The following is a 57,671-nucleotide window of genomic DNA, read 5'->3' on the forward strand; positions in this document are numbered from 1 at the left end:
GCTGTTCCTGTTCAACATAAGCGGGGGGCTCAACATCGGCTATGCCTACGAGACCTCCGTCCAAAACCCGATCAATGGCCTGGACAACAACACCCATGAGCTTTTCATGAGATTGAAAATATAAAATACCTTTGATTAGATGACAGTTGCCCGTTATGCAATTGTAATGTAAAATATAACCAGAGCACTTCCATAAATGGCAGTGCTTTTTATTTTCTAAACTATTTGCTCGAACTGAAAATACTATAAAAATGTCTAATTAAGGGGCCTTTTTTGATGCCATGATTTTTATAGTAAAGGCCCAAATGTGTTCGTTTTATAGTGGTTACGTTAATTCACGTTTTATAGGAGTAAATGGGTTTACTTATTTGACCGTTTTTGTAAACTGTAGTTTTCAAACCTTTTCATTATTTCTAACAAGTTTACTATTCCCGTACACTTTAATAGTTTACCTTACATACGTCTAAATACACCGAAATGACATTTGGCTATGCAAGGGTGAGCACCAAATCTCAAAAGCAAGATCTTCAGGTCGATGCATTTTTGAAAGAAGGCATAAAACCGAAAAATATCTACGCGGATGTCTCCTCCGGTGCAAAAAGTGAGCGCAAAGGTCTGGATGAAATGCTCTCGAAATTAAGGGAGGGTGATACCGTTGTGGTCTGGAAGATGGACCGCATTGCGAGAAGTCTTTCCCATTTGGTCAAGCTAATCGAGGATTTTGAGAAAAGAGGAGTCCACTTTAAGAGCATACAGGAGAACTTTATAGATACCTCTTCTCCGCATGGTCGGTTCCTTTTCAATTTTTTTGCCTCGATTGCCCAACTTGAGCGTGATATCATTATTGAAAGAACACGGGCCGGTCTCGAAAGCTCCCGAAGAAGGGGCGTAAGGCTAGGCCGCCAACCAGGTCTGAGCAAAAAAGCCCAACATAAGGCCATACTAGCGGAAAAATATTATCGTGACAACAAACTGAGCATAGAGGAAATCATGAAACTTATCGATATCGGCTCGAAGCGAACACTCTATAAGTACCTGTCGCACCAGGGCAGAAGGAACTGCAATCAATGCGGAAAGTTGTTTTGGGACAAGGCACAGGATACGGAAAGTGCATTGTGCAAGAAACATTTCGAAAAATCGAAGAAAATATGAATGTTTTTATCAGGCCTGTCGTAAATAGTTTTTCCAAAATCAAAAGAGTGAACACTTGATAATGAAGTATAACCTAGACGAACTACATTGGCAGGAGTTTGAAGTTTTAGCCTTCAAGGTAGTACAAATTTTGGTATCACCTGATACACAGTTTATTGAAGGGGGAAGTGATAAAGGAAGAGATTTCGTCTACGATGGTCGTTCTAAGGACTTTAAAAATGATTGGGCAGGGAAATGGATTTTTCAAGCAAAGCATAAGTCAAAAGATAATAACATACCAACCGCACTTACATCGGACTTAAAACGGGAGTTGGATAAAGTATTTGTTAAAAACAAATTAGAATATGACAACTATATTTTAGTAACTAACAAAACTATAGATGGAACTTTATTTGACCTTCTTAATAATACTTTTCATGAATTCATATCCAAGATGGATATTCGGTGTCATAACTTCTCAATTATTGGTTATCGCCAAATAGAATCCTGTATCGATTATAGTAATGAGCTAAAATGGTCCTATCCCAATATTATAAGTCATCCAAATTTTGCAGTTTTAATAAGGGAAGCCACAAATTATAATCTAGAAACAAGAAAAAGAGCTTGGTTAAATAATATTGAAAAGCATAGAGAAAAATTCGTTTATACCAATTTTTTTCAGAAAGCGTTTGACAAGCTTAATATTTATCCCGCAATAATTCTATCTGGACCACCAAAAAGTGGTAAAACATTCAACGCCGAAATTCTGGCTTTAAATTATAGTGTTTTTAAGGGATTTCAACCAATTCTTATCGACAACGCTGACGAAATTGAAAAAGCATATGAAATTGAAAGGAAACAAGTTTTTATATGCGATGATGCTTTTGGTAAGCATTCGTTATCATACAGAGCAGAAGACTGGTTTCAAAAACTTGAAAGAATTTTCAATTTAGCTGATAGTTCCCATCTTTTCCTATTTACGAGTAGAGAATACATTTTTCGCGCTTTTATAAATTTCGGAAATGAAGAAGCAAAGAGATTATTGGAAAAAATTATTGTAGAATCGCACAACTATTCTGCACAAGAAAAATTATCTATTCTGCATAGGTATACGGAAACCTCAAATATTTCAGAGTTCGATAAAACTCAAATAAGAGGAAGGGAAAAAGAACTCACCAGCCATAAAAACTTCTCACCTGAAACGATTAGAGCTTTTTTTGCAAATATTGATACGGAAAATAACAATGAACAGTTAGAGTTGCTTCGTAAGCATATTGAAAAACCAGATGCGTATTTGTCAGTTGTCTTTTCAAAACTAAATGAGATAAAACAAGCAGCACTTTTAGCAGTATTATGTTCGCCTAAAAACGATGAAAGTTCAATTATTACAAAGTTCGCAACTATTTGTTCCGATTTAGGGATGAATCAAATTTTAGATTCTAGGATAGAAATTGATGAACTTGAGGACAGTATGCTAAAAGTGCTTAAGACCGATAAAATTCAGGAAATTAGTTTTTATCATCCATCGATGCAAGATTTTTTAATCGGTCAATTAATTGTTAATGACACAGGAAAATTGAGAGAAATTGTAATTAAAAACCCAAATCAACAAATATTGGAAATTAGTTTATTAAGGCCCTTTAGAAATTCAATGTTTAAATCCGACAAGAGAAAAATCATTGAACTAAATAAGCATGATGTCCCACAACTTGGTATCGGAATCAAAAGATTAATTAACAATTACGATTTAACAATTAATATAGCAGTATATATTTTTAGTTGGTTCGAACATACTAATCACACTCTAGACCTAAAAATTAATGATGCTCCATTATTTGAAAGTGCAAAAGGCATTGTTACTGATACGTTCAAATCAATACAAAAAAAAGAATTCTACTTTTATCATAAAGAGGATTCATCCTTAACATGGGCCAATTTGTTTTTAACTGTGAAATCTAATTCTATTCACTATGGTTATAACCTTGATGAAAAAAATATTGAGTATTTAAATGAAATTCTGGAATACAAGAAAAATGACAAATATTACTGGAAATTAGTATTTCGTCTTGCAAATTATACATCTGAGGAAGTATTATTAAACACGGTTGGAAAAAACTGGCTAAACGATTTTTACATAAATTTAAAGGAAGATATTTTTGAATTAGGCTATGAATTATATGGTAAAGATTTTCCGGAGTTCAAAAAGTATAAAGCTGAACTGTTGGAAAAGAAACATCCTCAAAAAAGAAAATATAAACCTAACAATTCCTGGTATCCAAGATATTTAAGTATTCATGACCGCATAAGTATACTGAAAGAAATTAAAGGTTTGAAAATCGGATTTAAAATACTTGACCCTCTTATTCTACCATATGATGAAATTAAACAGGTCTCTGATTATGCCAGAAACAGACACAGATTTAATGTAAGCAAAGGATGGTGGTCGAATTAAATATTGACAGTATTTATCTGGTAAAGCAAAGTTCAATTATAGGATTGAATAGTGCGCGTGAAGAAAAAGATTGGCCTAAACAACCTATTGGTCATTTTCATTGTAATTTGGTTTCTTCAGAGTTGTGATTCTGACTCTGATGCAGGCACAAGGATTGAATCGATTGGGGGAGGCCTTCTTCCCGAAAGGCAAGTAGAAGTGCCTTACGATTTTCCAGAAGCTGAACCCTTAGGTACTGGTAAACATGAAAAAGTTTTAAAAACCGATAATTAATACCTTCGAATTTAAACATTCAAAATTTACGGACGATGAACCTTCTAAATACAAGACTTGTTATACTGTTAGCTTGTTTTTTCATAATACTGTCCTGTAGGAAAGATAAGAAAATAAACTATCATTCGTTCGAAACGGAAGTTGAATCTTCATTACCTCTCGATGAGACCGATATTTTGCAACGAATGAAGTACTATAATGTTCCTGGTGTGAGCATTGCCGTTGTAGCTAATGGTCAATTAGATTGGGCCAAAGGCTATGGCATTGCAAATACGAAGAATGGTTATGAAGTTGATGAAAATACACTGTTCCAGGCAGGTTCCATTAGTAAGCCAATTGCCGCAATAGCGGCCTTGCAACTTGCAAGTGAAGGAAAAGTCGAATTGAATTCAGATGTAAATGACTATCTAAAGAATTGGAAAATCAAAGAAAATAACTTTACTGCGACCGAAAAAGTCACTCTCGAAGGATTACTTACCCATACCGCGGGAGCAACGGTCCATGGTTTTCCGGGCTATACGCAAAAAGACTCTTTCCCGACCATAGAAACGGTTTTGAACGGAAAAGGAAATACCGATTCCATTACAATAGATGCGGTTCCCGGTAGTAATTGGAGATATTCAGGTGGTGGGTATACGGTCATGGAAAAAATAGTCGAAGACGTTTCGGGTCTACCCTTAGAGGAATATATGGAAAAGTATGTTCTAAAGCCCATGGGCATGGACAATAGCACATATGCGCAGCCATTGCCAGAAGTTTGGCATAGCTCGGCAAGTGCCGCCTACAACCACAAGGGGGATGTTGTAGAAGGCCTTTGGCACAACTATCCCGAACAGGCAGCTGCAGGGCTATGGACAACTCCCACGGATTTAGCAAAATACTGTATTGAAATTCAGGAGATACTATCTGGAAAAAAGCAAGGCGTACTTGCCAAAAAAATGGTTGAATCAGTGCTGACCAAACATCAGAACAATTGGGGATTAGGAGTTTCTTTGGATGGCGAAGGGGATGCTTTAAAATTTGGCCATGGAGGTAAAAATAAAGGATTTACGAATAATTTGGTAGCTTTTGCCTACAAAGGCAGGGCAGTTATTATCATGACGAATGGCGACAATGGATGGGAACTGATAGAAGAGATTCAGAAATCTATTTTTGAGCATTATCAATGGTAAGTAATTTATTTGAAATTTCAATTAAACTATGACTGAAAAACAATTTTTTAAAATTTTACAAGAAAAGACAGAAACGGTATTTCACCAAAGTGAAGTTTATAAAAAAAATAAAGACAAAAACTGGTTCTATTCGATTTGTAATGGACCGATACTCAGGGATAAACCGATCATCTTTGGATTGAATTGGGGAGTAAGTAATAACCCAAACTACGAAGGTCACAAGGCGCAAAAAACATATCCAGAGACTATTGATACAAATACATGGAAGTTTAAGTCACATGTAAACAGCTATCTGATTAAATATTTTGGATGTTCCTTTGATGAAGTTAATTACAGTAACCAATGCTTTTTTAGAACTCCAAATGAGAGATTTTTAAGTTACCAAGATTGGCGCGACGCACTTCCCTTGTTCAGGGAATATGTGGAGTACATAAACCCACCCTACCTAATTATGTTGGGAAGACCCAGGCACATGAACAATGAGGAGCTTAAAGATTATAGAGAAATTGGGCATTTGCCCGAAGGTTCAAAGAGAAGGTCTTATGTTCGCTTAGGAACCCTGTTTGATAAATACAAGTTTGGCTCGGTTCCACATAGCTCTGCCCATATTTCCCCTGAAACACATGATGCACTTTGGAAAATATTAGAAGAAAAGTTCAAATAAATGATTAAAATGGTATTGCCCCCAAGAAGTGTACGTACCGGTTTGTTCATCCATTAGTTACCCAATATAATGAAGAACATATTTTCTCTAATATCATTTTTGGGTGTTTTTGCAGTCCTAAACTCCTGTGCAAAAGAATCAACCGGATTTGAAATTTCCGCGAATGTGACCGGATTTTCCAACAATTCCAAGGTTACGGTCTCCGACGCGACAAGCGGAAAAATACTTGATTCCACTAGGTTGACGGAAAACTCTTTTAGGCTGAAGGGCCACCTGGAAGAACCACCGAACAACTTGATTCTCTCGGTAGTCCCGGATAAAGGAAAATTTGGTGCCTATTCCACAATTTTCATCGGTAACGAGAAGGTGTCGGTAGAAGCCGACAGTACCGAATTTCGATATGGCCTTAAGCTCACAGGCTCATCCTTCCATAACTTCAAATCAAGATTCGACGAAAGAATAAATCCACTGGAAAAGAAAAGAAACCAAAGACTACAGGAAATGTTCTCGCTACGTCAGGAAGGCAAGTGGAACGATAGCCTCCAAACAGCATTTTGGGGCGAAAACGGCCTTATAACGGAACTGGACGAACAAACCTTGATGGAGACCAAGGACTTCATAGAACAAAATACCGATTCGTACTATGCACTTTATCAGTTGGTATTGAACAAGACCGTGCTGTCCCGAACTTTTATAAACGAGCAGATCAATAAACTAAGCGACGACCTGAAAGGCACAAAGTACGTCAGAGTGCTTAAGGCATATCAACAAAGCGGGCCCTTAGAAAAAAATGATAGGTTTTACGACTTCAGCGCGGAGAATCAACTTGGGGGGACCGTCAAGTTTTCCGATTTTTTTGATAAAAAAGACTATGTTCTACTGGAATTCTATTCCCCTTATTGTAGCTGGTGTACCAAGGCATTGCCCGAGATAAAAAAGTTGGAGGAATCGGAAAGGAATAGATTGGATGTCATAACTTTTAGCGTCGACAGGAACAAGGAGGACTGGCTTGAGGATTACAGGTCGAAAGAAAAGGACTGGACAAGTCTATGGAGCGCTGAAGGACGATATGGCGATGCTTTTACAACATATGGAGTCCATGGCACACCAACTTATTTCCTTTTCAACAAAGATGGAACTCTATTGAACAAATGGAGAGGATATGATGAAACGACCATGGATCAAATCAGAAGCCTGATAAAATAATATTGGGTAACTAAACGAGTAAGCGGTGTTATCGGATTTCTATGCTGGAAAATCGAACAATCAATATCCGCATAACTAATGAATATTTCATTTCTAAAAATCTCATTTTATTTAAAGGCCATTATAAAAGTTTAAAAAAAGGATGAAAAGGTCAGTAGCCCTTTTTTGGTGCCTAACTATTCTTGTATTGAACCAAGGTTGTTTGGATTTAAGTGAATGCCCTGAAGAGGTTACTGGAAAATATGTTTGTAACAATGATCCAATTGCCACAAATTATTTGAAACTAAATAAGGATGGTTCATTTTTACACTATTATAGTAAAGGTGACAAAATTATTACTGACACAGGAAAATGGGATAAAAGTGATAATGGTTTCTGTGAAATTGAATTCAGCAATTGGAAGAGCTTCAATGAATTAGAGTTAGATTTTGAAAACTATGGAAGTGGTATATTGTTTGTCAAAGGAAAATCTCTGGATATAACCCCGGATGGTGAATCTAATACAAGCTTCACAAAGGATGACTCAACAAATTAAAAAGTTCAAATAAACGATAGAAATAGGGTGCCATTACATACAATGGAACGATCATATGTAAATTCTGATTACCCACAAGAGGTCATGACAATTACCCTAGTAGTGTCATCCCTGAACCATACCCCAGGGCCATTTGTTTTAAAAGATGGGGGCGCTCTATCCCCATTAAATCGGTCGCCATTTTAAGGGAATTGTGGCATTGTTGCCACATGTCTGCCACATTGAACGATGCTATGATTTATATCTAACATGATAAATACTCAAGAAAATTGTAAAACACCTACAATGACAAAATTAAAATCTGCCCAAGTAGTTATTATTTGTTTTAATTTTTCATATTTGAAACTATATTTGACAACATAACGGTATATTGACACGTATAATACGTTAATATTACATTATTGTGGTTATTTGTCCCCCTCTTAGAGGAACCGAATGGTTCAATTGATCGATCTGTTCCTTCAAGATGTGAAATTTAATATTGATTTTGACTTATTTCTAACTGATTGCAACCAAACGTAAGTATGATGAAACAAAGAGTACAAGGCATTGGGTATAAGATGGCCATGCTGCTGTTCTTGTCATTGGCGCCAATGATAAAAGGCCATGGCATGGCCTTTTATCATGAAAATGGCCATGAATTCCAAGAAAGAACCATAACAGGTCAAATCTTTGACGACAGTGGTCTACCCTTATCAGGGGCCTCCGTTCAATTGAAAGGAACGACAAATGGGGTCACGGCCGATTTCGATGGCAACTTTACTATCGACGTTCCCAATAGCGAAGCCGTATTGATCATATCCTATATAGGATTCAAGACACAGGAGATTACCGTTGGTGATCGATCCTTCATAAAAATTGAGATGCAGACCGATGCCACCCAGTTGGAAGATGTGGTGGTCGTGGGTTATGGTACCCAAGAAAAAACCAAGATTACGGGATCTGTGGCATCCGTAAGTGGCGAAGCCATTGAAAATGTTCCTGTACCGGGGGTGTCACAAGCGCTACAAGGCCGGGCAGCAGGCGTAAACGTGATACGGAACGGTGGCGCACCTGGGCAAGAAGGAAAAATTAGGATAAGAGGTACGGGAACGGTAAACAATTCCGATCCATTGGTGGTCATTGATGGGGTTCCTGCAGGAAGTATCGATGACATCAATCCCAACGATATCGAATCAGTTGAGGTGCTTAAAGATGCTTCCACATCCGCCATTTACGGACTGCGCGCTGCCAATGGTGTGGTTCTGGTAACGACCAAAAAAGGGCGACACAACCAAAAATTATCGGTCACTTTAAATGCCTACACGGGGTTTTCCAATGCCATAAAACTTTTGGAGGTCTTAGAGGCTCCTGATCTTGTTGCCCTAAAGAAGGAACGCTACACAAACGATGGCATTGCTGGCGATCCCATCTGGGATGACCCCTACTATGCAGTGCAGCGTACCAACTGGCAAGATGAACTGTTGGGAACAGGAATGACCAACAATATCGACTTTAGTATTACGGGTGGATCCGAGAAATCGGCGTATTCCATATCTGGTGGTTACTTCAAAGAAGACGGTATGATGAAGAGCTCCTATTATAGGAGGATCAATTTCAGGATCAATTCCGACCATAAATTGACCAAATGGCTCACTTTTGGTGAAAATATGCAGTTGACGCGTAGGAACGGCAATTTTTTGAATACAAATTCCGCCCAAAGCGGCATACTTTGGTCGGCAATACGTTTTAACCCTGCCCTACCCGTCATAAATGATGATGGCAGCTACAGTTCTTCCCAGGTCAGTACTGAATTTGGTGACATCAATAATCCCATTTTCACAGTCGATACCAATGACAGCGAAAATACTACCACCCGTTTGCTGGGGAACATATTTACGGAGCTCAACATTTTGGAAGGGTTGAAGTTCAGGGCCAATTTTGCAGTGGACGGCATCGTTAAAGACGATTATGGATTTGGAATTCAAGTGACCGATCAAATCCGGCAAAACTCGGTCAACTCATTAGGAAGAAGATATGAAGAATCGTATTCATTGCTCAGCGAATACTATTTCACTTATCAAAAGACCTTTGCCGAAAACCATAATTTTAAATTTGTCGGTGGCTATACCACACAATCCTTTAAAACCGATTGGTTCTTTGCTTCAAAAGGTAATTTCTCTAATGAGGACGAAGCGCAACGTGTGTTTAATTCGGGGGAAACCTTGCTAGGTATCGACGGCAATAGAGAAACAATCAAACTGGCCTCTTTTTTCGGAAGGCTCAATTACGATTATTTGGGAAGGTACCTGTTCTCGGCCGTTTTCAGAAGGGATGGCAGTTCCCGTTTTTCACAAGAGAACCGTTGGGGAAATTTTCCGGCCTTTTCCGCCGGTTGGAGAATTTCCCAAGAGCCTTGGTTTGAAAGTTCGCTTATCGATAACTTAAAGCTGACCGGTAGTTGGGGTCATTTAGGAAACCAGAATGTTGACCCTTTTCAATACTTGGCCTTGATCAATACAAACCGCAGGTATTCGCTGGGAGGAGAGCAGGTCACAGGGGCCAGCCTTTCGAGAATTCCCAACTTGAACATTGGTTGGGAAACTTCCGAAATGACCGATATAGGCCTAGAACTCGGTATGTTGGACTATAAGATAACCGCTAAATTGGGCTATTTTATCAAAGATACCAAAGACATGTTATTGGCACCTGCCTCATTGGCCTCTTTAGGAACCGCCACAATACCGGATCAGAATATAGGTGCCGTAAGGAACAATGGTCTTGAATTCGAGGTCGGCTATAACAATTCATTCGGTGATTTTAACCTAAACCTTTCGGCCAACGCATCCTTTATCAACAACGAGGTACTTGATCTGGGTGATACCGGCTTTCTACAGAGCCAGTTTTATGGCAGGCCCAATCAAGAGATCAGCAGAACTCTCGAAGGCAGTTCCATTGGTACGTTCTATGGGTGGAGAACCGACGGTCTTTACCAAAATACAACAGAGATCGACAACGACCCGAACATTGCCAGTGACGAAAGAAGAGCCAATGGCTTAATACAGCCTGGCGATGTACGCTTTGTAGATTTGAACGGAGATGGTCAGATCGATAGTGACGACAGGGAGATCATCGGTGACCCCATTCCCGATGTGAACTATGGACTCAATGTTAGTCTGGGCTATAAGAATTTCGACTTTAACCTGTTTTTCCTCGGAGAAGCCGGCGTAGACATCTATAACGCCGATCGTATGCAGGGTCTAGATCCTACTTATCCTTTCAATATGTATGCCGAAGCATTGGACCGTTGGCATGGTGGGGGCACCAGTAACAGTATTCCGAGGATGTCGACCAATAGGAATAACCTGAACCATAGGACCTCAGATCTTTTTGTGGAAAACGGGAGCTTTTTCAGGTTGAAGAACCTTTCGCTTGGATATTCGCTACCCAATGAGGTGCTCAACTCCATCGGAATAGCAAAATGTAGAATCTATGTTACGGGACAAAATGTGTTCACCGTTACCGACTATTCAGGTATGGATCCCGAAATGGGTTATATCGACGGTAACCTACAGAAGAACGTGGACTATGCCCGATACCCCCAGGCCAGAACTTTTACCTTAGGTACAACCATCAAATTCTAACCTAAAAAACAAAATTTTCAAAAAATGAAAAAGTCTATATTTCTTTTGTCCATATCGCTGCTGGTCTTTGCGGCATGTTCCGATGATTATTTGGATACGACACCCAACGGACAAGCGACCTCCGCGCAGTTTTGGAGAAATGGTGACGACGCCGTGTCAGCGGCCAATGCCTTGTACGAACCCATGATCGATGAGGAATTCTATGGCCACAGTGAGCAGACCTTTGAAATCTGTTCTGATGATTTTTACCGGGCCGGTGACCACGGCGAGGACCAGGCCATTGAAGATTTTACTTTTGATGCCGACAACTCCCAACTTCGCCACAGCTACAAATTTAAATATGAGATCATTAACCGGGCCCATGCCATTTTGATCAATGTGCCCGATATAGAAATGGATCAGAATTTGAAAAACCAGGTTTTGGGCGAGGCATATTTTATGCGTGGATTTGCGCGCTGGAGACAGCATGTCATTTATGGATCCTTGCCCATTATTACAGAGGAGAACTATATCAACAATGAATTCAACCAACCAAAACCGACCGTGGCAGAGTTTCAAGCGGCCATTGAAGCCGATTGGCTAATGGCGGCCGATTTATTACCGGCCAACTATTCGGGAGTCGATGTCGGTCGCCCTACCAGTGGGACGGTCAACGGTTTCTTGGCCAAATTTTACCTATATGTGGATGATTTTGATAATGCCATAACCTATGGAGAAAAGGTGCTCAACGGCCCTTATCCTCTTGCGGAAAGTTTTGCGGACAATTTTACTATTGCCACCGAGAACAACCCCGAGGTACTGTTCGCCGTTCAATCGCTAGACAATTGGAAAACCCAAGACTATATGATCTATACCACTCCAAGGCCATGGGGCGGGTGGGATTTCCATGAGCCCATCCAAGATCTGGTCGACGAGTACGAGACCGACGATCCCCGCTTGGATGCTTCCATCTTTAAACCTGGTGACATGGTGGATATCGGGGGCGACGACGGTGTTCAAGAATATACCGCTGACTTATCGAGCACGGGCTACCATTTTAGAAAATTCGCCTCATGGCGTGAATCGGGAGGCCTCAACGGCGACCAGAACATTCCTATCTTGCGCTCTGCCGATGTCTACTTGTTGGTGGCCGAGGCCAAGATCCGAAGGGATGGTGCCGGTGCCGGAGATACCGAACTGAATGCGGTACGAACCAGGGCCTTGGGTGAGGGCGCGGCCATTTCAGGAGCCGATATGGATGATCTGATCCACGAACGTCGCGTTGAACTGGCCGGCGAAAACCAGCGTTTTGCTGACCTGAAACGTTGGGACAAGGCGGGAATCATAGACTTAGTGGCACATTTCCAAATCGACAGGGGCCAATTTAAACCCTCCCGTACCTTTATGAAGCCAAAGCACTACTATTTTGCCGTCCCTCAACGTGAAATTGATCTATCAAACGGCGTAATCGAACAAAATGAAGGATATTGATCATAAGATCCATTTAAGACAACTTTCCAAGATTTTAAGAATAAAAGGGGCAACCATTGTAGTTGCCCCTTTTATTTAGCAACATATTTTAAATGAAGTGGTTTAAACTTTTTGAATTGAAGCGAAAATTAATGGTCTTGTGCCTAGATTAAAGCAATTTTGAGCTACGTAGCAGCGCTAATGGGCAAGCTCTGAATTAATATATTGAATGATTTTTGGATAAATTAGCCACTTATAATATTTCATATGAAATTCTATAAAAAACAGGTCCCATCCTTGCCCCTTAATCTGATGATATTGGGTGCTTTCATTTTGTTTGGGTCTTGCAAAAAATATCCCAAACAACGTAATTTGATAGGTGCCTGGAAAATAGATTCCACTTACACCTATTATAATGGCTTTACTTATACACAAAAAGAAGAAGGTGCCGATTGGGCCACTTACGTCTATGATAAAGACGGAATTATGCAGGAAATAAAATATGGCTCTTTTCAAAGTTACCATTATTCGATAAAAGAGCATAGCGATACCCTGCTACTCAAAGCGACACAAGGAGACAAAATTTCCGAGTTTAAAGTGTTGGGGCTCACAAAAGAGCGAATGATCTTGAGAAAAGATAAAAGTCCCCTTTTCTCGGGAAACAATCAAAAGCGCTATGAAATTCGTTATTATTCGCGAACACAACCGCCAAAAGAAAATCTTATCCCCTTTAAAGATCCCAGAAAAAACACGGTTAATGAGAAGTGATGCCTAAGGTTGCTCTGTGGCTTTAGAGAAAGAGAAAACGAGCAATGGGCCATTATTTTGAGCGGCCAGAACACTTGGTTTTCCAGAACCTGTTTCTATGAGATCAAGATCCCTACCTTCACCGTCCATATAAAAACCAGATTCCTGCACGGATCGGGCAACAAAGCCATTGTTCCCTTTACCGCAGAGCAACAACCCATTAAAGGCATCCAGATAGCCAACAAAAGGGGTTTGAGCGGTAGAGTTTCCAGACAATAGAATATCCATTATCCCGTCTTGATCAAAATCAAAAACCAAAATGCCGTTAATAGGCGCCCATTGGGCTTCGCTGGGCAGTGGGTGCACTTTATACGTACCATCGATGTTCTCTATCCATGAAGTGGCAAAAGTATTGATGTCGATTCTTTGAGCACCCGTTTCGTTCGGAATGATATCCTCCCATCTGGAACCAGCAAAGCTTTTGTAATCCTGAAACCTTCTTTTAAAAGGTTGTAGCGAGCCCAAAAAGTCGTTCCTAAAATTAAGAGGGACCTGCTTACCCTGTAGATTATGGGAGATTAAAAAATCTTGGACACCATTTTGATCAAAATCGGACATATGGAGCGAAAAAGGATGTTCCCGATCGGAACGGTACGGGGTATTGAGCCCTAGGTTGCCGACGACCAGATCGAGATCATCATCCCCGTCAAGATCCGCAAGGGCCATTTTATTCCACCATCCTACCGTATCGCCCAATAATATTTCATTGGTGGCATCGTTCAAATGATGTCCTTGTTCGTTTTTTAAAAGGGTAAGGGGCAGCCATTCACCACAGATCCATAAATCGGGAAATCCATCATCATCCATGTCGGCCCAGTGTGCATCAGCGATAATCCCTAGGCGTTTCAATCCGGGTGACACCTCATCGGTGACATCTACAAAGGTTCCTGATCGGTTCTCCAAAACATAACTCCTTGAAATACCATAATGTTCGGGTTCAACGTACCCCCCCACAAAAAGATCCATATCGCCATCCTGGTCATAATCCGCAGCGGCTACAGAAGATGTGCTATTGATCATTGAAGGCAAAAGATCGGTACGGTCAGCAAAAACCCCATGTCCGTCATTGAGGTATAGGCGATCTTGGTAACGGTGGGAACCTTCGGGGTATTCGGCGCTCCCGCTTGTAACATACAAATCCAGGTCGCCATCCCCGTCAGCATCAAAAAAGGTCGATCCCAAATCTTCACTTTCACGCCCCGATGGTAGTTTTTTTCCCTCAAAACCACCTTCTCTTTTTTGGATAAAGAGCATACCTGGTTCGTTCTTCGCTCCCCCGATAAAGAAATCATCCAGACCATTGTTGTCTACATCGCCAACACTGATATCAGGACCTTTTTGGGAATAGCCGTGAGAAAGGATCGGCAATTGGTCAAAATCACAATAATAAGCATCCTTATGTTTGTACTTAACCAGGTCGGTCGCATAAAAAACAGTTTCGCCGTTCTCACATTGTGGTACTTTTGTTGGTTTATGGTTGGGATGATAATCCATTTTCAGCAATTGGTCGGTATCAGGGTGCAAGACCGTTTGCCGTGTTCCATCGGGCCATTGAACCTGCAGCGAATCGACAGGGTCACCGCCCAAGCCGAAATGCACGATTGGTTCCACGGAAGATTGAAACCCTCGTACCGGGTACATTTCCTGGTATTGCACCCTTTCTTGTTGAAAGAGTGTAATTTTAGCGCCAAAGCCATTGTTGTTCGGAGATTTATGGTTCAGTTTGATCCTTAGGTAATTATTCTTTTGTAAGCGTCGCAAGGTGTTCTCATAGACGAATGCCTTGTCATAGGAATTGTTTACAATGTAATCGAGATCGCCATCATTGTCGAGGTCGGCCACGGCGGCACCATGCGAAAAGCTGTTCTGAACGAACCCCCAGGAACCCGATACATTCTCGAAGGTAAGGTCTCCTTTATTCTTGTAGGCAAAATTGGGTAGATAAGCCCCATCTATATTCTCCAATTCTTGAGCGAGTTCCGCCAAAAGGGCATCGTTAAAGGAAGAGCCTTTGAGTACCTTGTTAGCTTTATAGGAAACAAAATCCATATTGGTGATATCCCTAGGATATCCGTTGGTGATTAGTAGATCTTTTAATCCATCATTATCGACATCCGCAAAAAGGGGGCTCCAACTCCAGTCGGTACTTTCGATTCCGGCAAAATGTCCGATTTCACTGAAGGGAATCTGTTTTTGGTCTAAACGGCCAAGGTTCTTTTGCAAGGAATTTCTCATAAATTGGGGAAAGTAGCCATTCTCAAGTTCCGATCGAAACCGATTATGATTAATAGATCCGATCATTTCGGCCCGCCTTTTTTGATCGGGCGGCAACATATCCAACGCTATGATATCCAATAGGCCATCGTTGTTATAATCGGATATATCACATCCCATGGACGAATAACTGGTATGCTTAAATAAAACCGGTGCCACATCGGTAAAAGTTCCATCGCCATTGTTATGATACAACAAGTCGTTGGAAAGATAGTCGTTGGAAACATAAACATCGGGCCAACCATCTTGGTCGTAATCTCCGATGGCAAGTCCGAGGCCATAGCCTTCCTTTAGGATTCCGGCCTGTGCCGATACATCGACAAAAAACCCATCATCGTTGCGATAAAGCTTGTCGGTATTGATCATTTGGCCCTGGTTACGTTTGGGCCGTATGACATTCGGACCCGTGCGATCGGTCATATTGTTGAGCAAATAGGCATCGAGATCGCCATCACGGTCAAAATCAAAAAAAGCGGCCTGGGTGGTATGTGCATCATCATCCAGTCCATAGTCGGCGGCTTTTTCGGAAAAAGTAAGGTCCCCATTATTGATATACAACATGTTCTTTCGTTGTACAGCGCCATAGGGTCCTGAAAAGCAAAGATATAAATCCATTAGACCGTCGGCATTGATATCGACCATTGAAACCCCCGTACCCCATTTTCCATGGTCTTCGATTCCAGAAGAGATGGTTATATCTTCAAACTTAAAATCTCCTTTGTTCAGATACAGTTTGCCAGAAACCATATTACCCGAAAAATAAATATCGGTCAGCCCGTCATTATTGATGTCGCCGACAGCCACCCCCGCACCATTGTAAAAATATTCAAAACTGATAACATTCAACTTGGTACTGGGATACAGTATATTGGAAAAATCGATCCCTGTCGATTCAGCTGAATGTAATTGGAACAAATAGCCGAGTTCAACATTCTCCCTATTTTCTTTGGAACATCCCAGAACCACAAAAATAAAGAGCAGCCCTTTCATAAAAAACATCTTTTTATTTCTCGATCGAACCAACATAGTGTGTAAAGCTAATAATCAATCTCATCCCATTTATATCCACGTCGTTAAATTTTACAAATAAGCCCATGGATACCCGCTTTGTAAGTCTTCGAACGAATGTTGACGGACCCTGCCCAAAATTAAGTTATAGTTTCAATATTTGTTTTTGATGCGCTTTCTCCTTTTGAGCATTGTTTTCTTTTTAATCAATTCTCTTTGTTTCAAAATTCTTTCTCCCTCCCAAAATATACATATGACGGGGTCAGGTTGTTCTGGGACTAGCGGTATCTTCTGTTTGGCAAATCGCATGTGCTTCCTCCATTTTACCCTAAGCCATTCGTACTTTTTTGAGCACACGGTTCCGGAACAGAAGCTCGGCCACAGTTTCCTTGAGCTGGGAGCTCTGGCCTGCAGATGCAGGATTCCGATTCTTCGCCTTTGAGCCCTTCCAGTACGATACTGATTTTTTCCTCGGCGGAGAACTTCCGCCTTATTTTTCTCTTGATGTCCTTTACGATTGATCCCGTGTTCTTACTTGTCATTTTAAGTGATTTAAATGGTTAATGAATCCATCTTCAAGGCTATAGCCTTGAAGATAACAAAACCATCACTTATCTTTAGACCAAGTTCAGTCCACTTTTGGTTGAAGATTTACAGTTTTCTTAAATCAGGATTTACTGATTATAATGTAAGATAATGTTAAAACTAGTAAGGGCCATATTTTTGATGGTTGCAATCGGTGCAAACCTTGGTCATTCCCAATCGCCAAATATTTCTGCTCTGGAGAGCCAAAGGACAACTATCCAGAAAATGATTCGTGCATATCAAGATACCCTGGCAGATCTTGATTTTATGATCTCGGAGTTAGAAACGGGCAACGCTGTGGACGTATCCGAAGTTACTTTTTACAATAAAACAAAGAATAAAAAAACGAACAGCACTGATAGGCTAAGATCCAACAACCGGAATAATGAAATAGCCGATACAAAACATTCAGGAACAAATCCAGAGCGTGTTATATCCAAAAATGTATCCAAGGTTAATATAAGGCGAACGACAAACTCTTTTTCCACCACACCTCGACCTAGGACTCAAACCAAGGTATATAGGAGAAGAGTAGGCGCAATCTGTAGGGATGGTACGCGGTCATATGCTACAGGAAGAGGGGCTTGTTCACATCATGGGGGCGTAAGGAACTGGCTCGTGCAGTAAAGATTTCAGGAAACCGTAGTTAAGAATAGGAGCTATCTATTTGTCCATACCCCATAAATTTCAAATAATTGTTAAACCAATAAATTAAAAAGTATGGGAATTAAACCTGGTCCAAAAAGAATAGCCAAATCGACAGGAAAACCGGACAGACGACAACGGGATAACAAGAGCACCCCCAGCAATACACCATCGTTAAAGCCGCACAAGCATAAGAAAGGGGATTGAGCGCTTTACATTGCGGCATAATACCGTTGTCCTAAAAGGATAAGCTGATGATCTTTTCAGTTATTCATCTTATTTCCTACTTTTAGAGCCTGTTTACTGATCTTCAAATACAATTTTTGTCTTCTCGGAAGATACTCCTCTAAACGGGGCGAACATAACAATGGGTTACCCACAATCCATTGTGACGGGATAACTATGTTCGTTTTTTTATAAATCACATCATTTAGTATACATCAAAAAAGGTCGATGTTCAACACGGCCTCTTTTCGCAGAATCGAGCTATTATTCTGCCGAAAAGGTAATTCCTGTAATGAAATGGGCAAAAAACGATTGATAAGCAAACAAATAGAATTTTTTTATACAAGGGCTTCGGAAGAAACAAGACTTGACAAAGGTATGGGGGTCTTCGAGTTCGCCAGGATAAAGACTCTCATTGAAAAATATCTTACACCTTCTTCGGCCAAAATAGTTGATGTCGGTGGCGGACCGGGCAAATATTCCGAATGGCTTGCGAGAAAAGGCCATAGTGTCTCTTTGGTGGATCCTGTACCCAAACACATTGAATTGGCAAAACGAAGGGCGGGTGCCCTTAAAAATAAGTTTCATGCTCGGTTGGGCGAGGCCCGTAACCTCGATTATCCGGATAATTTGGCCGATTTGGTAATCCTCCACGGCCCTCTGTACCATTTACAGAACAAAGAGGATAGGGAGAAGGCCATAGCCGAGGCCAAAAGGGTGATCAGGCCGGGAGGAATCGTATTGGGATTTTCCATTAATTATACGGCGTCTACCTTGGTGGGACTGTTACAGGGGCTCATACATCGCGAAGCATTTTTTAAGATGTGCACGGAGGAACTGACCACGGGCTTCCACAATCCGCCCGATGATTTCCCGTGGCTTCTTGTGGAAGCTTACTATCATCGGCCGGAAGAACTGAAAGAAGAGTTCGAAGGTCAGGGCCTCAAATGCCTGAACATCCATGCCGTTGAAGGCATGGCCTGGTTGGACAAGGATTATTTCTCCAATATGTCGGGAGAAAAGAGTAAAAGGACACTTCTGGAACTGATAGAGATTACCGAGAACGACATGAATCTTTTATCTTTCAGTCCGCACATGATGATTGCGTCAAGAAAAGATGGATAGATCGACTCTGGGTTTGCGTCATTCTTGAGCTGCAAAAATTTTTAGGTAGTCATAAGGGGTTTAGAATGAATCCGGTTCTTCATTTTAAAGAATGACGAGGATAACTAAACAAATTTTAATATTATGAAATTACAGGCGATTCCGAGAATATATGTTGACCCCTATGTTGTCCCTTTTAAAAATAAAAAATCCGTAACATGTTCTATTTGAATTAGTTACGGATTGTTTAAGTGGTCCCACCTGAACTTTTTGCAGCTAAATTAATTTTATTATAAATAGACCAAATTACCTGTCAGCACATCATAATAGGGATTTCGTCCCATGTTATCCCTTTTAAGGTTCCTTATCAACAAATACCTTGATTTGAGCAAAGCCTTGAGTTCCTGGATATCCTTTTTGGTCGCAGGCCTGTTCTCCTCGGCGGTCAACAGTCTTTTGGCGACCTCCGCCACGGCCACGCCCGTAGCAGCATTGCCGACCCCTGCCAAGGACATCCTTTCCGGCGGGTTTGGTATTTTGTTATTTTGCGGCACTTCGCTTTTAGGGCCCGGAACATCCTTGATCAATTGCCCAATCCCTTTCTTCTTTCTCCAGTTTAGGCTGCGGCACGAATTACTGCAAAACTTTTGCGCCCCTCTTCGTGTCGGAAGGTATTCATCGCCACAGTACGAACAGATTTCCTTTTTTTTCATGATTATACGTCAAATGAACGTTTAATTTACGCATAATTTATTTTTTATCAACGTCAATCTATTTTGAAAATCCGTTTAAAAAGGGCGGTCTCTGCCTCAATTTCCGTAATCAAAGGTGGTTTTTTTGCCTTCTTTCGGGGCAGGGGGGATGCTTCTTTTTTGTCAGGTGTTTGGAGCTTTCCTATCCGTGGTTCCGTCTTAGTGTATTTTTTGGACAGGTCCGGAAAATTGACCGCAATTACTTTCTTCAGGTCAAAATTGCCTTTTGGTAGACCGTCCTTTTCTGGGTAGAAGTATTGTAACAATGTCTCGAGATGAGCCTTAAAGTGGTCGTATTGCATTCGGAACAATCCCTTGACGGTATCGTTCAAAGGATCATGTACTTGGTCGAGATTTTGTTCCAACCAATTACAGATGTAAAACAGGCATTCTACCTGTTCGAGGTACAAGGTCAGTGCGTAATCGAACCCCATGGCATCGGAATCGGCCTTTTTCTTGAGCAGTTGATGTATATTGTCCTTTAACGAGGCCCCCTTCAATAGCGCCCTGCCATTGTTCCTGCCCTCCTCGTAAACGACCGGTCCCTCATAACGGTCGAGTACCAGGATCCGGCCACGGTATTTTTGGTAATCGAACCCCTCATGGCCCTTTAAAAATTCGTTTACCTTTTTATTATCGGGAATATAGAAGAAGAGCTCTTCCCAAAGCACGGGAAGCAATCCTCTGTAAAATTTGGAAAGTTCCGTCTTATCCATCCGTATCCCTTAACATGGTCGAATAATCCTCGGGCAGCATGGCATCGATATCGCGCAGGTACTTTTCCAATGAGGTCATGGAAGAATGCCCGGTTATGAGCATCAACTTGCTCTTGGCCTCGAAGGGGGAGGATCCCTTTTCCAACGCCCTGTACAATTTGGTGATAAAGGTATGCCGAAAACTGTAGAGGGTATAATCCGTACCCAGACCGAAATGGTCCTTTACTACCCTTTTGAACCGCTTGGTAAAATAGTCCCTCCGGTTCCCTATGGCCGTTTCCCATTTGCCTCCAATCTTGTCCGGTGTGAAGAGCACGTATTCCTTTTCCAAGGTTTCAATGTCGGGCAGGCCCGTCCACAGGATGTCCGGTATAATCTTTGTCTTCCAATGGTCGTTCTTGTCCTTGAACCGGACCGTTCGGCCTTTCAGGTCAATATCCTTGACCTTAAGACGGCATACCTCGATAGGGCGCAAAAAATTATATGAAATGAATTTTATGTACAAAAGCAATAGAGGATCCTCCGCTTTCAAATGTACGAATATCTTTTCCTGGGTCTCCCGGGAATACCTTTTGTGCCGCTTCGGCACCGATTTTAGGACCGGTATCTTTTTGATGAAGTTCTGTGCGATGATATCGTTGTCCACCAAGACCTGTAGGACACTACTGAGGTCCGTCCTGAAATTGTTCCTGTTGCGAGCACTCGTTCTCGACAGGACATCGTTGAGGAACGTTGTGACCGTTTTCTTGTCAAGGTCCGTGATATTTACGAGATCGGGACGGTTGGCCTCCGTCCATTTCAGGAAGTTCTTTATTTTGTTTTCGTAGCCCCTTTTGGTAGTAGGGCTCAGGATCTTCTGTTTTTGTCCGATCGCAAAATCAAAGGCCTCTTGAACGGACATTTTCGGCCCGTCGGAAGTTTGGTCCGGGGTACTTTGGGTTACACTTTTAATATCCTGGTCTTTGTCCGGTTTGCTTTTGGCCTTCAAACGGTCGTGCAGTTCCGTATTGTCGCCATAGGGATCGTATCCCTCTTTCAACAACCTTAGCAGCACCTTTCTGTAGGTCACCAGAACGGACAGCCTATCCTCCTTTGTCTTGAACTTATTGGCGATTCCGTAGAAGGGGGTCTGACGCTTCATCTTTCCCGTTTTGGGATCGCGAAAGGAAAAATAGACGTACCAACGCTTTTTCAGGTCGCCCTTGCCGGAGTATATCTTGGGCCGTGAAAAATTTCGCTCTTTTGCCAAATCGTATGCACTTTCGTATTCATTTTCGCTCTCAAAGGTAAAAAGATCTTTAAAATCGGGCATAAAAAAACGGTCTAGCGAAAACTAAACCGTTGTTCTTGAGTGCTTTAAGATTCGTAGCGGGGACTGGACTCGAACCAGCGACCTTCGGGTTATGAGTTCGAAAAAATCGCCTAAAAAGGCCTATTTGCCCCTATATTTTGTTAAAACCGTATTCGGAAACGTATGCGTTGGTTAAACTTAATTTCAGCTAAATATACAGGTTATTTTTGACTTGAACTTGAGGTTGGAATATTCCATAAGCTCGAAAAATTTTCTTACATTGAAAATCCCCTTTTCGGAGTACCTATCCACTACTTTTTTCTATTGGTAGATTTATAATATCGCCAAAAATGAAATTTAAGATTCCCGCAATTGTATCTCTTATCTGTTTTCTATTTCTTATTACCTGTACCACAGAGGATAAACCCGAACAATTTGATTTAAGCACTGAAGTGCAGCCGGAAGATGGAGGGGCAATACGACCTGCCACGGGAACTTTTGATTCAGGGGAGGAGATTAAACTAGATGCCAGACCCTCGGAAGGATACTTTTTTAAACACTGGAGCGGTGATATTAATGGATCTGATAATCCCTATAGTATAACAATAACCTCAGACCTAGAGATTACGGCCGTATTCGAAAAATTGGATGATGATAACGATGGTGTGGATAACGAAATAGATAAGTGTCCTAATACTCCAAACGGTGAGTCCGTCGATGCTGATGGTTGTGCCGATGGGCAACTGGACTCCGACGAAGATGGAGTGAGCAATAATTTTGACGAATGTCCGAACACACCAAATGGAGAATCTACAGATGAAAAAGGGTGTTCATTAAGCCAAATAGATAGTGATGGTGACGGAGTGTTCGATGATGAAGATGATTGCCCTTCGACCCCTGAAGGTGAATCTGTAAATGAAAATGGCTGTTCTGAAGATGTTGAGGACAGTGATTCAGATGGAGTACCTAACGACAGGGATCTCTGCCCAAATACGCCCTCGGAAGAAGTTGTAGATGAATATGGTTGTGCCTTAGCTCAAAAAGATACTGATAACGATGGAGTGGCTGACGATGATGATCAATGTCCGGAAACCCAAGAAGGGCAGGCAGTGGACGAAAGAGGTTGTAGTAACGCTCAAAAGGATTCTGATGATGACGGTATAAGCGATGATATTGACGAATGCCCAGATACTGGAACAGGGGAAATAGTTGATGAGGTAGGTTGTAGCAGCTCTCAGAAAGATTCGGACGGTGACAGTGTTATGAATGACATGGACGAATGTCAGGATACACCTTTAGAAAGCGAAGTCGACGAAAATGGTTGTGCGGACTCCCAAAAGGACAGTGATGGAGATGGTGTAACGGATAATCTGGATGCATGTCCAGATACTCCAACCGGAGAAACCGTAGGGACTAATGGTTGTACAATTGTGGCTATGACTTACGTGCCGGATGATAATTTTGAACAATATTTGGTCGATCAGGGCTATGACGACGTTCTAGATGACTATGTTCTAACGGAAAATATAAGTCTGGTAGAAGAACTAAGTCTTTTTGGACCAAATGATTTAATAAATATCGATTTAACAGGAATCGAAGATTTTAATTCTTTAACGACGCTTTCAATTTATAAGTATAAGATAACCTCCTTATGGGATATAGGAAATAATCCGAACTTAAAAAGTTTGTTTTTAGGAGAAGAATTTTCGGTCAATTCGCTAGAAATAATCAATCATCCTAGTATTGAACGAATAAATATTGATTATGCTCGTATTCCCACTATAAATATAAGTAACAACCCGAATCTATTATTCATGTATAGTAACGATTTGAGGGTAGACGAAATGACGGTTTCAACAAATCCTAATTTAACTACATTTGCTTTTATGGACCTAACCATAACAGATATCAATATTACCAATAATACCAGTCTCGTAGGATTTTTAGGCGAAGGATTCAGTTATACAGGAGACTTGGATCTTTCAAGCAACCCAAATTTGGAACGCATTTCAGTAGAGGCTAGTGGTAGCGCATTTAAATCACTAAATACTTCCTCACTTAACAAACTAAAAGTTATCTTATTGAGCAACCCATTCCTAAGTACTATGGACTTCACTGATAATGTTCAATTGGAAACCTTAATAATATTGGGGTCTTTGATAACTTCATTGGATGCGGCGAGTAAGCCCAATCTAGTAGAGCTAGATGTTCGTGGCCCCAACAATATTTGCATCAAGGTCTCACAGGATCAATTAGACAATATACCCATAGGCTGGACCAAAGACCCCGATGATGTTTATTCTCTGACTTGTGAATAATAGGTCTTTTTTTTAATTAGTGAAGACTTCCATGATTCTAGCCTTATCCTGAAAATTAATGATACAGTTTATGGATTATATAGCAATTGTAGCCTTCCCTAATTACAAAAAGTTATTGGGAAACGTAAATAGACAAAGTAAAGAACGATGCTCAAAAGAAGGAAATGCTATCAAATTCCAAAGTTAAAACTATGACTTATTTTTGGATTGGTCTAGTCAAAATTCGTTTGAAGACCTATAATGGACATCTGTTTATCTTGTCCAACCAATTTTCAAAATACTAATCATTAATACTCATTTTCCTACTATAAGATATTAAAAATGATTAGATTAGATATAGTGAAGGGTTATTTTGAAAATTGAATTACGAATGTTAACCTTAAAAGGTATTTACCTAACATTCTTAAATTTTGAAAATTTTAGGTGTACTTATTTATAGAGAATTCAACCTAAAATTCAAGGCTACTATAGTAAATTGAAATCATCATATATTCATCTAAATTCATTCATTTTAATATGAAATCAATTAAAACCCTTTTCTTGATAATGACAATGCTATTTTTATGTCCTATGATGTCTCAAAAAGTTTCGGGAACGGTTCTGGATAGTACAGGTTTAGGGCTTCCCGGGGCAAATGTGGTTGTAAAAGGTACCACAAATGCCGTACAAGCGGATTTCGATGGTAATTATGTTTTGAGCAATACGTCATCTAAAGATACTCTTGTGTTTAGTTATATTGGGTTTTTAACACTGGAAGTTCCAATAGGAAATCGTTCTATTATTAATGCAAGAATGATTGAAGATCACCAGGCATTGGAGGAAGTAGTTGTTACCGCTATGGGAATGCGCCGCGGGAAGTATGATCCTTTAGACGAAGTACCGCGATTTCCTTGGCCGCCACCCCTACCTTCTACTAAAATTGAAATTCCTAGGAATGTTATGGCCAATTGCAATTACCTTGACGATGTCAATGATATATTGGTAAATGCGCTGGTGGAAAATGGTTATCACGATAAAGGTTATTTTTTAGTGCCAGCAAGGCAAAAGGATGGATTTGCACTTGCAACCCAGCTTGAACAAATCGATAAAAATGGTATTGCTAAAAAAGATCCAAATCGATGGAACATTACGCCTGTAGACGATAATTTTTCCTTCGATTCATTTATCAGTGCATTATTTTTTTCAAATCCAGGTTATTTTCGGCTAATTGTCTTTATTGTTACCGATAAGCCTTTCAGTGCAAATGGAAAAAGGGTAAGTCGCAAAACTGCCCTTGCTTGGATTCAAGAGGGTGTAAACAGTTTTCCAGATAGACTAAGAAGAGTTCCTTTTACCAAAAGACATCATGTCACGGCGTTAATCTATGAATATGAGTTGCCAGAAAACGCCTTAGGGGCTTCACTTCTACAACCCAGTAGACACTCGGGTTTAGAACATTTGAAAAAATCAAACTTATGGAGTGCTCTAGCCAAAGAATGATGTTATTACCTAAAATGAAATTACCACTACCTTGGAAGATATAAGTCTGCATCAAGGTAGGGAACTTATGATTAAGTCCAATTTATGGAGTGTTTTAACAAAGTATGAATGAAAACACTAATTAATTACCGCAATCTACTACTGACAATATTTACCAGTGCTTTTGGATTATTATTTCTTTTGCTTATTATTTTAACGATTAGCGGCAAGTATTCAACGAGAATCTACATTCCTTGGCTTTGGCTCAATTTCCTCTATATTCCACCAATACTATTTGTTCTCAGAATCAAGCAAAGTGCTATAAAAATTGTGCCTTCAGGAATTGTTAGCTTTGCAATTTTGTATGTTATATCAACGTTCATAATTTTTTTCTTCCAAGAGTTAAATAGGCGAATTACTGGCGATTTAACCTATATAGCCTATAGCAATGCGCTACTGTTGTCTGGTTTGATTCTAATTCCTTTAGAACTTATATTAATCTTCTTAATTCGGAAAAAGTTAATACTCATTAAATTAATAGATGACAAATTAAAATTGCTGGACGTTGACCCTAAGGTATTTATATCCTACAACCATCGGGACGTTGATATTGCTATGATGATAAAAAACGCTTTAGATAAAGCAAAAATTCCTGTAATCATTGACCGAGTCGATATGAAACCTGGTCAGGCGATAACTAATTTCATAGAAAATTCTCTCAAAGAAGCATCAGTTGTAATCTCAATAGTATCAAACAATAGTTTAGCGTCCGCCTGGGTTGCAAGAGAATCCAATGACACATTCCTGTTGCAGACCTATGAAAACAAAAGGTTTTTTGCTTGCTATTTAGATGAAGACTTTTTTCAAGAAGACTATACTTTAAAAACTGTGGCCAAAATTGATAAAAGAATAAAGAAGTTACAGAAAATAATTCGTCAACACGACACCGCCGGTATTGACTCGAGGGATTTAAATGAACAAAAGACAAGACTAATGACTTTGCGTAACAGCTTGGATAATATTATTGGGAGACTAAGAAATAGCCTATGTTTGGACGTGAGAAAGCGCGATTTTGATGCTAGTATGAAAAAAATTATAACGGAAATTAAAGCGGATATATGAAATCCTACTTTAATAGTCGTAAATATATTTCGGGCACTTTGAACTCAATTTTTACACAACCTTTATTTTAACGTAAGGAGAAAATTGAAAAGTTAGCTCAATTTCTTGATATCCTTTGAATATCTTGAAGCCTTCAAAAGAGGTAAGTCTTCAAGTTGGTTTATGCCTAATTTTTAGGGAAGAATTTATTAGTAATTTTTGTTATGTTTATGCGATAATTTTTTCAATTTGAAAATTGAAGATTAAAAGGGGTACTACGGAGCAGCGTTTTCTGGCATGATTCGGAAATAGGGTGAAGCATATAAAACCAAATAGTATGGCAATCTTAGGTAAACTTATTCAAGAAAAAAATGAACACATTAATTTTAGGTCAGGTAGCGTGCTCGGCGATGTAATCATTTAAAAGGAATATTTACAATTACGTACATATGCCAAAGGGGACTTAGAAAGAGAAAGTGGTTCCAAGCACAACATTCAATTTACCCGTGAAATGGCAAGTGAATTTCGGAAATATTTGAATGAATTTTTAAGCCAATAAAAATAGGACTTCGTGTACACCAAAACCAAACCAGAAATTACCTTTCTAGAATTTTTACAATTAGCAAGACCTATTGTGTCCTTTTCAAGTAAAACTGGTAAGCCCTATAGAATCACCAAATTAGAAGGTACAATTCTATTTTTTATCCGAGAATCAACAGAAAAAGAATGGTCTATGGATTTGGAAGGAGTACATCAGGCATATTTGGAATTAGAGGACTTTAAAACAGTAAATTTTAAACCGTTTGTACCCATTACGCATTCCCCCGCTCTTGGTTTATTGTTGCATTTAAAATTGTTAGTTGGTAACCTGGATTCTTCAATTATGACCGGTGCCTAAATCTGGGAAGAGATCTCAACTGCTGATGTCTTCTGAACACTGGCCTGTTAAAGCTTTTCTATTGCAGCTTCTAACGCGTGTTTTGTTATATTCCATTGGTCAAATAATTAGTACAATATATTCAGGTACTTAAAATATCTCCATATACCTGTCAAATAAAACTAGCTTGAAATCAACAATTGTTCCATCTCCTTGCCATGCTTAAATATCTCAGCTTTTCCCCAATTAACTTCTTTCATCATGAGAGATTGTTTAAGGCTGTCAATTCCCACTTTTCGGTAATAATCCTTTTTTGCTTCGGGCATGTGATTACTCAATCTGGAATTCTTGCTGCTACTAATCAAGCAGAGGTTCCCAAAGTGATCACAAAGTTCTTGTTCAATCTTGTGATCTTTTGCGATAGGATTTTGAGGATAGTAATGTTCTATGGAACTTCGAAAAGCAAATTCAAATTTATCTGAACCAGCGGTTCCTTGTTTCCAAAGGATAAAGTCTAAATAATTGAAGATAAAATTCTCTACCGAAGTACCTGAATTGAGCTTATTTAAATCGAAATCTTCAGGTCTACCTTTATTTTGTGGTTCCCCATCCAGAAGATAGATGATATCATAAAATTCTACAATCTTGGATTCCCTAGCGAGGTATCGGTCAAAAAGGAATGACTTGGCAAGCTTACTCAAGTAATCAATATATTCCGATGAATTTATAGGATCATTCGATTTTTCGTCATAATTATAGAAAACGTATTGTAAAGCAGCATTTAGCCAATGCTTGTAAACCAAAGTCGGTGTGGAAACATGAAACATGGAGAGTAGCATAATCAACTCCTTGTTGACCCCGCTTGTGTCTTCCTCATTTCCGAAAGTATTCACATAACTAACTTTATTTTCCTTCCCTTGACCCTTATACCATTTCAAACGTTTCATGCTCCATTGATCTTTTTCTCCAATGAATTCTCGCTTGATGATATAATTATCAAAAAGCCATTTACACCAGAGCAAATTGATGCCAAACTCCATAACAAACTCTTTTTTATCTCCTTGATTCTTTAATTGATCGTAGAAAATATCAAGTAAGCGTTTGTCATCTAGACTAATATCCTCTTCAGTTTGTATTCGCAAAACATGAAGTAAAAAATTCGAAAAATTGATAATGGATGTGAATCGCTCAGGAGCATCATCTTTTTGAATATCATCAGATTCTAATTTTCCATTGAATTCTATAATCTCAAGAATGTTTTTCTCAAATTGGTCAGCGTTGTTTTTATTACCGCTCCTTAAGGGAAATACTAACTCGGCAAGTTCATCTAAGGTATCACAGGTAATCTCATTCCAGTTTCTTTTTGTAAAAACTATATCTCGCTGTTTTACATTAAACCCATATTGGACATATCGCTCCATGTCAGAACACGCCTCCCAAACAAGATTAAAAGCATAGCTTAATTCTTCGTCTCCATGCAATACTTCGAGGAGTTTAGCTTTCAAAATCTCATGCTTTTCAAGCTGTTCTCCTCTCGTGTTCATAATCTCAAAATAGTGGTTGAGATCTGTATCTTCGGGAACAGAAACCCGCATTACATGAACCTTGTCAGCCAAATATTCATAGAACTCTATGATTACAGAAGGTTTGATAAGAAGCTTCTTCAGTAATTTTTCGATGTCTTGGTAGGCCTGCCTTATATTTGAATTATAACTTTTGGAAGGATCAAATTGTAATTCGCTCGTTTTTCTTGATATAACCTCAAGAGCCTCACTCGATTTTTTTCTACTGTCAAAGAATAAGTTGAGCTTGTAAGGGATGATGTAATTGATTTGATCTTTATACAATCGATTCAATACACTAACTAAAATATTTAGGGTGGTCAGACGTTGTTGGCCATCAATCGTTTCATAGACTATTTTTCTGTTTTCTTCAAGTCTTTCGTATACGACCAATGTACCGATGTAGTAATTGGATGCCCTTTTTTCGGATACCGCGTAATCGTAAATATCCTGAATTAGCTGTGCAATCTCAGGCTCTCCCCAGGCATAATTTCGCTGATAGATGGGAATGATATAGTCTCCTGAATCAAAAATTTCCCTTATGCTAAAGGTATTGATAGGTTCAGCCATGTAGGTAGTTTAATCGTTTAAAAATAGCTTCTAATTCCTTGGTTTTACTAGACCTTACTTGGTTCACCACCGACAGAGACAAACTCAAGACTTCCTTGGGATGGATTGCGTCTTTTATAGTCTTAAAAGTGAACGGAGCTTCAAGGGCATAATTGTCCATAGAAGCCAGCTGCACATTTTGTAAGTTCAGACGAAGACTATATGCCCAAAGAAAAAACTTTTCGATAGCCCGGTCAATTTCCACCATTCCAAATTTGTCTAGATAATACACTAAAGCACAATCAAAAAGTGATCGCACGTATTGATCCCCAGAACGGGTGCGTGCATTGTATGTATTGAGGGTTTTTAAAATTTTTTTGGAGTGATCCGAAACATTCTTAAGTTTCTCTTCCAAATCGACCTGTCCGATGTAATGATTGATCATTTCAAAGAAACGCTTCCCATTGATTATCACCTGATCGATTTGGAACGGATAGGCCATGGATTTTTGGTCGATATTGCGATGAAAGTCCTGATTGTATCCCTCAACATAAAAATGGCCTATCCGATATAGATCTGCGAAAGGGAAGGGCTCTTCTACACTTGGACTGATCCCTTTGAAAATGTCCACCCTGTTTTTATCAAATTTTCTCGCTGAGGCTCCCCTAGACCAGTTTCGTATTCGATAGAGGTAGTTGGCAAAGACACTTTTTAATTCATCGGTATCCAATCCTTCCCAAGTTTCCACACTTTTCAGACGCTCGGCCTCCGTCGAAATTTTACTCATCTCCCTCAGATGATAGGCCTTTAGTAAATCATGGGGTTCGAGATCTTTTCCTCTCGCATTTTGGGAATCGAAAAACTGAAAAGCTTCTGATACATCCTCCAAGATTACCTCTACTAGCTCGCATTTTTGGTAGAAAAACAACACCGTATCCACGTCAAAATCATCCACTCTGCGGGCGATTTCACGATAGTGGTTTTGGATGTTTTTGAGGGAAATAGAATTCGAAAAACTTAACCCTTCAAACCATTCGGAATAGATAGCATCCACTTTGGCCTTTTTGAGCTCAGCTTGTAGTCGATTTATGTTTTGGTAAATTGCTATAGCAATCAGAATGAGGGTGATGGTACGTTGCTGTCCATCTACAATATTGAGTTTCTTTTTTTCATCGCGATAAAACACGATGGTTCCCAAGCGATAGGCCGACCGGTTACGGTGGTGAAAAATATCATCAATAAGCTGATTGACGTTTTTGATAGACCATTTATAAGGACGCTGGTATTCGGGAATGCAAAGATTTTTTTTGCTAAGCAGGTCTTTCGTTTGGATGATTTTGGTATGTAAATTCATTTGGCTCATACTTTAGTTACCTTAATTTTATCCCTTACAGCACTGCCTATTAAACTAGCTTTAAATTCTTTAAGCTTATCTATATGGGATCGTTGTATGGCAATGGCTTGATCTATTTTATCATATTGGGTTTTAGTCTCTTGGACAATTGAAATTTGCTCCATAAATAAAAATGTATTCAAGTCGCTTAGTCTATTAATCTCAAATTCGTATTTCAAGACTTCTTTAACCCTTTGGTCGGGCTTTATTTGCCCAAAAATCCATATGGAGGTCTTGTAGTGGAGCAATTCCAATATTATCTATTTTCCCTACAGGGTCCGATTCAAGATTTTTCAAATCCACATTATTAGCCCAATGGGATAAACAGTCAAATTCTGTTCGATTGGCACTGTGTTCACTTGTTATTTCCTTGAATGCGTGAATGAGTGGCTTTAGCGTATTATGCTTTTTTCTATCCTTTGTATTCCAATAGTAGAAAAAATCTTCCATTGTTGTAGTTCCCATGAAAAGATGAAGTTGCTCGATAGAATTTATTTTTGATTTTTCGATTAGTTCAACTCTGGACTTTACCATTCTATTAAAATTCCTGTTGGCCGCCAGCACGACTTCCATTAACAAAATGGCAGGACGTTTTTTTGCTTTTTTGGTGTAGTTTTTGGCTGTATCATTTATGGAAGAATCAATAAGATTTTCGTAACCATGAGACCCCGGATTCATTTTGTTTTTTTCTATTTTATCAACAATTGATATAATTTCTTCAGTACTATTACAATCCTTGATGTGCATACTCTTTTAATATTACCTTATTTTGATCCATTTGGGACAGTTTTAACAATCGACAAGTTTTGCCTTTTTAATAATACTCCTTGATATAAGCATAGGCCCTATCAAACAGTATTTGATCCTTATGTAATTTATACTTCAACAAGGCTTTGCGTAATGACTTTTGAACTTCACGTTCCCCAGAACTGGTTTTTTGCCATCCTGGAAAACGCACTACCCTTACAATTGCATCAATATCTTCGACTATACGCTCTACCACCGCTGGAGTTTGATCCGTTTTCAATTCCAAGAATAGCTCTGTCAAGGCTGCCTTTGGTGTTTTTTCTTGTAATACTTCAGCTATCTCTCTTTCTGCTTTAATAGTTTCTTTGGCCAGTTTGCATAGTTCTTTTACAAATTCAATAGAAGTTATCAGGCCCATCTGAGCCTTGTCTCGAAGTGCTTCAAGTCGCTCGCTTAGGGACTTGAATTTTGGGTCCCCTGAATGCTCTTTAAATCTTTTTACAAGAAGTTTTTCTATTTTTTTTGCATTCTTTGGGTCGGGATTATTAAAAATATCTTCAATTACATCAGCATCCAAAACGAATTCTTCAAGCGAATGTACATCACCTACATGAACATTTTCATGGATCAATTTCGTTGTCTGAGCGCCCAAGGTGAACCACAATAATTTACCTATACCGTCAGCGGCAGGTCTAACGGATTCAAATACTTGAGTCAACCATTTATAATCATGTTGGTATTGATTAAGAATAGTATCCGGAGACAAAGACTCCCAGAGTTTCGATAGATATTTATAATCCTTTGCAAATGCATCTTTTTTGTCATTATTGTTAATGACATTTTGTGCGGCTTCCAAGCCTTCAAAGCCTTCAATACTTCTATCAACTCCTTTAAAGTGAGATAACGCTTCCTCGATTGCCTTAGGCAGCTTATCCCTTAACTCTGAAAGGTTTGAAATAACGCTCTTGATACTTTCTTCATCAAATTGCAGCGCTTTAGCCGCGTCATCAAATACTCCAAAATAATCTACAATACGCCCAAAGGATTTACCCTTATACAATCTGTTGGTTCTACAAATTGCTTGAAGTAGTGTATGGTCCTTTATGGACTTATCCAAATACATGGTCTGTAATATAGGGGCATCAAACCCTGTAAGTAATTTTGCAGTCACGATAATAAACTTTAGATCGGATTGTGCATCATTGAACTCATCTACAATTTTTTCCTGTTCACTTTTATTTATACCCGATTTCTGTTTGAACTCGAAATCATCATTTGCGGAAGTTGAAATTACTACCCTACTTGCTTCTTCTGGAAAGTATGTGTCTAAAACTTCTTTATATTTTACACAGGCATACCTGTCCGGAGTCACTATCATAGCTTTGAAGCCATGTGGAGCAACTTTTTCCTTGAAATGAAAGGCAATATCCTCAACTATCTTTGCCACACGTTCTGGTGATTTTAAAAAAGCTGACATTTTTGCGGATTTCTTATTTAGAGCATCAGCTTCTTCGTCAGAAAGGGCGGCACTTTCCTTAAACTCCGCAAATGCCTTGTCAATGGTTTCCTTGTCAACATGAACATCCACCAAACGCGGTTCAAAGTGCAATGGCAACGTAGCATTATCCCTTATGGAATCATGGAATGTGTATCGAGACATATACCCCTCTTTATCTTCTTCTGCCCCAAATGCCCAAAATGTATTTTTATCAGCCTTATTTACCGGTGTACCAGTTAAACCGAATAGAAAAGCATTTGGCAAGGCTGCACGCATTTGTCGTCCCAAATCTCCTTCTTGTGTGCGGTGCGCTTCATCAACCAAGACAATAATATTCTCTCGTGTATTCATATTAGGTTTAGCATCCCTAAACTTGAATATCATTGAAATGATAATCTTTCTCGTATCTCGTTCAAGTAGCGTTTGTAATTCGCTTATACTTTCGGTTGTTTCAACATTGGCAATGTCTGCAGCATTAAATGTCCCACTAATTTGCGTATCCAAGTCCGTCCGATCCACCAGTACAATTATTGTAGGGCTTTTTAAATCCTTCTCCTTCCTCAGCTTTTGAGCAGCAAACACCATTAAAAGCGATTTTCCTGAACCTTGAAAATGCCAGATCAGTCCTTTTTTAATACGACCTTCTTTAACCCTTTCAACAATTTTATTAGCCCCTTCATATTGCTGAAACCGCGGGATAATCTTGATGCGTTGCTTCTTTTTGTTGGTAGTAAAAAGTGAGAAGTTTTGCATGATGTCTAGCAGGCGTTGCGGACTCAACAAATCTGTAAGCTCTTTACCAACCTCTCCAAGCCCTAATCGCTTAGCAATATCATCTTCATCGTTTTCCAATCGCCACGGAGCCCAAAATTCTAATGGTGTTCTTATGGCGCCATAATAGAGTTCCTTGCCTTCAGTGGCAAATGACAGGATATTGGGAACGAACAATTGTGAAACTGCATCCTCATAAATATCATGTACCTCATGGGCGCCATCTAACCAGGTCACCGAAGGGCGAATAGGTGTTTTGGCCTCTCCAATTACAACGGGGATGCCATTTATGAACAATACAACATCGGGTATTTTGGTCTCTCTATGATGAATACGAAACTGGGTAGTTGCTATATAGCTGTTTTTATCAAGGTTTTCAAGGTCAATTAATCTTATGGGGACATGACGATTGTTTTCGCCAAATGGCATGGTCTTATCTCCATATAGCCATTTAAAAAACTCTTCGTTTGCACGAGCAAGACCAACTTGGTGCACAGAAATCAAGATAGCACGTAACTTATAAATAACCTCATCCGCTAAATCAGGATTGAGAGTAATCTCAGGATTCAACTGAATCAAAGCGTTCTTGAGATCCTTTTCGATCAACACTTCATTTATACTGCGCTGTAAGTCTTTGGGGGATTTATACTTCCAAGTTGCGCCGTACGAAGTAATATCATCCGACACTTCATTTGTGTTCAAATTGACACCAGTGAGCTGTTTTATGATGTAGTTTTCTACACTGTTTAATTCGTTGAATGACATTTATTTATTCATTAAGTTCGTTCCCATATCCAGAAAAATCTATTAAATAAACGTAACCTCGATCTTTAGCTTCTGATGACCATTTTTTTGCATAATCTTTCTTATTTACAGAATCTGAATATTGGGTTTCCTCATACGTACTCACATAAATAGAAGAAACTATAAATCCGTTTACTTGTTGCATTTGCCCAAGCTTTCTTACCATGGCTAAAGATAACAAGGCAACTTTAGTATTATTAATAATAGCATACCAAAAAGTATGAACGCCATTTACGGTTGGCTTTAATGTTATTTGATCACCTAATTTGACATTATCTCTTATATACTCAAAAGAATTGCCTCCGTAATTACTTGCGCTCCAATACATAGTGAACTTATCTATACCTTCATCCACAGAAACACCATAATGGTTTCTAATTTGTTCTTGAGGGAAAGTAAATCCTTCTCCTCTATCCATAGCCAATTCCCTTTTAAATTTTATAGCTATAAGTCTAAATTTGGCACGGGAATAAGCAACATAATAAAGTCTTCTTTCTTCTTCTATTGCATCGGCTATAGCTATATTAACTTTATCAATCATTGGCAAATTTGAAAACGAAGGTGGTATAATAACAACATCAAACTCAAGCCCCTTTACCTTATGCATTGTAGTAATTACAAGTTCTTGGTCTTGAAAATTTTCAATTATACTACTTATGTTTTGCTGATAAATTTTTCCATATTGCCCATCATCACTTGATGCTATTTCTCTAATAAAATCAATTAAGTCAGAATAGGTTGTATCGTCCTCTTTCTCCCGGTCGAATTCCAAAACTATGCAGTGAAAAATATTCAACAGATAAGCGTCCCAATTAGGGTACTTCTGTAAAATATGTTTTTTTAACTCTTCTATTTTTGAAATATAATTACTTGGAAGTATTTTAGTAGATTTCTCCGCGAATTTAGAAATGAAGTAATAGAATTCCCTAGTTTTAAACAACGATCCCTTTGCTCCTTGAATTCGTAATCGAACATTTGGAATTTGTAGGTTATGAAGAATATTATAGGCCCTGAACACCTGATCGTTAGATCTAAACATAACTGCAATTTGTTTATATCTCACGCCATTTTCGTCTTCATAGTTGACAGCCTCCATCACTTTTGTCTTCCAATCGACTGGAGATTCTAAATAATTTATTATTTCGCAGTATTTTTTATTGCTTTTAGGAATTAGTTTCGCCTCTAGTTTAGGCATTGGAAATTTTGAATTATTCAGAGATAACAATTCTTCTGCTTGAACTAGAATTTCTGGGTAGGAACGATAATTGAGATTCAACTGTAATTCTACCGGCCCATATAACTCTTTAAATTCATCATAATAAGGTTTAGGGTCCATTACATCTCCCAAACCTGCCCTTTCATAACCATAGATACTTTGATTAGGATCTCCAATAACACATACTTTAGTTTGATCAGGATTAGCAATCCTTTTCAATAATTCAATTCGTTCTGAAGTTATATCTTGGAATTCGTCAATAAATATGTATTTAACTAATCCAAGCTTTTGATAAATTAATCCTGGTGATTCATTGGTAATATCCAAAAATGTGGATGCCCAATGTTTAAAATCAAGACCTTCAATTTGTTCAGCTAAACAAAATTTAATGAATCCATGAAAGGTAAAAACCTTTAATCTTTTAATGAGTTTAGCATACCCAAGTGCCTTAAAAATTCTTGTCAGTCTATCTTTCAACTCAACGACGACGGCCCTATTATAGGCTAGGATTAAAATATTTTCTGGTTTAATCTTTTCTTCTTGAATAAGTCTGGCGATTCTCAAAATAAGTGTGTGAGTTTTTCCGCTTCCTGGTCCAGCAATGACTTGTAAATTTTTGTCTATGGTCGTATTATATACCATAAGCTGTTTTTCATTAAGTTTATCTTTTTCCTTTTCCAGAGCTTCTTCCCTAAATGCAATTAGATTTGGATGATTCTCGCCAATTCGCTCTTCAAGCAAATTGATTAGGTCACTTAAACCCGCACATTTGAAATATCTTTTTATAAACCGATCATGATCGCGATGTTCTAAGCCAGATAAACATTCCAAAGCAATTAAGCGAAGTTCTTTCATCTTTGAACTTTCAATAAATTCCTGCTTTACATCATAGTCCTGAGAACCTTGTTTATCATCTTCGAAATCAGTGGTGTTTTTTATAAACAATTCGATGCCCATAGGCACCAAATCTCCTCCCCCTTTCAAATAACCAAGACCTTTTGAAATAAAGATTAGTTTTTGAAAGTATTCTTCCCCTCTATTTTCCAATCCCAATTCAAGGATTAAATCGACAATATTAAATTCTTTAATATTACGCTTGATATACTCTTCCGACACATAGCCTATTAGGCGTTCTAGGTCATCCTTGAACGATTTTAATTCTGTTAAGGGTTCCTTGTTTGATCTATACGCGTTATAAATTAATTGGGTAATAATGGGTTTATCATAGCCTTCCTCAACTTCGATAATAACTTTGTGCCTTATTTTTGGTAAGAAATTAATAAGCTTAAAAGCAAATTTAGACCGTTTTCTTTTAAAATCTTCTTTTAGTTTCTGGGCAACTTCATCTGATGTGAAGAATTCATTTTTCTTATTATTCTTTGGTTCCTTCCAAAATATATTATCAGAAATAAAATAATCAGAACTAACCTGTTTTACTAATTCATCAATTTCCTCTCCCCCCAAATTCACTTGATTGCCTAATTCTGAACAATCAATAAGTTCTTCCGCTAGATTGAACACAGCCTCTATTGTTGCTGAAGTACTTGTTGTTTCCCATTTATTCAACTCTTCCGTTCGAGAGATAGTTGGAGTTAATTTCATTTCCCTCTCCAATCGAATCAGTTTCGCTTTTTGAGACTTAAAAAGTATTTCAAAGAGTTTTGAATTTCCCTTAATTTTGGCTTTATCCTTGATATAACCCATATCAACCATCATGATTTCGGCATCAGGATAATATTTTGATTCGTACGTTTCAAGCACCGCATGGAATCTTTCAATATCATTACGATCCTCAACAGATTTTATATTGCTGAAATCCGGGTCGTTATCTAATAATTTTATGGGTAAATGAGTTGGGGTAAAAACGCCTAACTTAATTCTTCCGAGTTTTTCAAGCCAGTATAATACTACCCTAAAAAATGTATCCTTATTAAAAATTTCTTCATATTCAGAAAACATCTCTAGAAGGTCCAAGGGTAATGGGAATGCATTTTCGAAATCTGGTTCAACTTTCCTGAACTTACTAATGTATTTGAAAATGGTTTCACGCACTTGGTTTACCTGATTCCAGGTAATTTCATTCCTATGAAGGCGGTCCTTTTGATTTTTAAAATCTTGTTTTGTTATTAAACATTTTGATTGTAGAGGATTTTCTTCCGAATAACCAGCTTCTTCAAGCATTTTTGGATTTCTACCTGCCCTCCCAACTTCTTGCAAATAATCTTCAAAAGTGGATGAAGGACCGAAATGATATATAAAATGTATGTTTTTAATATCCATTCCCATACCAAATGCTTTTGTAGCAATCAATATGACTATTTTTCCACTTTTATAATTCTCGTATTTTTCTTCTCTATCAATACTATCTAAACCAGCATGATAATAATCTACCTTGTCCGCATAATCCAAATTTCGTTCTGCTAATGCTTCTTCAAGATTACTTGTAGCGTCTTCCGTACCTCTGCGGGTTTGAACAAATATCAAGACCTTACTTTGAGATTCGTCAAATCCTTGGTTTATTAGATCATCCGCGATTACCTCTCCCATTTCATCGGAATCCCCAACTATTTCAAAGGATAATTTAATATGCTTCCTGATAGGATTATATAAATTTTTTTGGTCTGGCCACTCTATCATGAAAATATGCGATTAAAGTCCTGATAAATTTTTTCTGAAACTGTCGCTGAAAACAACAACAATGGAATATCATTGGGTGATGCCAATTTTATTTTATACACCTCCTTGGCGCAATTAAAATAATCCGGTCTAAATTCATGCCCCCATTGCGATACACAGTGTGCCTCATCAAATACGATATACTCCAACCCACCATCAGATTGAAGTCTTACGTTTAAGGCATTCTTGAAAGATTTACTTCTAAAACGTTCGGGAGTGATAAACAATAAGGCAATTTCACCACCTGCTAAGGCCCTGTAGATTAACTGCGTGTCAGTACTTCTGTCAGCGTTTAAATACTCGACACTACCATAAAATCCTTTTTTCCATAAAGCGTCAACTTGATCCTCCATCAATGCTTTTAATGGGGTGACAACAATTGTCAATCGATTGGTAAATGTACTTTTGAAAAGAGCTGGGGCCTGAAAAAGCAATGATTTTCCTCCACCTGTGGGTAATGTTACTAAAAGATCTGTCTTTCCTGGTATGATTAAATCCAGATAAGGTTTTTGATAATCATACCAGCTATTTCCGTTTAAAAAAACCTGACTTAATATATCTTTTATTTCATTGGTCTCAAAGGGTAGGTCTGTTACTGGTTTAGCGCTGGATATATGTTTGTCCGCTTCTTTAACATCAGACTCATAGCTCTCATTATCTTGCCATAAATTCATGGATACTCTGCTCGCATTCCATAGAGAGCTTAAATCTGGGAAATCATTCACCCTTGGGTCCAAAATCCATAATTTATGATTGGGATTGGAATGGAAAAGTAGATTCCTATAATGTAAAATTTGTGGTAGGTGTAATTTCAATAAAAGAAAAGTGTCTTTAACCAAAGGTTTATTACCTTCAAAATAATCAACATCTTCACTGTCATTATCCTCCGAAATTAATTCTTCCGTATCATTTAGATTAGAATCACTTATTTCATTCTTTATTGTTTTGAATAAATTAGAATCCTGTGACACATAATAATTCTCTGTCAAATTAAAACTGTCAATAACAACATTCAATTCACCTAAATAATTCGCATTTATAATCCTACTAAGATTTTTAATGTCGTTAATGATAATTTTTTTTGTTTTGCGACTGTTATACAACAACTCCAATTGTCTTCCTAAAGAACTAGCGCTATCTGGAATATAATACCCTAAACTTCTAAAATAACCTTCCAAGACATCCAGTTCATCCGGACGTTGAATAAAGAGAACAGTAAGCTTACCAGGTATAATGGTCTGTTGAACTAATTCCTTCTGAAATACCCAATAACGCGAACGATATACGGATTCTGGATTGAATCTGATTACACCTTGACTATTTGATTTTGTAACATTTACCCTTGCAAAACAAGTTTGGTCCTTTTTGAAATCTTTAATATCTAGAGCTATAATTTTCTTCTTCTTGTAGGGTATGGTTTCTAATAATTCTTCCCAATTATAAGTACCCCAAATACGGTACTTTCCAAATAAATATTTTTCAATCCAGTATTTCGTGAGATGGTCCGGAATTTCAACACCTAAGTTCTCACATTGATTTCTTGAAACGGGTACATAACTTTGGCCTCCAGAAAATTTTAACCAGAAGTGATTGTCACTGTTCACATTTGCTAAAAAGTCTAGGTCAAAGTTTTTGAGCAACAGTTTTTGAGTGACTGAAATCAAATCTGGCTGTACTACAAAAATATCTATATCATCTAACCCTCGTAAATCTTCTGTGTAGTTATAGAGTTCGTCTGCGGTTAAGAACAACAAATTATCTTGAGACCAGTCTATGACTTGTTCTTTTTTAAATAATGAATGTATATCAAAGGGATGTTCTTCAAGTCTTATTTTGACCACTTGTGGTATATTCCCCCAATAAGCAATTCTATTCAGCTCTTTACATTGGTTCAAATAAGTAATCATTACTGATTTCAACCATAAATCAAGCCCAGAAGCATCCTTAAGATTTTCTGCATCTATTATGGCGAAATCCAAGTCTGATGTTCCTTTTTCAGAAAATTTAATATTTTGATATTCTAAAATATCACTCTTAAGATCAGCCGGACCAACAATTAATTTAATTTTAGCCTTAGATTCTTCCAATCTTTGTTTTAATTCTTTGACCACTCCTTTTAGCTTAGGCTGTGGTCTAAAAAATAATTTACTTCTTTTAATAATTTCCACCTTAGAAATCCAATCTAAATGTACTTTACCCTTTAGAGCTTCTATAGTGCTTACTATAGTTTCGGGTAGATAGGCCAGTAAGACTTTCATATTTTCATTCGGAGTCTTCAAGATTCGCATGACTTGATTGAGAAAAAGATCAAGGGTCAATTCAGCATCAGCCTTTGCGGCATGTTTTGTTACTAGAGCAAAATTCTTCTGATTTGGGTTGAGCAACACTTCAATCAAAAATGTATCCCATACTCTTCCTTCGTTGAATTCAACTCCTTTTTTTGCAAGCAAAGGACAGTCAAAGTCTACTATGTTATGGCCTAGCAGTATATTTTGTGCATTGCTGGCCACGCTGTTGAATAATTCCAGACCTTCATCTACTTGACTTTCATTTGAGAGATAGGTCCATTTCTCCAATTCATTCCATGCCAATTCGAAAATTACTTCCGTATCACTTTCGATATCAAAACTTACAGGGTATAGGGCATGTATCAACTGATCTTTAGCTAGTGCTAAAAAGCGGTTTAAATTATCTGGATTAGATAGCTCTTTTGTATCAGTAAAAATCTCTGCTAATTCATTGTCCTCTAATTTCTGAATGATTCTTTCTTGTGTTGACGCATCTTGTTCCGAAAATTTAGATAGGGCCTGACCCTTTGGAAATTTATTTGTTTTTTCAGCAACCCAGAACTGAAATTCAAGATCCTCGTTCAGACTATTGTTCAACTTGGGGTAGAAAGCGTCCTTTTCAGCATTCACGGAAAGACCTACCAGCTTTTCTAACGCTTCATAAACGGCTATAGAGTCAATAATCAACTCTTGTTCAAAATAGGTTGTTATTTCCTTAGAAATCCTTTCTATATGTGTAGGCTTTAAAAGTAATTCAAATGACAGAATGCTATTATCTTCAGCATTCACATCCTCTGCTGCCAATTCAAATTGAATACAGGCATCTATTAAATGTTCTTCCCAAAAATTAATAGGAATAGTGCCCTTTAACCATAATTCAAAAAACAGGAAGAACTGATCTTCCTGTTTCAGGTTGGCGTACGTAACTAGGTTAACATCTACTTCTTGCCACTTTTTCACAAAAGTTTCTATGGTATTTACCGTACTAAAAATCTTATTATTCTCAAGTTCATGATTGAATGGATCTAAGAAAGTTTCCTCGTATGTTGGCCTATCTACATTTGCCTTGTATGTTTTAAGAATATATAAGTCTTCTTCGGAAAACTCCTCTTTTGAAATTATTTGAAGTACATTTTTCTCAATCTTGGGGATAAGGACTTCCGTATTGGCTTCAACATTTTGCTTTTCGCAACGAATCTTAAAACGATCAAAGAATAAGGTGGTTACTCCAATGTTATCGTCATTACCAAAACCAATTGCTTTCGTATCATTAATAACCAATGGTTTTTCAAATGAGAGCCAATCAATAAACTTAGACCTACGATTACCAGGCACTACTGAGCCTTCAAAGAACGTAGCTTTGATTTTTGCAAGGTTAAATTTTTTAGATCTTAACTCACATAAAATAATTTGGCCCTTTGCAAGTGCAGCGCAGTCTTCTTGCAGCTTATAATCTGTATCATCTTTGGCATACAAATCTAAGTTGGCAATGGAGTTTAAATCATCTATACGCTTTACAAAGGCATGTTTTTGATCAGGGCCAATGAATTTAACATAGGCATAAAAGTAATTTTTAGAGGACTTGGTGGTTTTAGGCTTCTTCTTACTTGGTTCCGGTTTTGTATGAGCTTTTTTTGTGGGTTTTGATTGGATATTAATCTGGGTATTATCCTCTTCCTGATCATCAGCTTTTAGCCCTAATGAGTTTTCTATGATAGTACCCCATAATTCAGGAACATCATTAAGATGTTCTAGATTGATGGTGATATGCTTCTTTTTTAAAATTTCCGCAATGGCATCAAAATCTAATTTATATTTTTTCTCTAGTTCTTTAATGTTCATTCATATTACTTTACAGCCTCTAACCCCCTATTTTTAATATACTATCTCATCCTTAACAAACTTTGAAAAATCAAACCCGGTACCGCCTGATTTTACATCTCGTAAGTACATATACTTTTTGTCTGCTGAAATTTCAAGGTCTATTACGCCTTTATCTTGTCTTAGCCTAAAATGAGCATGTATGTCTTTAACAAAGCCTTTGGGCAGATAAACCCAGATGACTTTACCCTCTGTTCTTAAAAGTAAATTAACATCATCTCTAAATTTATGTGGTTTAATATTTAACCACCAGACCTCTTTAGAAACATTGATCTTGGAATAACTGGTATTTGAGCTGTTTAAACCAACATTTCTGTTTGTGTTAAGGAATTCGATAAGTTCTTTTTTATTGTTCATGATATGTATTCTATTAGTATCCTCTGGCTATCCATTTGCAATTATCTCTCAATTCTGTGACCTCTTTTAATCTACCAGGGTTCCCTGCTAAATTCAACAAAGGCCAATATGTTCTGAGCAATTCATTTTCTATATCATTAAGATTACCATCGGCCTCTATCCAATTCACTCTTAGATGTTTATTTATCCATTCTACAATTGCTTTCTGATGCTTTGATGAAAACTTGTAATTGTTCTGATTTTTCATACCAACTAATGAACCTTTTTCTGGGGCATAACCCAAAATAGCACCAAGGCTTCGAAAAAAAGTACCATGACCTTTTGCCCTTAATTCTTGACCTAACAATCGTTTCTTTAAACTTTGTGATGCCAAACCTATGTAAATGATGTTGTGACTTCTTTGTTGAAGAACTTTTACAAAGTTGGGTTGTAATTTTTCTGGATTTATTATGCGAATGCAATATAACCCTGGGGTATTGGGTATTTTGTTTTCAACTTTTGGTACAGCCTCAAAGTTTTTTGGATCCATTAAATTGTTCACCAATGAATCGAAATCATTCGAAGGCTTGTTTGCAACTTTGATCTTTGGTTGAATTCTGGTTTTTAATGGTACAATTCCGGTAATACTGGTTAGGAATATTATACCTTCTTTTTTAGTGAATAAATGCGGATAATTATTTACTCGCGCACTAATATGACTCCCTTTTATTGATGAGCCTTCACCTTTTCGATATAAGCCAGTTTGGTTAAGTGCGATTGCAATTACAGAAGCGGATAAAGGTCTACCTTTTTTTTTCAAAATGAAATGTATGGCTTCGTGTAAGGTCATAATTCAATTATTTGGACAATTATAAAATATTAATATTTTCCTTTTATTATCCAGAGCTTTGGTTAACTGATAATGAACCTTGAAAAATTTCGAGAAATTCAATAGTGTTTTTAAAGTCACTTTTATCAATATCTATTTCTAATTCCTTTAATGAATCTACATGGACCAACAAGTGCTCCTCTTTATCATTAACATCATAATCTAGATAGTCCATCAGAAATGTAGCGTATTTGTCTTTAAATAGGGATACATTTTTATTATACCATTTCTTTAAATCAGTTTGGGAATTTTTAATGGCATGATATTCTACTAGTAGCTTACTTATATAACTTTCGTTTCTTTGAAATTCGGAAACGGAATCAAGTTTTGTGTATAACTCTAGAAACTTTTCTTCATCCTTAGGATTCCAAAACAATGGAAGTCGTACGGATATGCCATCATCCATTTTTAACAAGTCTTGAGTCTGAACGTAAGAGCGACTTTCTTTGTATAACTCCCAATATTTTAAAAGCCAGAACTCTATCTTTACCATGCTATAAAAACCCTCTTCTTTAAGGTCTTCAAATTCTTTTATGTAATCAGATGGTGAGGTCATACGGTTTTATTCTAATCGAAATATTCAAAATATTTTTTGCTCAATATTCTATGTGAGTCCTCATAGAGCATTATTTCATGAACTGTAATGAGTTGCTTATTATCTGGTAGTAAATAATCGTTTACGTATATTATGGTACCTTCTATTTCAGAATACCTTGCAATGTTGCCTCTTTCATCTACTTTAAACTCTGAATTGGTTATATCCTCTAAATAATCTATTGTTTTATCGGGATTAATAGTGTACAAAAATTTCGATATTTCCTCACTTGGAGATTCTTTTTGGCTATGATAGGAAACAGTTTTTAGAATAAGCACTTGGATTTTCCCTGGATAATCATCAGTGTCAAAGACCTTAATTACCTCTTCTTCTGCATAGGTCATCAATTTTTCATTTTTGATGTTGGAGGTTTGTCCTTCAATCACATACATTGATTCCCTAATTGGCATTTGGTCCTTATAATCATATTCTATTAAACGTATTTCATTGTTCGTTAAGTTGGTGATTTTTCTGGATTGTATTGTACCATCATTATTAAGGTTTATATCTTCAATGGATAATAGGTTGTTTACGTCTCTAGGATATTCAGCGGATAGCTCTTCCGCTGTTACCAATCCACCTTTTAATTCTGTGGTTGTTCTACTATCATCAATTATTTCGGTCTGATATTCAAATATTCTATACCCCAGCTTATGGTATTCGTATTTTTTTCTTCGTTTTTCACTGGGAAAGCCATAAGACCTACTTATGCTAATCTTTTCATTGATGGCATTACCAGAGTCGTCAAAGTTAAATTCTGAGTGATAATTTTCGTCTAGGTCAAAGTTGCCAAATTTGACAAGTTTACCTTGTTCATTATATTCTCTATAATACCCGGTTGAGAACATACCATTACTTTGGTTAAATACTTTCGAAATGTACTTTAGTTTCTTTACTGTCATCGCTAAGACAGATTTATTTTTCGATAAATTTCAGCAGCTACTAATTTCGCCTTTTCGAGGTTTTCATTATTAAAATGAATTTCATTTTGAAACGCTGGCCATTTTCCTGTTTCTTGCCTTATTTTATAAACTAATTCTGCTTCTACTGCCTCTACAAATAGAATATAAGGTTTGTCGGCATTATCTTTTTTTCCTTTTAACTTTTGCTCGAAAACAAACACCATAAGTTTTAATTCATCTGCCTGTTTCCATTTATAACCGTGGTAGCCTTTTTTGCCATCTGCTTTTAAACCTTGGTTCAAACGTGTGCCAATAGACTGGCTAGCATACCCTACGTACACAGGCTTCCCATTATGTTGAAGTACATAAATCTTTGGAGTAAGTTTAGCCGTAACCGGTGCGGTAAAATTGGCAACCTTACCTTCAGACATTTTTTGATAAATGGTTCTATTTTTTTCATCGCCTGTAAGAAATAGGGTGTAGCATATTGGCCCTTTATAGTTCATATTTAAAACACCTGATTAATTAAACTCTTTTGTAAGGCTTTGGAACTTGAAATTTTTGATTTAATCACTCCTTGAACTTTTAATAATTGTTCCATTTGATTAAGTATTTCTTTTTCATTATTTGGAACTAAAATTTCATATTCTCCAATAATTTTATGACTTACCCTGGGCATTTTTGTGCCAAAACCTTGACTTGAAACATAATCTATAAATGCCTTACTATGAAAATGATATAAGACATACTCTTTAGACACTTTTTTAGTGTCATAAATCAATAATTCAGTTGTTGATAATGCATCAAAAGTTGCAATTATTGCTTTATCAAGGTAAGGTCTTAATTTGCTATAGCACAAGTCACCTTCATTTACGAGATTACATTGAGCTTTGACAGATTCAGTACTATCCCAGTTGTTTGTTGCAAATTCTCCAGATTCTAAATGTTCCAGACCTATATATTTATTTCTTGAATGAGGAACTTGACTTTTTTCCTTCTTTGGAATTAGGATTTGAGATAACTTAACTTTTTTTCCTGGTGATTCGTCAACTAAATTTTCAAAATGTATGTCTCTATGAATTTTAAGTTTATGCTTTAAATCAATCTCCCTCTCAACAACCTCATCCATAGCCCAAAGTAATTCAGAAAATTGGGCTTGTTGGTCTTTTGGTGGTAGTAAGAATTCGTATTTTGAAATATCCTTCCAATTGATATATGGATTCACAGAACCCTTTGAGTTTCGAATAGAATTTTCAGTGAAACCTTCCGACATCATTACAAAAGGGAGCAACCTTCTATCTATCTTTTTTTCATTTGCTTTAATTACCAAAGTGGTGTTTGATGTAATACCAGAAAAAGGAGCTATTACAACTTTTCTTAAATAGGTTCTTCTAGACCCATACAATATATCTCCATCATCAAACCTACGTATGAACGCAGGGCCTAAATATTCATCTTGCAAATCCCCCCATGACCTTAAATGAAGGTCTTCTGACCCCATATGCTCACCTTTTACGTATCTCGTTAATTTTGTATTTTCCCTATCAACTTTCTTTTTTTGCTGGATAGCGACATCTCCAAACTTGGTTAAAGTCCAATCCCTTTTATCTATTTGAAGCTCTCCTTTTATATTCTCTAATGCCCCTTCCATATTATTTTAATACTTCAAATAAGTTTTTCATTGATTCTTTAAGCTTTACATCACTTTCATTCCATTCTTGAAAAGATTTACCGAATGATAAATCAACATTGGAATTTTCTCTTTTCACATAGAAATTGATATTCATATTCCCATCATGCGATAGTATTTCTTCAATGCTAGCTACTTTTGCATAATGCGGTATGTTATTAAACTCCTTGAAGGCATTATAAAATTTATTAATGTGATTATCTGTTAAGTATGCTAAGCCTTTATTATCTATAACATCTTGTTTGCCATTAATAAAAAGTATTTTACCTTTTCTTTCCTGAGGCTTGTTGGTATTTCCAACTAATATCATAGCCTCCATTGGAGAATTGTAAAAAAGGTTAGCCCCCAAACCAATTACAGCTTCAATTTGGTCCTCTTTAACCATTTTTTTTCTCATTTCAGCTTCCATATCCCGGAATAAAATTCCATGTGGCCATAGAATTGCATATCGACCATTTTCTTGGTCCATACTTTTGTGTATGTGCTGCTGAAATGCATAATCCGCACAACCTTGCGGAGGAACGCCCCAGAGGTTACGCCCGTAGGGGTCGTTGGCAAAACTTTTTTGGTCCCACGCCTTAATGGAGTAGGGCGGGTTGGCCAAGATGACATTAAAGGTTTTAAGTTCGTCGTTTTCTAAAAAAGCGGGGTTGGCCAAAGTATCGCTCCGTACAATGCTAAACTCTTCTATGCCATGCATAAACATGTTCATACGTGCTATGGCAGAGGTAATAAGATTAATTTCTTGCCCATATAATTTTAACGTACGGTATTCCTTACCTTCCTCCTTTAAATGAAGGGCGCAGTTCAATAAGAGTCCGCCACTACCACAGGTAGGGTCGTAAACACTCTCTCCCGGTTGTGGGTCCATGATCATGGTCATGAGTTTAACCACGGTGCGGTTGGTGTAAAACTCCGCTGCGGTATGGCCGCTGTCATCCGCAAATTCCTTAATGAGGTATTCATAGGCATTGCCCAGTTTGTCATCTGGGATGTTGCTCAAACTTAGTTTGTGCTGGGAATAATGCTCTATGAGGTTTGTGAGGGTTTCATCGCTTAGTCGGTTTTTGTTTGTCCAGCTGGCATCCCCAAAAATACCGTACAGGGTATCTGGGTTGGCCTTTTCAATGGCCCGCATTGCCTCTTGCAAGGCCATGCCCACATTCACGGTGGTTTCCCGCACGTCGTTCCAATGGGCACCTTCAGGGACCAAAAAATGGTGGTGTTCCGCAAAAGCGGCATACTCCAAGTCACCATCGCCCTCTTCCAATGCTTTTTCAAATTCTTCGTCGTATACATCACAGATGCGTTTGAAGAACAATAATGGGAAGATATATTGTTTATAATCGCCGGCATCTATGGTGCCGCGCAATTGGGTGGCCGCGCCCCAAAGGTATTTTTCGAGTTCTTTTTGGGTCATGCTAGTTCAATTAGGATTGCAAAGTTTCCATAGTCACTTTTCCTTTTTGAAGAAAAAGCTTTCTTAACAGTTCTAACTTTAGTCTCAAAATTGAGTTCAGATTTTAAAAATTTCTCAATGGGATGATTTTTATCTGACACTAATTTGACTGGTCGATAATTCTGTGAAGCAACTATCAAAAAGCATCTGATTAACTTATTTTGACTATGTAGTTCCTTCAGTTTATTTAAATCTTCTAAAATTAGGTTCCACCCATTCTCATATCTCTTAACTTCTAAAGCATATTTCAGCGTTTCAATATTTAGTGATTTTCCTCTTGTACCTTTAGATTTTCTTCCTATGGCTAGGTCCAATCTAGTTTGACCTTTAATACAAGGAGATAATTCTTTATACATTCTTTCACATTCGAGGACTTCATTATGATTGTCGATATTGGAATTTATACCTTGCGCCAACTCACCGACAATAGCTCCTTCCGATAATTTATAGTCATTATAGAACTCTTTTTTATAAGCAAGCCAGTAGGCCAAACCTTGAAGGGTTGGTGCGCACCAATTTGGTAGAGGTGAATTTTTCATTTATATAAAGTCTTTCAAAACCCGTTTAAACTTCTCTTCTGCTTCTTGACTCTCTTTCCAAGCTGCTTTTAAATCTGCCAATGCTTCTTCCTCAGAAGGCAAATTATCCTCAATAATTTTCTCTACATAAAGAGGAATGTTCAGGTTGTAATCGTTCTCTTTTAAATCTTTTATGGAAGCAACTTTAGCAAAGTTTTCGACGTCCGTAAAACCAGAATACCATTTGAATATTTGTGTAATATGTTGGGGTTCCAAATAGTTCTGTGCCCGTCCCACACGAACTTGCTCAGAGGCATCGATAAATAATACTTTATCCTTTTTGTCCTCATCTTTGTTCTGCTTAAAGACCATGACACATGCGGCGAGTTGGGTACCATAAAAAATATTGGGTCCCAGGCCAATAACGGCCTCCAACAAATCTCGCTCCAAAAGGGCTTTTCTAATTTTACCTTCCGCCCCTTTTCTAAACAGGGCGCCATGGGGTAATACTACGGTCATACGGCCTGTACTGTTCATGGATTTGATCATGTGCTGTACCCAGGCCATGTCTCCATTTCCTTTTGGAGGAATACCCGCAATATTTCTACCATAGGGGTCGTTGGCCCAGTTTTCGGCGCCCCATTCTTTTAATGAAAATGGCGGGTTGGCAATAACACAATCAAAAGTTTTTAGGCCATCAGCCTCAAAAAAAGCGGGATTTCGTAAGGTATCTCCACGTACTATATAAAAATCCTCAATACCATGCAGGAACATGTTCATTCTAGCAATGGAGCTTGATGTTAAGTTCTTCTCTTGGCCGTAAAGCTTAAGGGTACGGTAGTCCTCTTTGTTATCTTTTAAATGGTCTACACATTCCAATAGCATACCCCCGGTACCACAGGCGGGATCATAAATGGTCTCCCCTTCGTGTGGGTCCAGAATTAAACCTAATAAATGCACTACGGAACGAGGCGTATAAAATTCCCCGGCTTTTTTATTGGTTAGGTCGGCAAAATGCTTGATTAAATATTCATAGGAGTTGCCCAATAAATCAGCGTCCACATTACTGTTGCATAAATCATATTGAGAGAAGTGCTCCACAAGGTCGATCAATAAACGGTCGGACAGCTTGTTCTTATTGCTCCATTGGGCATCACCAAAAATTCCATACAAATATTCCTGGTTGGCCTGTTCTATACCTCGTAGGGCCTTTTCTATGGCAAGGCCAACATTGATGGTCGTCTCGCGTACATCGTTCCAATGACATTGGTCTGGGATTATGAACCTGTGGAATTCTGGTAGATTGGCATAGTCATCATCCCCTTCCGATTCTTCAAAAGCTATTTTATATTCCTCATCATATACATCTGAGATTCGCTTAAAAAAGAGCAACGGAAAAATATATACTTTAAAGTCTGAGGCATCTACAGGGCCTTTAAGAATCCATGCCGCTTTTGATAAATATTGTTCTAGTTGGGAAAGTGTTAGTTTGGTATTGGTCATCTAAGTTGATAATGGTTTTTTGATTTTTAATATGGGGAGTCTTTAAAGATAAAATATCTTTGGATTATGGGGAAATCAACTAGATTCTTTCGGTGAAAAATTATGTAAAGACTTGGAAGAATATTGTATTTACCCTAAATACCATAGTCGCTTGCCATGCAAATGCTTCACAAGTCAATTTAGTCTCTGAATAATAGAGAGGCCTATAAAGATGCGGGGAGAAGTATTACACAAATAGAACCTGGTTCGCATTGATTTCGGAATGTAGAGGCAGCTAGACTAAAAGAAAAAAGTGGTTTGAGGCAAAAAGAAAATATTACTTAATTTTAGAGAACTGGACTAGGGCTTTTCATAGGATACATTGTTAGCCCTAGTTGTTGTGCAGAGCGAATATTAATTCATCCATTTTTTTCAATCGGCTAGATAATTTATCTATTGTGTTATCATTATCAATCAAACTTCTGGTCGGATGCGCAATTCTTTTCCTGATTTCATTTATGCTATTGAATTTTTTCCAATCTTTCTTGGTTAAGCCTAATTTCTCAAAAAGTTTTAGTTCGTTAAAGATGTTGAAGAAGTCTACAAAATAAAAATGTTCAGTAATTGTATTTTCTAAATCTAAACTAAGTAGTTCATTATAAAGTTCTAAAATACCTTTGTATTTATCGTTTTCATTTTCAGGATTGACTTTTTGCTCAATCCAATCAATTATTTCTTTTTGCTTAAGACTATCAAGTAAAAACTCACCTAAACTTCTTTCTAAATCACATAACCTCTGAAAAATATAGATTTGAACTTGGCGACAATTTAAGTTTCCAATCGTAATTAAACCAGCAATTTCTTTTTGAAAAGTTAGAAAGTAGAATGTTCTTTTTTCTGAACAGAAATTATCGATTACCGTTCTAATATTTGTTGTTAATTCTAAAGTATCCGAAAATGTTATTTTATGTCTCTCAATATTGCTAAAATCGTTCGGATTACTTGTAATAAAATATTCTTTAATCTCGGTATTTGAAACAATAGGAATTAAGTCAAACCTATTCTTTTGCATTATGGGAATATAATTTTCTGTTTCAATATCAGCATCAGTTGCACAAACCCATCGTCTTTTACTTATTCCAACTGAAGCTGCTGTTATGTTAACTTTTCCATCATCTTTAAAATAGAGTTCATCAATCATTTTCGAAGCTTGTTATCAATTAGGGCTAACGGTTTTCATATGGCTTTGTGGCGGTTTTGAAGCCCTTTCCTATCCACCGAAACCTAAACTGGCTAAGGAGCGGAAACCTTGCTGGAAGATGTTCACCCGCCATAAGCTATATGCCGTGTTGGCACCAGTTTTTCATTTTCTTTAAGTGTCTTTCAATAGTCTCAAAGTAATTTTCACTGATTTCTTTTCGTTCCACACACTTGTTATTCCATAGCCCAGATCTAATAACTTTACTGTCTTTTGTGTATTTTCCTAACCAGTCATTCGAACATTTATCAACGGCAGACCTTTCAAAATTCGAAAGGAGTGCAATTGAATTTTCTTCAATCATTGCTCTGTCATTGTCTTTTGATGAAGGACCTGGAACTTCTAGAACAGTGAAAGGTAAAGTGTGTAGATAGGTCGAAACTATTCTTTCTAGGGGCTTCTCAGATTGCTTAATTAATTTATCATTCTTTTTCGATTTATCGCCCCAATGGGGGAAGTCTAAATGGTCTTTGTAAAGGAAGCTAAATCCAATAAGTTTTCTGAAAACCGAGCCTCTGTGGTTCCCCGTTAAGTCTTTCGAGCCTTTATGATTGTATAGTCTGTCATACAAAGTTGCCTTTGAATTAGCAATTGCAGCGTGTGTGCCAATCCGAACAACTCTATTGAAATTGCTGTTTTCGCGATTTTCATTTTCCTCAAAGAAAAAATATACACCTTTTTCTGGAAGCCTGTCTCTTGATACTGTATCTAAAGTCCGTTTCGGAAATTTCTTAGTCACCTCATTCAATAGGTCGTAAAATCTGTCAATATTTTGTTGTCTGCTTGTTGTCATTGAATTGGTGCCAACAATTGTATATGTGTACCAGTGCACATATTTCTTTTTTATATACACCTCTAATCTAGTATATTATTGATTGACCCCAAATATTCGTTACAACTTAGGTCTATTATAGCTGCTTCATAAAGGTTGTCGTAATTTCAATTTTCGGTACCCAGATTATATCCTATTAACAGCCTTGTCCAACAATTTTACGTAACGATTACGGTTTTTTAAAAATTGACAGTCAATAAGACCACTCCTTAACATTACATGCTTCTCCATTTTAGCATAGTCCCTAAAGTTAACAAAGGGGTTTACCTCTTCCTTGTATCGTTCAAAATTCTTCAGGAGAAAATCAGTGCTAGGTTTACATTGCATTTCGTACTCTATCAAGCTATCCTTTGAATTTTGGTCTAAAGGCATTTGTTGCTTCTTTTGTGTTACGCCCATGGGGCATTACTTGTGGCGAGTGTTCTTGAATACTTAGCGATTCTTTTGCCAGAGGTGAATGGGCTTATCCTAAGTGTTGTACCCATAACGGGACACAATGTTAATTCTACGAAGAAGCTACCGAAAGCAAAGAGTATATAATCCGCTTCAATAGTGGAGATAGAGTCAATAAATTCACCCTCATCCAAAAGTAGAAAAGATTGTTCTTCGTCATCCAAGTTTAGAAAATCGTTTATATCCATTGTTTGCATGGTATTAAGTTACACCCTTGCTTTAAGAAGGGTCAATAGGCAATTTCAAGTTCAGGATACTCCACCTTTTCGATGATGTCAGGCCTGTCACCCTCTCCTCCGCGCTTGTACAGGTCCTTGCTAATGGGCCAGGCATCGATGTCGGCATCCCACAGATCATCGTCTATCACATTGCAAACATCGGATTCGTTAAGGGTACTGTCCAGCCAAACACCGATATCATCATCCTGCAAGATGACAGGCCGTCTATTTTTCCTGTTATGTATCTCAGCGAACATGGGTGTAGCCTCCTTTGTCAGAATAGTGAAGGTCACTAGCTTGTCAGGGGTAACCGCATAGATTCCTGCAAGATGGAACGGAGCCTTGTTTTTTCTCTCAAAATAGAAAGGGATCTTAAAATCCTTTCCGTTCTTCTTTGCGGTATGGGGTTCATAAAACCCGTCGACGGGTATAATACACCTACGTTTCAGGGCACTGTTTTTATAGTTGTTGGATTCGAACAACTTTTCGGACTTGGCATTGAGCCCCGAACCCCAACGTATGGTCTCCTTGTAATACTCCTTGGGGTCCACATCCTTTTTATAATGGGGTATCAGTCCCCACATGACCGGAATCATGTTCTTGGGCTTCTCCTGGGGTATGATCCACATATTGGGATGCACGAAACCATTGGCGCTATTATAGATCAATTCATGGTCTTCCTTCAGTTCACCCAGCAACCTTTCGATCTCATAATAATCCTCCAGTTCCCCTGCTTTTCGGGTTATCCTTGTATTGTAACACATATGGTGTCCTTTTATTTAAATTTGGGATTCTTGAAAATCTCCTCCAACTTTTTATACTTTGCAAGCACAGCTGCCTGTAGCCTATACTCGCAAACGTTTATCATCTGGTCGGCAAAGTTCTTGTCCTCTTCCGGTATTGTTCTGGCCTCCCTGTCATTTTTATAGTTTATAATCCTGGACTGCACGATATTATTGATCATGTAAATCTCGGAAGTTGGAAGTTTTTGCAAGAGTCTCATGTTGTGCGAAACATATTCTCCCCATTCCTCTCCGATCTCAGGCCCTCACGTTTTCATATCTAATTTTTAGGTATTTCAATTTAATGAAAAATGTTAAAGTTTTAAATGTAGCAAATCAAATTTATAAATTTGGAATAAATCCAAAAAAAAAGGAATATATCCAATTTTAATATAATGGTTGGCAAGATTGTATTCAGAAACAACGACAGATTTGCCTTGAAGCATCTCTTGATCCAGATTGGGGAAGCTACGCTCAGCAATAACTGCTGGAATAAAAAACTGGACAAGCCTAGGCACATGAACCAATTTTTTCTTGAAGCGGATGAACACAGGACCATGCTTAAATACCGATACCCCCAAAAAGGGGTGGTAGGCATTATGGAGGTCGGTGAGTATGACCTTCCGGAAAACGGTTGGATACGGGTGCAGGTGCACTAATCGGAAACAAAGGATACCACTTAAGCTAGGTCATAATGAAAAACAATAACAGATTGAGCCTCTACAGACAGGAAAATATGGTCGAAAAATTACTGAAATTCAGGCTGAGGGACTATAAGTTCAGTTCCGTCAAGGTCGAGTGCTACAATAGGTTCGATGGGGACGCAACCATGTGCCGCGTGGAAGTGTTTCGGGGAGGCAAGGGGATCAAGAATAGGGTGATGAAGTATGAGGCTAGACTTGATGAATTTTTAGTTTCCGAAGTAGAAAGACAATTAGGCACCTTAATCCAATAAAATTGATGGTTTCAACACCAATTATATCTACCCTTTGATACTCGGAATTCCAAAACATTGGATTGACTATTCAAAATCTGTTGTTTGTGAAATGTCGGCTTGTGCTATGGAAGCAATTATTGCATTTAATATTGTTGGAAAATATTCCCAATTTATTTTCAAAAAATGGTGATCTCATAAAAGTTGACCATGGTGGTTTTTTTCACCACCCCCTCAACCTGTAATATTATCCAGTAATTTTTCATATAAGCTACTGACTTATCTCAATCGATGAAATGATTAATATGTTGGTTTTCAATATACTGCGAACAAGAACAATGATGGTTGTTCAGTATGAAAACTTGTTGAACGGTGGTGGTGGTTTTTTTAAGGGTGTCGTGTTTTTTTACCACCACTGCAACCTATAATAGTGTAATGTTGTGGATATTCATATCCATGACGGGTAAAGAACAATCGATAAAATATTTAAAAAACTGATATTTAGAGTATTATATCAAAGTAGGCAATGGTTTAGCCAGAGATTGAAATCCAAAGTTGTGGTGATTTTTTTTTGAAGGGGTGGTGGTTTTTTCTTTTTTTTCATTACCATCAATATAAGTCCAGTTGCTATAACGATGTTTTTGAGGTCCCGATGGTGGTTTTTTTGATAAGCAGGAGTGGTGGTTTTTTTTCACCCCCCCCTTCAACCCATAATAGGGTCATGTGGTGGTTATTCATATCCATGACAGGTAAAGAACAATGATAAAATATTTAAAATACAGATATTTAGAGTGTTATGTAAAATTTGGCAATGGTTTATCCAGAGATTGAAATCCAAAGTTGTGGTGATTTTTTTTGAAGGGGTGGTGGTTTTTTCTTTTTTTCCACCATCATTAATATATGTCCAGTTGCTATAATGGCGCTTTTAAGGTTCCAATGGTGGTTTTTTTTGAAGGCGTGGTGGTTTTTTTTCACCACTGCAACCTGTGATATGGTCCGGTGGCGGTTCTTCATTTTCGTGACGGATAATGAACAATCGATTAAATTTTTAAAAATTAATATTAAACTCATTGCGACTAAGGTTAGCACTGGTTTATCTCGGGATTTAAATCTAAGGGGGTGTTGGTTTTTTTCACGACCACGATACTCTGTCGGTATGATCATGGGGCAGTTTGGTTCATTGGTGAGGGATAAATATCAATTGATGTAATCGTTATTGTACTGGTTTTCAGTTTTCTGCGAACAAGAGCAGTGGTGGTTATTCGGTATATAGAAGAGTTGAACGGTGGTGGTTTTTTCGATCAGCAGGGGTGGTGGTTTTTTTTCAGGGAAGCCATCCAGGCTACAAAATACTGAGATCGATACTGGATTTCAATTAAAAAGGAATCAAGATTTCCTACCCGTTTCTTTTCTTCCCGAATACGGTATCTAGCAGATAGTCCAGGGCATCGGAATCGGTAAGTACCGATGTCTTCTTTTTGGACCTTTTTTTAGTAGCGGGCACCTCGGTATTTTCCTTGCCATCAACTTCCGACGGGCGAAGGGCAACCTCTTTCTCTAACCCGAACCTTTCGTTCAGCCGCGAGAGAAAAATAAGGGCCGCTTCAAGATCGATTATCTCCTGGAGTACCGGATTTTTTTTTAGGACGTTCCCGTCGACCTCCAAACCTTTTCCCATAAGGTACGCTTCCAGGCCATCTTTATGGAATTTTGCAAGGTTCAGGGGCATCGTCTCTTTTTTCAGTAGCAGACGGCCAATTTTACCGGAGGTACGTAGCTCCAGGTTGCCCTGTGGGGACAGCCCCTTTTCGACGAGGTCGGCGCTATGCCGAGAGGCATCTTCAGCACCTTGGCGGTAATGGTTAAGGGCCACCTTTCGGAGCTCAGGGCCTTCAAGACCAAAGCGGTCCTCCTCGAACCTATAGAGGTGGACCAGGGCGCGGTCCTCTATTTTTTCCTTCAGCTTACCAACAATATACCGGTAATAGGCACTGCTCAACGCGGCAGTAGGTCCGACTTCCCTTTGCCCTGCTTCTTCGTTCAGTATATTTGCCTTCCCGAAGGTAAGAGGTACCCTTGCCGTTGCTTGGTAGAGTTTTTTGATAGCAAAAGTTCCTCTTTCCTTTCTTCCGAAAGGCTTTGCAGATCGATATCTTGTAGTGCCCCGAAATATTCCATATACCGTCAAAAATAAACCTTTTTGACCTCTAAGGCGCTATTCCCTAAAATATTCGGAATAGTCCTCGGGCATTTCTGCATCGATGTTCCTCAG

The 57,671-nt window shown here is 38.1% G+C and carries 46 protein-coding genes (1 of these 46 running past the window's edge); 18 read left to right on the forward strand and 28 right to left on the reverse strand.

Features of this window, described 5'->3' with window-relative positions:
* Positions 1–477: 477 nt before the first annotated feature.
* The 10 genes from F2B13_RS19310 to F2B13_RS19355 all read left to right on the forward strand — a co-directional run bounded on the left by F2B13_RS19310 (position 478) and on the right by F2B13_RS19355 (position 13,273).
* The gene (locus tag F2B13_RS19310; protein ID WP_149277674.1) at positions 478–1,152 is read left to right on the forward strand and encodes a recombinase family protein; all 675 of its coding nucleotides are present in this window, start codon (positions 478–480) and stop codon (positions 1,150–1,152) included.
* A gap of 61 nt (positions 1,153–1,213) precedes the next feature.
* On the forward strand, positions 1,214–3,583 hold the full coding sequence (locus tag F2B13_RS19315) for an nSTAND3 domain-containing NTPase (RefSeq protein WP_149277673.1): 2,370 nt from the start codon (positions 1,214–1,216) through the stop codon (positions 3,581–3,583).
* A 57-nt stretch (positions 3,584–3,640) separates the two neighbouring features.
* Positions 3,641–3,856: a hypothetical protein gene (locus F2B13_RS19320; protein WP_149277672.1), complete on the forward strand. Its 216-nt coding sequence runs from the start codon at positions 3,641–3,643 to the stop codon at positions 3,854–3,856.
* Positions 3,857–3,891: 35 nt separating this feature from the next.
* A complete protein-coding gene (locus F2B13_RS19325) occupies positions 3,892–5,028 on the forward strand; it encodes a serine hydrolase domain-containing protein (protein WP_149277671.1) in 1,137 nt (378 codons plus the stop codon).
* A gap of 28 nt (positions 5,029–5,056) precedes the next feature.
* Complete coding sequence (locus F2B13_RS19330; protein ID WP_149277670.1) at positions 5,057–5,692, forward strand: hypothetical protein; 636 nt, start codon at positions 5,057–5,059, stop codon at positions 5,690–5,692.
* A gap of 69 nt (positions 5,693–5,761) precedes the next feature.
* Positions 5,762–6,898 (forward strand): TlpA disulfide reductase family protein, encoded by a 1,137-nt coding sequence (locus tag F2B13_RS19335; protein ID WP_149304887.1) that lies wholly within the window; start codon positions 5,762–5,764, stop codon positions 6,896–6,898.
* Between the two features lie 202 nt (positions 6,899–7,100).
* Positions 7,101–7,433 carry a hypothetical protein gene (locus tag F2B13_RS19340; RefSeq protein ID WP_149304888.1) on the forward strand — a complete coding sequence of 111 codons (333 nt, stop codon included), beginning with the start codon at positions 7,101–7,103 and terminating at the stop codon, positions 7,431–7,433.
* A 524-nt stretch (positions 7,434–7,957) separates the two neighbouring features.
* Positions 7,958–11,056 carry a SusC/RagA family TonB-linked outer membrane protein gene (locus F2B13_RS19345; RefSeq protein WP_149304889.1) on the forward strand — a complete coding sequence of 1,033 codons (3,099 nt, stop codon included), beginning with the start codon at positions 7,958–7,960 and terminating at the stop codon, positions 11,054–11,056.
* Positions 11,057–11,080: 24 nt separating this feature from the next.
* Positions 11,081–12,526 carry a RagB/SusD family nutrient uptake outer membrane protein gene (locus tag F2B13_RS19350; RefSeq protein ID WP_149304890.1) on the forward strand — a complete coding sequence of 482 codons (1,446 nt, stop codon included), beginning with the start codon at positions 11,081–11,083 and terminating at the stop codon, positions 12,524–12,526.
* Between the two features lie 246 nt (positions 12,527–12,772).
* Entirely contained in the window at positions 12,773–13,273 is a 501-nt protein-coding gene (locus F2B13_RS19355; RefSeq protein WP_149304891.1) for a hypothetical protein, read from the forward strand.
* A gap of 3 nt (positions 13,274–13,276) precedes the next feature.
* Here F2B13_RS19355 and F2B13_RS19360 read toward each other — a convergent pair whose 3' ends face one another.
* Together F2B13_RS19360 and F2B13_RS19365 are read right to left on the reverse strand one after the other, a co-directional pair.
* Entirely contained in the window at positions 13,277–16,576 is a 3,300-nt protein-coding gene (locus F2B13_RS19360) for a VCBS repeat-containing protein (RefSeq protein ID WP_232625272.1), read from the reverse strand.
* Positions 16,577–16,917: 341 nt separating this feature from the next.
* Entirely contained in the window at positions 16,918–17,136 is a 219-nt protein-coding gene (locus F2B13_RS19365; RefSeq protein ID WP_149277663.1) for a hypothetical protein, read from the reverse strand.
* 268 nt (positions 17,137–17,404) lie between these two features.
* On the opposite strand from F2B13_RS19365, the gene F2B13_RS19370 reads away from it, so the two are divergent.
* Together F2B13_RS19370 and F2B13_RS19375 are read left to right on the forward strand one after the other, a co-directional pair.
* Positions 17,405–17,806: a DUF3761 domain-containing protein gene (locus F2B13_RS19370; protein ID WP_149304893.1), complete on the forward strand. Its 402-nt coding sequence runs from the start codon at positions 17,405–17,407 to the stop codon at positions 17,804–17,806.
* A gap of 471 nt (positions 17,807–18,277) precedes the next feature.
* The gene (locus F2B13_RS19375) at positions 18,278–19,174 is read left to right on the forward strand and encodes a class I SAM-dependent methyltransferase (RefSeq protein ID WP_232623087.1); all 897 of its coding nucleotides are present in this window, start codon (positions 18,278–18,280) and stop codon (positions 19,172–19,174) included.
* 269 nt (positions 19,175–19,443) lie between these two features.
* Here the strand turns inward: F2B13_RS19375 and F2B13_RS19380 are convergent, their stop codons facing one another.
* The 3 genes from F2B13_RS19380 to F2B13_RS19390 are packed head-to-tail and all read right to left on the reverse strand — an operon-like array spanning position 19,444 to position 21,933.
* Positions 19,444–19,866, reverse strand: a complete 423-nt coding sequence (locus tag F2B13_RS19380; RefSeq protein WP_149277662.1) for a hypothetical protein — start codon at positions 19,864–19,866, stop codon at positions 19,444–19,446.
* 53 nt (positions 19,867–19,919) lie between these two features.
* A complete protein-coding gene (locus F2B13_RS19385; RefSeq protein WP_149304894.1) occupies positions 19,920–20,621 on the reverse strand; it encodes a hypothetical protein in 702 nt (233 codons plus the stop codon).
* Complete coding sequence (locus F2B13_RS19390) at positions 20,614–21,933, reverse strand: tyrosine-type recombinase/integrase (RefSeq protein ID WP_149277660.1); 1,320 nt, start codon at positions 21,931–21,933, stop codon at positions 20,614–20,616. Before F2B13_RS19390 ends, F2B13_RS19385 begins: the two co-directional genes overlap by 8 nt.
* Positions 21,934–22,262: 329 nt before the next feature.
* On the opposite strand from F2B13_RS19390, the gene F2B13_RS20790 reads away from it, so the two are divergent.
* From F2B13_RS20790 to F2B13_RS19410, 4 genes are all read left to right on the forward strand, one after another.
* Positions 22,263–24,230, forward strand: a complete 1,968-nt coding sequence (locus F2B13_RS20790; protein ID WP_149304895.1) for a thrombospondin type 3 repeat-containing protein — start codon at positions 22,263–22,265, stop codon at positions 24,228–24,230.
* Between the two features lie 516 nt (positions 24,231–24,746).
* Positions 24,747–25,709 carry a carboxypeptidase-like regulatory domain-containing protein gene (locus tag F2B13_RS19400; protein ID WP_149304896.1) on the forward strand — a complete coding sequence of 321 codons (963 nt, stop codon included), beginning with the start codon at positions 24,747–24,749 and terminating at the stop codon, positions 25,707–25,709.
* A 108-nt stretch (positions 25,710–25,817) separates the two neighbouring features.
* A complete protein-coding gene (locus F2B13_RS19405) occupies positions 25,818–26,810 on the forward strand; it encodes a toll/interleukin-1 receptor domain-containing protein (RefSeq protein WP_149304897.1) in 993 nt (330 codons plus the stop codon).
* Positions 26,811–27,360: 550 nt separating this feature from the next.
* Entirely contained in the window at positions 27,361–27,687 is a 327-nt protein-coding gene (locus F2B13_RS19410; protein WP_149304898.1) for a hypothetical protein, read from the forward strand.
* Between the two features lie 161 nt (positions 27,688–27,848).
* Here the strand turns inward: F2B13_RS19410 and F2B13_RS19415 are convergent, their stop codons facing one another.
* The 20 genes from F2B13_RS19415 to F2B13_RS19515 form a co-directional block, all read right to left on the reverse strand.
* Positions 27,849–29,798: a DUF262 domain-containing protein gene (locus tag F2B13_RS19415; RefSeq protein WP_149304899.1), complete on the reverse strand. Its 1,950-nt coding sequence runs from the start codon at positions 29,796–29,798 to the stop codon at positions 27,849–27,851.
* Positions 29,791–31,131, reverse strand: coding sequence for a DUF262 domain-containing protein (locus tag F2B13_RS19420; protein WP_198440167.1), 1,341 nt, complete (start codon positions 31,129–31,131; stop codon positions 29,791–29,793). The genes F2B13_RS19415 and F2B13_RS19420 overlap by 8 nt, the downstream gene beginning before the upstream one ends.
* Before the next feature lie 5 nt (positions 31,132–31,136).
* Positions 31,137–31,349, reverse strand: coding sequence for a restriction endonuclease subunit S domain-containing protein (locus tag F2B13_RS19425; protein WP_149304901.1), 213 nt, complete (start codon positions 31,347–31,349; stop codon positions 31,137–31,139).
* A gap of 7 nt (positions 31,350–31,356) precedes the next feature.
* A complete protein-coding gene (locus tag F2B13_RS19430) occupies positions 31,357–31,917 on the reverse strand; it encodes a hypothetical protein (RefSeq protein ID WP_149304902.1) in 561 nt (186 codons plus the stop codon).
* A 67-nt stretch (positions 31,918–31,984) separates the two neighbouring features.
* Positions 31,985–34,951 (reverse strand): type I restriction endonuclease subunit R, encoded by a 2,967-nt coding sequence (locus tag F2B13_RS19435; RefSeq protein WP_149304903.1) that lies wholly within the window; start codon positions 34,949–34,951, stop codon positions 31,985–31,987.
* Between the two features lie 4 nt (positions 34,952–34,955).
* Entirely contained in the window at positions 34,956–38,843 is a 3,888-nt protein-coding gene (locus tag F2B13_RS19440; protein WP_149304904.1) for an ATP-dependent helicase, read from the reverse strand.
* On the reverse strand, positions 38,840–43,012 hold the full coding sequence (locus F2B13_RS19445) for a DEAD/DEAH box helicase (protein ID WP_149304905.1): 4,173 nt from the start codon (positions 43,010–43,012) through the stop codon (positions 38,840–38,842). The genes F2B13_RS19440 and F2B13_RS19445 overlap by 4 nt, the downstream gene beginning before the upstream one ends.
* Positions 43,013–43,045: 33 nt before the next feature.
* A complete protein-coding gene (locus F2B13_RS19450; protein WP_149304906.1) occupies positions 43,046–43,408 on the reverse strand; it encodes a hypothetical protein in 363 nt (120 codons plus the stop codon).
* A gap of 13 nt (positions 43,409–43,421) precedes the next feature.
* On the reverse strand, positions 43,422–44,237 hold the full coding sequence (locus tag F2B13_RS19455) for a GIY-YIG nuclease family protein (RefSeq protein WP_149304907.1): 816 nt from the start codon (positions 44,235–44,237) through the stop codon (positions 43,422–43,424).
* A gap of 46 nt (positions 44,238–44,283) precedes the next feature.
* The gene (locus tag F2B13_RS19460; RefSeq protein ID WP_149304908.1) at positions 44,284–44,832 is read right to left on the reverse strand and encodes a hypothetical protein; all 549 of its coding nucleotides are present in this window, start codon (positions 44,830–44,832) and stop codon (positions 44,284–44,286) included.
* A gap of 11 nt (positions 44,833–44,843) precedes the next feature.
* A complete protein-coding gene (locus tag F2B13_RS19465) occupies positions 44,844–45,773 on the reverse strand; it encodes a hypothetical protein (RefSeq protein WP_149304909.1) in 930 nt (309 codons plus the stop codon).
* Positions 45,774–45,775: 2 nt separating this feature from the next.
* On the reverse strand, positions 45,776–46,279 hold the full coding sequence (locus F2B13_RS19470) for a hypothetical protein (RefSeq protein WP_149304910.1): 504 nt from the start codon (positions 46,277–46,279) through the stop codon (positions 45,776–45,778).
* Between the two features lie 2 nt (positions 46,280–46,281).
* Positions 46,282–47,424, reverse strand: a complete 1,143-nt coding sequence (locus F2B13_RS19475; protein WP_149304911.1) for a restriction endonuclease subunit S — start codon at positions 47,422–47,424, stop codon at positions 46,282–46,284.
* 1 nt (position 47,425) lies between these two features.
* Positions 47,426–48,883 carry a type I restriction-modification system subunit M gene (locus F2B13_RS19480; RefSeq protein ID WP_149304912.1) on the reverse strand — a complete coding sequence of 486 codons (1,458 nt, stop codon included), beginning with the start codon at positions 48,881–48,883 and terminating at the stop codon, positions 47,426–47,428.
* Complete coding sequence (locus F2B13_RS19485; protein WP_149304913.1) at positions 48,880–49,461, reverse strand: hypothetical protein; 582 nt, start codon at positions 49,459–49,461, stop codon at positions 48,880–48,882. Before F2B13_RS19485 ends, F2B13_RS19480 begins: the two co-directional genes overlap by 4 nt.
* Positions 49,462–50,943 carry a type I restriction-modification system subunit M gene (locus tag F2B13_RS19490; RefSeq protein ID WP_149304914.1) on the reverse strand — a complete coding sequence of 494 codons (1,482 nt, stop codon included), beginning with the start codon at positions 50,941–50,943 and terminating at the stop codon, positions 49,462–49,464. It abuts the gene before it with no gap.
* Between the two features lie 370 nt (positions 50,944–51,313).
* The gene (locus tag F2B13_RS19495; protein ID WP_149304915.1) at positions 51,314–52,123 is read right to left on the reverse strand and encodes a hypothetical protein; all 810 of its coding nucleotides are present in this window, start codon (positions 52,121–52,123) and stop codon (positions 51,314–51,316) included.
* 136 nt (positions 52,124–52,259) lie between these two features.
* Positions 52,260–53,012 (reverse strand): hypothetical protein, encoded by a 753-nt coding sequence (locus F2B13_RS19500; RefSeq protein ID WP_232625273.1) that lies wholly within the window; start codon positions 53,010–53,012, stop codon positions 52,260–52,262.
* A gap of 682 nt (positions 53,013–53,694) precedes the next feature.
* Positions 53,695–54,447, reverse strand: coding sequence for an SOS response-associated peptidase (locus tag F2B13_RS19510; protein WP_149304918.1), 753 nt, complete (start codon positions 54,445–54,447; stop codon positions 53,695–53,697).
* An 11-nt stretch (positions 54,448–54,458) separates the two neighbouring features.
* On the reverse strand, positions 54,459–54,686 hold the full coding sequence (locus tag F2B13_RS19515; RefSeq protein WP_149304919.1) for a hypothetical protein: 228 nt from the start codon (positions 54,684–54,686) through the stop codon (positions 54,459–54,461).
* Positions 54,687–54,860: 174 nt separating this feature from the next.
* Between F2B13_RS19515 and F2B13_RS19520 the strand changes: the two genes are divergently transcribed.
* Positions 54,861–55,124 carry a hypothetical protein gene (locus F2B13_RS19520; RefSeq protein WP_149304920.1) on the forward strand — a complete coding sequence of 88 codons (264 nt, stop codon included), beginning with the start codon at positions 54,861–54,863 and terminating at the stop codon, positions 55,122–55,124.
* A gap of 35 nt (positions 55,125–55,159) precedes the next feature.
* The gene (locus F2B13_RS19525) at positions 55,160–55,420 is read left to right on the forward strand and encodes a hypothetical protein (RefSeq protein ID WP_149304921.1); all 261 of its coding nucleotides are present in this window, start codon (positions 55,160–55,162) and stop codon (positions 55,418–55,420) included.
* Positions 55,421–56,215: 795 nt separating this feature from the next.
* On the opposite strand, the gene F2B13_RS19530 is transcribed toward F2B13_RS19525, so the two are convergent.
* The 3 genes from F2B13_RS19530 to F2B13_RS19540 form a co-directional block, all read right to left on the reverse strand.
* Positions 56,216–56,563, reverse strand: coding sequence for a hypothetical protein (locus F2B13_RS19530; RefSeq protein WP_149304922.1), 348 nt, complete (start codon positions 56,561–56,563; stop codon positions 56,216–56,218).
* Between the two features lie 232 nt (positions 56,564–56,795).
* Positions 56,796–57,587 carry a hypothetical protein gene (locus F2B13_RS19535; RefSeq protein WP_149304923.1) on the reverse strand — a complete coding sequence of 264 codons (792 nt, stop codon included), beginning with the start codon at positions 57,585–57,587 and terminating at the stop codon, positions 56,796–56,798.
* Positions 57,588–57,614: 27 nt separating this feature from the next.
* Positions 57,615–57,671 carry the end of a tyrosine-type recombinase/integrase gene (locus F2B13_RS19540; protein ID WP_232625274.1) on the reverse strand. It continues 1,434 nt past the right edge of the window, so 57 of the gene's 1,491 nt are visible here — the last part of the coding sequence; its start codon lies off the right edge, out of view — the gene reads right to left on this strand; its stop codon occupies positions 57,615–57,617.

The sequence above is a fragment of the Pareuzebyella sediminis genome (genome assembly GCF_008367235.1).
GTDB lineage: Bacteria > Bacteroidota > Bacteroidia > Flavobacteriales > Flavobacteriaceae > Pareuzebyella > Pareuzebyella sediminis.

Coding starts and splice junctions, on each gene's coding strand:
- F2B13_RS19310 (WP_149277674.1), top strand. CDS start 478: ATGACATTTGGCTATGCAAGGGTGAGCACCAAATCTCAAAAGCAAGAT.
- F2B13_RS19315 (WP_149277673.1), top strand. CDS start 1,214: ATGAAGTATAACCTAGACGAACTACATTGGCAGGAGTTTGAAGTTTTA.
- F2B13_RS19325 (WP_149277671.1), top strand. CDS start 3,892: ATGAACCTTCTAAATACAAGACTTGTTATACTGTTAGCTTGTTTTTTC.
- F2B13_RS19330 (WP_149277670.1), top strand. CDS start 5,057: ATGACTGAAAAACAATTTTTTAAAATTTTACAAGAAAAGACAGAAACG.
- F2B13_RS19335 (WP_149304887.1), top strand. CDS start 5,762: ATGAAGAACATATTTTCTCTAATATCATTTTTGGGTGTTTTTGCAGTC.
- F2B13_RS19345 (WP_149304889.1), top strand. CDS start 7,958: ATGATGAAACAAAGAGTACAAGGCATTGGGTATAAGATGGCCATGCTG.
- F2B13_RS19350 (WP_149304890.1), top strand. CDS start 11,081: ATGAAAAAGTCTATATTTCTTTTGTCCATATCGCTGCTGGTCTTTGCG.
- F2B13_RS19355 (WP_149304891.1), top strand. CDS start 12,773: ATGAAATTCTATAAAAAACAGGTCCCATCCTTGCCCCTTAATCTGATG.
- F2B13_RS19360 (WP_232625272.1), bottom strand. CDS start 16,576: ATGAAAGGGCTGCTCTTTATTTTTGTGGTTCTGGGATGTTCCAAAGAA.
- F2B13_RS19365 (WP_149277663.1), bottom strand. CDS start 17,136: ATGACAAGTAAGAACACGGGATCAATCGTAAAGGACATCAAGAGAAAA.
- F2B13_RS19370 (WP_149304893.1), top strand. CDS start 17,405: ATGATTCGTGCATATCAAGATACCCTGGCAGATCTTGATTTTATGATC.
- F2B13_RS19375 (WP_232623087.1), top strand. CDS start 18,278: ATGTTCAACACGGCCTCTTTTCGCAGAATCGAGCTATTATTCTGCCGA.
- F2B13_RS19380 (WP_149277662.1), bottom strand. CDS start 19,866: ATGAAAAAAAAGGAAATCTGTTCGTACTGTGGCGATGAATACCTTCCG.
- F2B13_RS19385 (WP_149304894.1), bottom strand. CDS start 20,621: ATGGATAAGACGGAACTTTCCAAATTTTACAGAGGATTGCTTCCCGTG.
- F2B13_RS19390 (WP_149277660.1), bottom strand. CDS start 21,933: ATGCCCGATTTTAAAGATCTTTTTACCTTTGAGAGCGAAAATGAATAC.
- F2B13_RS20790 (WP_149304895.1), top strand. CDS start 22,263: ATGAAATTTAAGATTCCCGCAATTGTATCTCTTATCTGTTTTCTATTT.
- F2B13_RS19400 (WP_149304896.1), top strand. CDS start 24,747: ATGAAATCAATTAAAACCCTTTTCTTGATAATGACAATGCTATTTTTA.
- F2B13_RS19405 (WP_149304897.1), top strand. CDS start 25,818: ATGAAAACACTAATTAATTACCGCAATCTACTACTGACAATATTTACC.
- F2B13_RS19415 (WP_149304899.1), bottom strand. CDS start 29,798: ATGGCTGAACCTATCAATACCTTTAGCATAAGGGAAATTTTTGATTCA.
- F2B13_RS19420 (WP_198440167.1), bottom strand. CDS start 31,131: ATGAATTTACATACCAAAATCATCCAAACGAAAGACCTGCTTAGCAAA.
- F2B13_RS19430 (WP_149304902.1), bottom strand. CDS start 31,917: ATGCACATCAAGGATTGTAATAGTACTGAAGAAATTATATCAATTGTT.
- F2B13_RS19435 (WP_149304903.1), bottom strand. CDS start 34,951: ATGTCATTCAACGAATTAAACAGTGTAGAAAACTACATCATAAAACAG.
- F2B13_RS19440 (WP_149304904.1), bottom strand. CDS start 38,843: ATGATAGAGTGGCCAGACCAAAAAAATTTATATAATCCTATCAGGAAG.
- F2B13_RS19445 (WP_149304905.1), bottom strand. CDS start 43,012: ATGAACATTAAAGAACTAGAGAAAAAATATAAATTAGATTTTGATGCC.
- F2B13_RS19450 (WP_149304906.1), bottom strand. CDS start 43,408: ATGAACAATAAAAAAGAACTTATCGAATTCCTTAACACAAACAGAAAT.
- F2B13_RS19455 (WP_149304907.1), bottom strand. CDS start 44,237: ATGACCTTACACGAAGCCATACATTTCATTTTGAAAAAAAAAGGTAGA.
- F2B13_RS19460 (WP_149304908.1), bottom strand. CDS start 44,832: ATGACCTCACCATCTGATTACATAAAAGAATTTGAAGACCTTAAAGAA.
- F2B13_RS19465 (WP_149304909.1), bottom strand. CDS start 45,773: ATGACAGTAAAGAAACTAAAGTACATTTCGAAAGTATTTAACCAAAGT.
- F2B13_RS19470 (WP_149304910.1), bottom strand. CDS start 46,279: ATGAACTATAAAGGGCCAATATGCTACACCCTATTTCTTACAGGCGAT.
- F2B13_RS19475 (WP_149304911.1), bottom strand. CDS start 47,424: ATGGAAGGGGCATTAGAGAATATAAAAGGAGAGCTTCAAATAGATAAA.
- F2B13_RS19480 (WP_149304912.1), bottom strand. CDS start 48,883: ATGACCCAAAAAGAACTCGAAAAATACCTTTGGGGCGCGGCCACCCAA.
- F2B13_RS19485 (WP_149304913.1), bottom strand. CDS start 49,461: ATGAAAAATTCACCTCTACCAAATTGGTGCGCACCAACCCTTCAAGGT.
- F2B13_RS19490 (WP_149304914.1), bottom strand. CDS start 50,943: ATGACCAATACCAAACTAACACTTTCCCAACTAGAACAATATTTATCA.
- F2B13_RS19495 (WP_149304915.1), bottom strand. CDS start 52,123: ATGATTGATGAACTCTATTTTAAAGATGATGGAAAAGTTAACATAACA.
- F2B13_RS19510 (WP_149304918.1), bottom strand. CDS start 54,447: ATGTGTTACAATACAAGGATAACCCGAAAAGCAGGGGAACTGGAGGAT.
- F2B13_RS19515 (WP_149304919.1), bottom strand. CDS start 54,686: ATGAGACTCTTGCAAAAACTTCCAACTTCCGAGATTTACATGATCAAT.
- F2B13_RS19520 (WP_149304920.1), top strand. CDS start 54,861: ATGGTTGGCAAGATTGTATTCAGAAACAACGACAGATTTGCCTTGAAG.
- F2B13_RS19525 (WP_149304921.1), top strand. CDS start 55,160: ATGAAAAACAATAACAGATTGAGCCTCTACAGACAGGAAAATATGGTC.
- F2B13_RS19530 (WP_149304922.1), bottom strand. CDS start 56,563: ATGATCATACCGACAGAGTATCGTGGTCGTGAAAAAAACCAACACCCC.